At 72.7% G+C, this 53,981-nt stretch carries 54 protein-coding genes, 1 tRNA gene and 1 pseudogene (1 of these 56 running past the window's edge); 33 read left to right on the forward strand and 23 right to left on the reverse strand.

All coding sequences use genetic code 11. From position 1 onward, the window contains the following. Nucleotides 1-124: 124 nt before the first annotated feature. Genes ACFYM0_RS25905 through ACFYM0_RS25920 form a run of 4 tightly spaced genes read right to left on the reverse strand, consistent with a single transcriptional unit; the run spans nucleotide 125 to nucleotide 4,196 of the window. On the reverse strand, nucleotides 125-646 hold the full coding sequence (locus ACFYM0_RS25905) for a pyridoxamine 5'-phosphate oxidase family protein (protein ID WP_327252244.1): 522 nt from the start codon (nucleotides 644-646) through the stop codon (nucleotides 125-127). 36 nt (nucleotides 647-682) lie between these two features. Next, nucleotides 683-1,411, reverse strand: a complete 729-nt coding sequence (locus tag ACFYM0_RS25910; RefSeq protein ID WP_388505455.1) for a VWA domain-containing protein — start codon at nucleotides 1,409-1,411, stop codon at nucleotides 683-685. Continuing rightward, entirely contained in the window at nucleotides 1,408-2,556 is a 1,149-nt protein-coding gene (locus tag ACFYM0_RS25915; RefSeq protein WP_388505457.1) for an acyl-CoA dehydrogenase family protein, read from the reverse strand. The genes ACFYM0_RS25910 and ACFYM0_RS25915 overlap by 4 nt, the downstream gene beginning before the upstream one ends. Further along, the gene (locus ACFYM0_RS25920; RefSeq protein ID WP_388505459.1) at nucleotides 2,553-4,196 is read right to left on the reverse strand and encodes a FadD3 family acyl-CoA ligase; all 1,644 of its coding nucleotides are present in this window, start codon (nucleotides 4,194-4,196) and stop codon (nucleotides 2,553-2,555) included. The genes ACFYM0_RS25915 and ACFYM0_RS25920 overlap by 4 nt, the downstream gene beginning before the upstream one ends. Nucleotides 4,197-4,322: 126 nt before the next feature. On the opposite strand from ACFYM0_RS25920, the pseudogene ACFYM0_RS25925 reads away from it, so the two are divergent. Continuing rightward, nucleotides 4,323-4,712 (forward strand): annotated as a pseudogene (locus ACFYM0_RS25925) (flavin reductase family protein); the annotation flags it as partial. A 47-nt stretch (nucleotides 4,713-4,759) separates the two neighbouring features. On the opposite strand, the gene ACFYM0_RS25930 reads toward ACFYM0_RS25925, so the two are convergent. Continuing rightward, the gene (locus tag ACFYM0_RS25930) at nucleotides 4,760-5,473 is read right to left on the reverse strand and encodes a helix-turn-helix transcriptional regulator (protein ID WP_388505840.1); all 714 of its coding nucleotides are present in this window, start codon (nucleotides 5,471-5,473) and stop codon (nucleotides 4,760-4,762) included. Between the two features lie 116 nt (nucleotides 5,474-5,589). Here ACFYM0_RS25930 and ACFYM0_RS25935 point away from each other — a divergent pair, with 116 nt between their 5' ends. The 3 genes from ACFYM0_RS25935 to ACFYM0_RS25945 are packed head-to-tail and all read left to right on the forward strand — an operon-like array spanning nucleotide 5,590 to nucleotide 8,348. Then, nucleotides 5,590-6,720 carry an LLM class flavin-dependent oxidoreductase gene (locus ACFYM0_RS25935; protein WP_388505462.1) on the forward strand — a complete coding sequence of 377 codons (1,131 nt, stop codon included), beginning with the start codon at nucleotides 5,590-5,592 and terminating at the stop codon, nucleotides 6,718-6,720. 3 nt (nucleotides 6,721-6,723) lie between these two features. Further along, nucleotides 6,724-7,455, forward strand: coding sequence for an SDR family NAD(P)-dependent oxidoreductase (locus ACFYM0_RS25940; RefSeq protein WP_388505464.1), 732 nt, complete (start codon nucleotides 6,724-6,726; stop codon nucleotides 7,453-7,455). Next, nucleotides 7,452-8,348: an alpha/beta hydrolase gene (locus tag ACFYM0_RS25945; RefSeq protein WP_388505467.1), complete on the forward strand. Its 897-nt coding sequence runs from the start codon at nucleotides 7,452-7,454 to the stop codon at nucleotides 8,346-8,348. The genes ACFYM0_RS25940 and ACFYM0_RS25945 overlap by 4 nt, the downstream gene beginning before the upstream one ends. Nucleotides 8,349-8,357: 9 nt before the next feature. Here the strand turns inward: ACFYM0_RS25945 and ACFYM0_RS25950 are convergent. Next, nucleotides 8,358-8,432 (reverse strand) — tRNA-Ala (locus tag ACFYM0_RS25950). 67 nt (nucleotides 8,433-8,499) lie between these two features. Here ACFYM0_RS25950 and ACFYM0_RS25955 point away from each other — a divergent pair. Beyond that, nucleotides 8,500-8,829, forward strand: a complete 330-nt coding sequence (locus tag ACFYM0_RS25955) for a hypothetical protein (RefSeq protein ID WP_388505468.1) — start codon at nucleotides 8,500-8,502, stop codon at nucleotides 8,827-8,829. A 17-nt stretch (nucleotides 8,830-8,846) separates the two neighbouring features. Here ACFYM0_RS25955 and lepB read toward each other — a convergent pair whose 3' ends face one another. From lepB to ACFYM0_RS25980, 5 genes are all read right to left on the reverse strand, one after another. Continuing rightward, a complete protein-coding gene (lepB, locus tag ACFYM0_RS25960) occupies nucleotides 8,847-9,698 on the reverse strand; it encodes a signal peptidase I (RefSeq protein ID WP_388505471.1) in 852 nt (283 codons plus the stop codon). A 127-nt stretch (nucleotides 9,699-9,825) separates the two neighbouring features. Then, nucleotides 9,826-10,983 (reverse strand): acetyl-CoA C-acetyltransferase, encoded by a 1,158-nt coding sequence (locus ACFYM0_RS25965; protein ID WP_388505473.1) that lies wholly within the window; start codon nucleotides 10,981-10,983, stop codon nucleotides 9,826-9,828. 46 nt (nucleotides 10,984-11,029) lie between these two features. Then, entirely contained in the window at nucleotides 11,030-11,665 is a 636-nt protein-coding gene (locus ACFYM0_RS25970) for a TetR/AcrR family transcriptional regulator (protein WP_243330338.1), read from the reverse strand. A 40-nt stretch (nucleotides 11,666-11,705) separates the two neighbouring features. After that, nucleotides 11,706-12,524 (reverse strand): SDR family oxidoreductase, encoded by an 819-nt coding sequence (locus ACFYM0_RS25975; protein WP_388505477.1) that lies wholly within the window; start codon nucleotides 12,522-12,524, stop codon nucleotides 11,706-11,708. Continuing rightward, complete coding sequence (locus ACFYM0_RS25980; protein ID WP_388505480.1) at nucleotides 12,521-13,669, reverse strand: acyl-CoA dehydrogenase family protein; 1,149 nt, start codon at nucleotides 13,667-13,669, stop codon at nucleotides 12,521-12,523. The genes ACFYM0_RS25975 and ACFYM0_RS25980 overlap by 4 nt, the downstream gene beginning before the upstream one ends. Nucleotides 13,670-13,715: 46 nt before the next feature. Here ACFYM0_RS25980 and ACFYM0_RS25985 point away from each other — a divergent pair, with 46 nt between their 5' ends. Genes ACFYM0_RS25985 through ACFYM0_RS25995 form a run of 3 tightly spaced genes read left to right on the forward strand, consistent with a single transcriptional unit; the run spans nucleotide 13,716 to nucleotide 16,692 of the window. Then, complete coding sequence (locus tag ACFYM0_RS25985) at nucleotides 13,716-14,564, forward strand: enoyl-CoA hydratase (protein WP_388505482.1); 849 nt, start codon at nucleotides 13,716-13,718, stop codon at nucleotides 14,562-14,564. After that, entirely contained in the window at nucleotides 14,564-15,709 is a 1,146-nt protein-coding gene (locus ACFYM0_RS25990; RefSeq protein WP_388505485.1) for an acyl-CoA dehydrogenase family protein, read from the forward strand. The genes ACFYM0_RS25985 and ACFYM0_RS25990 overlap by 1 nt, the downstream gene beginning before the upstream one ends. Then, on the forward strand, nucleotides 15,709-16,692 hold the full coding sequence (locus ACFYM0_RS25995) for an acyl-CoA dehydrogenase family protein (RefSeq protein ID WP_388505487.1): 984 nt from the start codon (nucleotides 15,709-15,711) through the stop codon (nucleotides 16,690-16,692). The genes ACFYM0_RS25990 and ACFYM0_RS25995 overlap by 1 nt, the downstream gene beginning before the upstream one ends. Here the strand turns inward: ACFYM0_RS25995 and ACFYM0_RS26000 are convergent. The 3 genes from ACFYM0_RS26000 to ACFYM0_RS26010 are packed head-to-tail and all read right to left on the reverse strand — an operon-like array spanning nucleotide 16,674 to nucleotide 18,611. Further along, nucleotides 16,674-17,051 (reverse strand): DUF2568 domain-containing protein, encoded by a 378-nt coding sequence (locus tag ACFYM0_RS26000; protein WP_388505489.1) that lies wholly within the window; start codon nucleotides 17,049-17,051, stop codon nucleotides 16,674-16,676. The two genes, ACFYM0_RS25995 and ACFYM0_RS26000, sit on opposite strands and share 19 nt — an antisense overlap. 54 nt (nucleotides 17,052-17,105) lie before the next feature. Continuing rightward, on the reverse strand, nucleotides 17,106-17,906 hold the full coding sequence (locus ACFYM0_RS26005; protein ID WP_388505492.1) for a class I SAM-dependent methyltransferase: 801 nt from the start codon (nucleotides 17,904-17,906) through the stop codon (nucleotides 17,106-17,108). A 51-nt stretch (nucleotides 17,907-17,957) separates the two neighbouring features. Further along, nucleotides 17,958-18,611: a response regulator gene (locus ACFYM0_RS26010; protein WP_388505495.1), complete on the reverse strand. Its 654-nt coding sequence runs from the start codon at nucleotides 18,609-18,611 to the stop codon at nucleotides 17,958-17,960. 229 nt (nucleotides 18,612-18,840) lie between these two features. Here ACFYM0_RS26010 and ACFYM0_RS26015 point away from each other — a divergent pair, with 229 nt between their 5' ends. From ACFYM0_RS26015 to ACFYM0_RS26030, 4 genes are all read left to right on the forward strand, one after another. After that, nucleotides 18,841-19,971: a peptidoglycan DD-metalloendopeptidase family protein gene (locus ACFYM0_RS26015; protein WP_388505498.1), complete on the forward strand. Its 1,131-nt coding sequence runs from the start codon at nucleotides 18,841-18,843 to the stop codon at nucleotides 19,969-19,971. Between the two features lie 176 nt (nucleotides 19,972-20,147). Further along, nucleotides 20,148-21,353, forward strand: a complete 1,206-nt coding sequence (locus ACFYM0_RS26020) for a sensor histidine kinase (RefSeq protein ID WP_388505501.1) — start codon at nucleotides 20,148-20,150, stop codon at nucleotides 21,351-21,353. A gap of 127 nt (nucleotides 21,354-21,480) precedes the next feature. Then, nucleotides 21,481-21,684, forward strand: a complete 204-nt coding sequence (locus ACFYM0_RS26025; RefSeq protein ID WP_112447913.1) for a cold-shock protein — start codon at nucleotides 21,481-21,483, stop codon at nucleotides 21,682-21,684. A 120-nt stretch (nucleotides 21,685-21,804) separates the two neighbouring features. Further along, complete coding sequence (locus tag ACFYM0_RS26030; protein ID WP_388505504.1) at nucleotides 21,805-23,496, forward strand: DEAD/DEAH box helicase; 1,692 nt, start codon at nucleotides 21,805-21,807, stop codon at nucleotides 23,494-23,496. 72 nt (nucleotides 23,497-23,568) lie between these two features. On the opposite strand, the gene ACFYM0_RS26035 is transcribed toward ACFYM0_RS26030, so the two are convergent. Genes ACFYM0_RS26035 through ACFYM0_RS26055 form a run of 5 tightly spaced genes read right to left on the reverse strand, consistent with a single transcriptional unit; the run spans nucleotide 23,569 to nucleotide 28,020 of the window. Next, the gene (locus tag ACFYM0_RS26035) at nucleotides 23,569-24,501 is read right to left on the reverse strand and encodes a tyrosine-protein phosphatase (protein ID WP_388505507.1); all 933 of its coding nucleotides are present in this window, start codon (nucleotides 24,499-24,501) and stop codon (nucleotides 23,569-23,571) included. Between the two features lie 31 nt (nucleotides 24,502-24,532). Continuing rightward, nucleotides 24,533-25,639: an NAD(P)H-dependent flavin oxidoreductase gene (locus tag ACFYM0_RS26040; RefSeq protein WP_388505510.1), complete on the reverse strand. Its 1,107-nt coding sequence runs from the start codon at nucleotides 25,637-25,639 to the stop codon at nucleotides 24,533-24,535. Between the two features lie 4 nt (nucleotides 25,640-25,643). Next, nucleotides 25,644-26,396: a CoA-transferase subunit beta gene (locus ACFYM0_RS26045; protein WP_388505513.1), complete on the reverse strand. Its 753-nt coding sequence runs from the start codon at nucleotides 26,394-26,396 to the stop codon at nucleotides 25,644-25,646. After that, a complete protein-coding gene (locus ACFYM0_RS26050) occupies nucleotides 26,393-27,244 on the reverse strand; it encodes a CoA transferase subunit A (protein ID WP_388505516.1) in 852 nt (283 codons plus the stop codon). The genes ACFYM0_RS26045 and ACFYM0_RS26050 overlap by 4 nt, the downstream gene beginning before the upstream one ends. Continuing rightward, a complete protein-coding gene (locus ACFYM0_RS26055) occupies nucleotides 27,241-28,020 on the reverse strand; it encodes an enoyl-CoA hydratase family protein (RefSeq protein ID WP_388505519.1) in 780 nt (259 codons plus the stop codon). Before ACFYM0_RS26055 ends, ACFYM0_RS26050 begins: the two co-directional genes overlap by 4 nt. A gap of 56 nt (nucleotides 28,021-28,076) precedes the next feature. On the opposite strand from ACFYM0_RS26055, the gene ACFYM0_RS26060 reads away from it, so the two are divergent. Together ACFYM0_RS26060 and ACFYM0_RS26065 are read left to right on the forward strand one after the other, a co-directional pair. Continuing rightward, nucleotides 28,077-28,841, forward strand: a complete 765-nt coding sequence (locus tag ACFYM0_RS26060; protein ID WP_388505522.1) for an SDR family oxidoreductase — start codon at nucleotides 28,077-28,079, stop codon at nucleotides 28,839-28,841. 1 nt (nucleotide 28,842) lies between these two features. Continuing rightward, entirely contained in the window at nucleotides 28,843-29,751 is a 909-nt protein-coding gene (locus ACFYM0_RS26065; protein WP_388505525.1) for an SDR family oxidoreductase, read from the forward strand. A 122-nt stretch (nucleotides 29,752-29,873) separates the two neighbouring features. Here the strand turns inward: ACFYM0_RS26065 and ACFYM0_RS26070 are convergent, their stop codons facing one another. After that, the gene (locus ACFYM0_RS26070) at nucleotides 29,874-30,491 is read right to left on the reverse strand and encodes a hypothetical protein (RefSeq protein WP_388505528.1); all 618 of its coding nucleotides are present in this window, start codon (nucleotides 30,489-30,491) and stop codon (nucleotides 29,874-29,876) included. A gap of 210 nt (nucleotides 30,492-30,701) precedes the next feature. On the opposite strand from ACFYM0_RS26070, the gene ACFYM0_RS26075 reads away from it, so the two are divergent. The 6 genes from ACFYM0_RS26075 to ACFYM0_RS26100 are packed head-to-tail and all read left to right on the forward strand — an operon-like array spanning nucleotide 30,702 to nucleotide 35,972. After that, complete coding sequence (locus tag ACFYM0_RS26075; protein WP_388505529.1) at nucleotides 30,702-31,484, forward strand: 2-keto-4-pentenoate hydratase; 783 nt, start codon at nucleotides 30,702-30,704, stop codon at nucleotides 31,482-31,484. 6 nt (nucleotides 31,485-31,490) lie between these two features. Continuing rightward, nucleotides 31,491-32,393, forward strand: a complete 903-nt coding sequence (locus ACFYM0_RS26080) for an acetaldehyde dehydrogenase (acetylating) (RefSeq protein WP_388505531.1) — start codon at nucleotides 31,491-31,493, stop codon at nucleotides 32,391-32,393. After that, the gene (gene dmpG, locus ACFYM0_RS26085) at nucleotides 32,390-33,436 is read left to right on the forward strand and encodes a 4-hydroxy-2-oxovalerate aldolase (protein ID WP_388505534.1); all 1,047 of its coding nucleotides are present in this window, start codon (nucleotides 32,390-32,392) and stop codon (nucleotides 33,434-33,436) included. Before ACFYM0_RS26080 ends, dmpG begins: the two co-directional genes overlap by 4 nt. Nucleotides 33,437-33,485: 49 nt before the next feature. Next, entirely contained in the window at nucleotides 33,486-34,634 is a 1,149-nt protein-coding gene (locus ACFYM0_RS26090) for a Rieske 2Fe-2S domain-containing protein (protein ID WP_388505536.1), read from the forward strand. After that, nucleotides 34,634-34,864, forward strand: coding sequence for a hypothetical protein (locus tag ACFYM0_RS26095; protein WP_388505539.1), 231 nt, complete (start codon nucleotides 34,634-34,636; stop codon nucleotides 34,862-34,864). The genes ACFYM0_RS26090 and ACFYM0_RS26095 overlap by 1 nt, the downstream gene beginning before the upstream one ends. Further along, nucleotides 34,857-35,972, forward strand: a complete 1,116-nt coding sequence (locus ACFYM0_RS26100) for a 2Fe-2S iron-sulfur cluster-binding protein (protein ID WP_388505542.1) — start codon at nucleotides 34,857-34,859, stop codon at nucleotides 35,970-35,972. The genes ACFYM0_RS26095 and ACFYM0_RS26100 overlap by 8 nt, the downstream gene beginning before the upstream one ends. A 106-nt stretch (nucleotides 35,973-36,078) precedes the next feature. Here ACFYM0_RS26100 and ACFYM0_RS26105 read toward each other — a convergent pair whose 3' ends face one another. Continuing rightward, nucleotides 36,079-36,960, reverse strand: coding sequence for an IclR family transcriptional regulator (locus tag ACFYM0_RS26105; RefSeq protein ID WP_388505545.1), 882 nt, complete (start codon nucleotides 36,958-36,960; stop codon nucleotides 36,079-36,081). A gap of 267 nt (nucleotides 36,961-37,227) precedes the next feature. Between ACFYM0_RS26105 and hsaA the strand changes: the two genes are divergently transcribed. From hsaA to ACFYM0_RS26130, 5 genes are read left to right on the forward strand one after another with little or no spacing between them, the layout of a single operon-like run. After that, nucleotides 37,228-38,397 (forward strand): 3-hydroxy-9,10-secoandrosta-1,3,5(10)-triene-9,17-dione monooxygenase oxygenase subunit, encoded by a 1,170-nt coding sequence (gene hsaA, locus ACFYM0_RS26110; protein WP_388505547.1) that lies wholly within the window; start codon nucleotides 37,228-37,230, stop codon nucleotides 38,395-38,397. Further along, complete coding sequence (hsaD, locus tag ACFYM0_RS26115; RefSeq protein WP_388505550.1) at nucleotides 38,394-39,263, forward strand: 4,5:9,10-diseco-3-hydroxy-5,9,17-trioxoandrosta-1(10),2-diene-4-oate hydrolase; 870 nt, start codon at nucleotides 38,394-38,396, stop codon at nucleotides 39,261-39,263. Before hsaA ends, hsaD begins: the two co-directional genes overlap by 4 nt. 43 nt (nucleotides 39,264-39,306) lie before the next feature. Further along, nucleotides 39,307-40,212 (forward strand): VOC family protein, encoded by a 906-nt coding sequence (locus tag ACFYM0_RS26120; RefSeq protein WP_388505552.1) that lies wholly within the window; start codon nucleotides 39,307-39,309, stop codon nucleotides 40,210-40,212. Beyond that, nucleotides 40,200-40,709, forward strand: a complete 510-nt coding sequence (locus ACFYM0_RS26125; protein ID WP_388505554.1) for a flavin reductase family protein — start codon at nucleotides 40,200-40,202, stop codon at nucleotides 40,707-40,709. The genes ACFYM0_RS26120 and ACFYM0_RS26125 overlap by 13 nt, the downstream gene beginning before the upstream one ends. Next, entirely contained in the window at nucleotides 40,706-42,421 is a 1,716-nt protein-coding gene (locus ACFYM0_RS26130; protein WP_388505555.1) for an FAD-dependent oxidoreductase, read from the forward strand. The genes ACFYM0_RS26125 and ACFYM0_RS26130 overlap by 4 nt, the downstream gene beginning before the upstream one ends. Here the strand turns inward: ACFYM0_RS26130 and ACFYM0_RS26135 are convergent. Next, complete coding sequence (locus ACFYM0_RS26135; RefSeq protein WP_388505557.1) at nucleotides 42,418-43,098, reverse strand: HAD family acid phosphatase; 681 nt, start codon at nucleotides 43,096-43,098, stop codon at nucleotides 42,418-42,420. The genes ACFYM0_RS26130 and ACFYM0_RS26135 overlap by 4 nt on opposite strands. 203 nt (nucleotides 43,099-43,301) lie before the next feature. Here ACFYM0_RS26135 and ACFYM0_RS26140 point away from each other — a divergent pair, with 203 nt between their 5' ends. Then, a complete protein-coding gene (locus ACFYM0_RS26140; protein ID WP_388505559.1) occupies nucleotides 43,302-43,520 on the forward strand; it encodes a hypothetical protein in 219 nt (72 codons plus the stop codon). 4 nt (nucleotides 43,521-43,524) lie between these two features. On the opposite strand, the gene ACFYM0_RS26145 is transcribed toward ACFYM0_RS26140, so the two are convergent. Beyond that, nucleotides 43,525-44,418 carry a hypothetical protein gene (locus tag ACFYM0_RS26145; protein WP_388505561.1) on the reverse strand — a complete coding sequence of 298 codons (894 nt, stop codon included), beginning with the start codon at nucleotides 44,416-44,418 and terminating at the stop codon, nucleotides 43,525-43,527. 143 nt (nucleotides 44,419-44,561) lie between these two features. On the opposite strand from ACFYM0_RS26145, the gene ACFYM0_RS26150 reads away from it, so the two are divergent. The 7 genes from ACFYM0_RS26150 to ACFYM0_RS26180 all read left to right on the forward strand — a co-directional run. Beyond that, nucleotides 44,562-45,344, forward strand: a complete 783-nt coding sequence (locus ACFYM0_RS26150; protein WP_388505562.1) for a serine protease — start codon at nucleotides 44,562-44,564, stop codon at nucleotides 45,342-45,344. Between the two features lie 268 nt (nucleotides 45,345-45,612). Continuing rightward, nucleotides 45,613-46,272 carry a response regulator gene (locus ACFYM0_RS26155; RefSeq protein ID WP_388505564.1) on the forward strand — a complete coding sequence of 220 codons (660 nt, stop codon included), beginning with the start codon at nucleotides 45,613-45,615 and terminating at the stop codon, nucleotides 46,270-46,272. A gap of 490 nt (nucleotides 46,273-46,762) precedes the next feature. Then, a complete protein-coding gene (locus ACFYM0_RS26160; RefSeq protein ID WP_388505565.1) occupies nucleotides 46,763-47,950 on the forward strand; it encodes a sensor histidine kinase in 1,188 nt (395 codons plus the stop codon). A 318-nt stretch (nucleotides 47,951-48,268) separates the two neighbouring features. Further along, nucleotides 48,269-48,598 carry a chorismate mutase gene (locus tag ACFYM0_RS26165; RefSeq protein ID WP_388505567.1) on the forward strand — a complete coding sequence of 110 codons (330 nt, stop codon included), beginning with the start codon at nucleotides 48,269-48,271 and terminating at the stop codon, nucleotides 48,596-48,598. Nucleotides 48,599-48,635: 37 nt separating this feature from the next. Continuing rightward, on the forward strand, nucleotides 48,636-51,176 hold the full coding sequence (pepN, locus tag ACFYM0_RS26170) for an aminopeptidase N (RefSeq protein WP_388505568.1): 2,541 nt from the start codon (nucleotides 48,636-48,638) through the stop codon (nucleotides 51,174-51,176). A gap of 838 nt (nucleotides 51,177-52,014) precedes the next feature. Beyond that, entirely contained in the window at nucleotides 52,015-53,415 is a 1,401-nt protein-coding gene (locus tag ACFYM0_RS26175; RefSeq protein WP_388505569.1) for a pyridoxal phosphate-dependent decarboxylase family protein, read from the forward strand. Beyond that, nucleotides 53,412-53,981, forward strand: partial view of a lysine N(6)-hydroxylase/L-ornithine N(5)-oxygenase family protein gene (locus ACFYM0_RS26180; RefSeq protein WP_388505571.1) — the beginning only. The gene runs 840 nt beyond the window's last position; only the first 570 of its 1,410 coding nucleotides appear in the window; it begins with the start codon at nucleotides 53,412-53,414; its stop codon lies beyond the right edge, outside the window. Before ACFYM0_RS26175 ends, ACFYM0_RS26180 begins: the two co-directional genes overlap by 4 nt.

The following is a 53,981-nucleotide window of genomic DNA, read 5'->3' on the forward strand; positions in this document are numbered from 1 at the left end:
GCTGCACTGGTACAACTACCACCGACCCCACACCGGCATCCAAGGCCAAACACCCGCCAGCCGCGGCACCAACCTGTCCGGACAACACACCTAGGCCGGCTTTTCGGATCTTGCCCGGCCCGGCTCAGCCCGCCGCGGGTTCCTCGCGGGCCGGCTCGTCGTCATTGCCCCGGCGCAGGGTGCGCAGCCCGTGCTCCGGGGTCCATGAGCGGACCACCAGGTCGTCGCCCTCGACACCGACGTGGACCACCTCCGTCAGCTCGGCCCGGAACAGGTCGAAGGGGTGCGGGGTGTCGTTCTCCTCGGCTTCCTCCGCGTACCGGTGGAGCTCGGGCTGTTCCACGATCTCCACCGCGCGCCCGGCGATCCGCACGTCCCCGTCGGGCATGGTCTCGCCCGGACCCGGGTTGGTGTGCAGGGCGAAGCGCCCGTCGCGCCGCAGGTCCTTCCCCTTCATCGAACCCGGCATCATGCCCAGCCACAGCTCCCCGCCGCGGATCTCGACGTTCAGTCCGGTCGCGCGCGGGGAGCCGTCCTTGCGCAGGGTCGCCAGGACGTGGTGCGGGAACTGTGCGAAGCGGGCTTGCACGGCCGCCGCGAAGTCGGGTTCCGCCTTCTCGAATACGGCCCAGTTGTTCGTCGTCATACCTCCATCAAAGCGCGAGGTGGCGACAACCGCCCCTCAGGCGCGCACGATTCCGGCTGCCCGGGCAGCGGCCAGCCACGCCGGGAACTCTCCCAGCAGCCGGTCGTACAGCTCCGAATCCGTGACGGCCCGCGGGTCGGGACCGGCATGAAAGTAGCCCGCGTTGTCCACGACCCGTGCGGCCGGGACGGGGAGTTCGTCCAGCCGCCGCAGGAAGTCGAACTGCGAGCTGCGGGTGTTCCCGAAGCCGACGAACTGCCAGAAGAGCGGCAGCCGGGCCGCCTTGCACAGGTACCTCTCGGCAGCCGACTTGCTGGTGGGCCCGCCGTCGGTCTGGAAGACGACGAGCGCCGGGGCGGACGGCCCCGAATCCAGGTAATGGTCGATCACGGCGTCCATCGCCGCGTGGTAGGCAGTCCTGCCCATGTGGCCGAGTCCGGCGGCGATCGCGGTGACCCGTCCCTCGTGGCCGGCCAGGGAAATCTCCTCCAGCGCGTCGACCTCCGTGGAGAAGAAGACAACGGGTACGCGGCCGTCGTCGTCCAAGTGGGCGGACAGTCCCAGTACCTGGTCGGCGAGGGCCTGCACGCTGCCGTCCTCGTAGTACGGGCGCATCGAGCCGGAGTAGTCGAGCACGAGGTAGACCGCGGCGCGTCCACCCTCCAGGCCGTGTTTGCGGAGCGAGACCCCGGCGCTTTTGTAGAGGCTCACGAGCGCCGGAGCGGTCCGTTCGATCTTCCGGAGGTCTATCGCGCTGCCGGTCATGGGCCGAGGGTACGACGGCCCGCGGTCCCCGCGCTGTCGTTCGGGAGGAACCCCAGCCGGGCCGCCAGCCGTTCACGGTGCGCGGCCGGGGAACCGAAGAGCAGGGCCGAGCCGTGCGCCCGCTTGAAGTACTCGTGCGCCTCGTGCTCCCAGGTGATGCCGATGCCGCCGTGCAGCTGGATCATCTCGCTCGCCACGTACGCGCAGGCCTCCGAGCAGGCCGACTTGGCGGCGGCCGCCTGCTCCGGGGCCGCGTCGGCCGCGGCCGCCGCGAGGGCGAGGGAGCGGGCGCCCTCCACCGCGGTGTGCAGGTCGGCGAGCCGGTGTTTGACCGCCTGGAAGGAGCCGATGGGCCGCCCGAACTGCACCCGCTCCTTCGCGTACCGGACCGTCGCCTCCAGCGCCCGCGCCGCGGCGCCCACCTGTTCGGCGGCGAGCGCCGTGCAGGCCAGGTCCCGGACCCGGGCGAGGACCCCGGCGCCGTCGGCCGACAGCAGCCGGGCCGGTGTCCGGTCCAGGGTCAGCTCCGCGAGCGGTCGGGTGCGGTCCATCGTGGACCGTACGGTGAAGGCCGCCGGTGCGGCGAGGAGCTCGAACAGGCCGAGCCGGTCCGGGGCCGTGCCCGCGGCGCCGTCCATCCGGGCGAACGCCAGCAGCAGGGACGGTTCGGACGGGCCGGCCAGGACGTACCGCTTCGTGCCCGTGAGCAGCCAGTCCGGTCCGGCGGGCTCGGCCCGGGCCGACAGGTCGCCGGGCTCCCACCCGCCTCCCGGGGCGAGCGGGCCGCCCGGGGATTCCGGGGCCTCCGCCCAGGCCAGGGCCCCCACGACCGTGCCCTCCGCCAGGTGCGGCAGGTGCTTCGCGCAGGCCTCCCGGTCGCCGGACGCGAGCAGGGCCGCAACGGTCAGCACCGCGGAGCCCAGGTACGGTACGGGGCTCAGCGCGCGCCCCAGCTCCTCCATGACCACCCCGACTTCGGCGGGCCCGCAGCCCAGCCCGCCGTACTCCTCGGGGACGGCCAGCGCGGCCGCGCCGATCTGCGCCGTCAGCGGAGCCCAGGCCGCGTGGCCGGGGTGGCGGGCCAGGACCGCCCGTACCGCGTCCCGGAGTTCCTCCTGCTCCGCCGTCCGTTCCAGCGGCCTCACGCCGACTCCCCCCGCGCCGTGCGGCGCAGCTCCGTCTTCAGCAGCTTGCCGCCCGCGTTGCGCGGGAGCTCCTCCAGCAGGGTGAACCGGCGCGGCACCTTGAAGTTGGCCAGGCGTTCCCGGGTCCAGGCGGTCAGCTCCTCGGGGGTGACCGGCCCGGTGGTGACCACGTAGGCCACTCCGACCTCGCCGAGCCGCTCGTCGGGGGCGCCGACGACCGCCGCATCGGTGATGGCGGGGTGGGTCAGCAGCACGTTCTCCACTTCCGCCGGGTAGGCGTTGAACCCGCCGACCACGTACATGTCCTTCAGCCGGTCGGTGATGGCGAGGTAGCCCCGCCCGTCGAGCACGCCGATGTCCCCGGTGCGCAGCCAGCCGCCGGGCAGCACGGCTTCGGCGGTGCTCGCCGGGTCGTCCAGGTAGCCGGGGGTGACGTGGTAGCCGCGGACCTGCACCTCGCCCGGCTCCCCGGCGGGCAGCACCGTGCCGAGCGGGTCGGTGATCCGTACCTCGGTGTCCGGGAGCGGCAGCCCCACGGTGTGGGCGAGGGTCCGGGCGTCGGCGTCGGTGGGGCAGACGGACACGACCCCGCCGGACTCGGTGAGCCCGTACGCGGTGAACACGTCGGGCACCCCCAGTTCGCCGCGGATCTCCTCGACGAGGGAGGCGGGCACCGAGGCGGCTCCGGTGCCGGCCAGGCGCAGCGCGGACAGGTCGTGCGCGGCCCGCGCCGGGTGGCGGATCAGGCCGTGGAAGACGGTCGGCGGGCCCATCAGGCAGGTCACGCGCTCGGCGGCCATGCGGTGCAGGATGCGGTCGGTGTCGTAGACGGCCTCGGGGAGCATGGTGACTCCGCGCAGCAGGCAGGCGAGCACTCCGGCCTTGTAGCCGAAGGTGTGGAAGAAGGGGTTGACCAGCAGGTACCGGTCTCCGGGGCGCAGGCCGACGAGGCCGGACCAGGAGGCGTAGAGCCGGACGGTCTGGCCGTGGGTGGTCATGACGCCCTTGGAGCGGCCGGTGGTGCCGGAGGTGTAGAGGATGTCGCTGAGGTCCTCGGGGCGTACGGCGGCCGCGCGCGCGGCCCGCTCCGCCTCGGGGACGGCCTCGCCGGCGTGCAGGTACGCCTCCCAGGAGAGGGCTCCGGGCGGGCCGTCGGGGCCCGGGTCGCGGCGTCCCCCGCGCCCGTCCCGCAGGATCACCGTCGAGGCGAGCGCCCCGAGGTCCTCGCCGGAGGCGTGCAGGTCACGGGCGTAGTCGGTACCGAGGAACCCGCGCTCGGTGAGCAGGACGCGGGCGCCGCTGCGCCGGACGACGTCGGCGGCCTCGGCGGGCTTGTAGCGGGTGTTGACCGGTACGAGGACCGCTCCGGCGCCGACCGCGCCGAGGGCGGCGGTGATCCAGCGGCGGCTGTTGGGAGCCCAGATCGCGACCCGGTCGCCGGGGCGGATGCCGTGGGCGATGGCGGCGCGGGCGGCCGCGGAGATCTCGGCGGCGAGGCGGGCGAAGGTCCAGCGGGCCTCTCCGTCGGCGAGCGCCTCGCGCTCCCCGTACGCGGCGGCGGCGTACTCGGGGAGCCGGGCGAGCGTGGCGGGTGGCTTTGACTGCGCCTCCGGCCGGGGCTGGGGCGGGGGTGGTGGCATCGGATCGGACCCTCCCTACTTGACGAGCGAGCGTGGGCGGTATCCAATCACAGGTGTTTCGGTTAGGCATATACCTAGTAGAAATAATCAGGGAGGGTTCTCATGAGGGAGGAAGCCATGTCCGGCATGAAGTCGGTCCTGTCCAGCTTCTGCACCGGCGTCGCCGTCATCACGGCATGCGGAGCCGACGGCCGTCCCGTGGGGATGGCCGTTCAGTCCTTCTCCTCCGTGTCCCTGGACCCGCCGCTGGTCTGCTTCTGCCCGGCGCGCGCGTCCACCACGTGGCCCCGCATCCAGGAGGCGGGAGCCTTCGCCGTCAACATCCTCGCCGCCGACCAGCAAGAGCTGTGCCGCCGGTTCGCCGTCACCGGGGGCGACAAGTTCGCCGGGGTCCCCTGGCGGTCGGGCGGGAACGGCGCACCCCTGCTGGACGCGGTCCTCGCCACCGTCGAGTGCGACCTCGAGGCCGTCCTGGACGGCGGCGACCACGCCATCGCGCTGGGCCGGGTCACCGCCCTGACGGCGCACCGCGAAGGCGCACCACTGCTCTACTTCCGGCGAACCTACGGGCGCTTGCCCGGCGCCGGGTCCGGGGCCGGGGCCGGGGCGGGGTTCGAGTCCGGGTCCGGGGCGGGGTTCGAGTCCGGGTCCGGGGCCGGGGTGCGGTCCGGGGTGCGCCCGCTCTCCAGTGCCGTGGCCTCGGCGAGGTCGTCGAGCATGGCGGCCGCCAGGTCGCGCTCGGAGGCGTAGTACCGTTCCGCCCACTTGAGGGTGAGCGTGGGGTACGCCCACGAGGCCTCTTCCCTGGCCCCCTCCGCGTCGGCCACCGCGCGCCGCCGCATCTTCTCCGCGAACTCCTGGTGCTGTGCGAGGACTTCGCGCATCTGCTCCGGCTCCAGCAGGTGGCCGAGCCACAGCCGCAGCATCGGTCCGTGCTTGAGCACCGGCGGGTCCACGGGTGCTTCGCGCGCCCAGCGCCGTACGGCCGTCATGCCCTCGTCGGTGATCCGGTACACCCGCTTGTCGCGGCTGCCGGTCTCCTGGGCGACCATCCGCGAAGAGGCGTAGCCGGCCTTCTCCAGCCGCTTGAGCTCGCTGTAGATCTGACTGAAGGACGGGCTCCAGTAGAAGAAGCGCAGCGACCAGTCCGACCACTTCTTCAGGTCGTAACCGGAGAGCTCCTCTCCGAAGGAGAGCAGCCCGAGCACCGCCCAGCTGGTCGCGGGGAGGGTGCGCCCGTTCGTCTCTTCTGTCGCCTCATTGGTCACGCAGCGCAGTCTACGACCGGTCTTCGTGGCGGCCCTTCCGCCAGCAGGATATGACTGCTAGAAGTATTCCTATTCGAAATACATCTCTGATGTGCCGTGCGCAGCGCACGGCTGGGAGGCACCCCGTGAAGTTCTCGATGATCTTCGAGGCGCAGCTCGTCGACCCGACGCCCGAACGCGAGCGCCAAGTCATCCACGACTGCGTCGAACAGGCCGTGTTCGCCGAGGAGATGGGCTTCGACCGGATCTGGGCCGTGGAACACCACGCCCTCACCAGGTACGCCCACATGAGCGCCTCCGAGATCTTCCTGACCTGGGTCGCCGCCCGGACCGAGAAGATCCGCATCGGCCACGGCGTCGTCACCATGCCCTTCGGCTACCAGCACCCCGTGCGCGTGGCCGAACGCGCCGCCATGCTCGACGTGCTCTCCGGCGGCCGAGTGGACATCGGCGCCGGCCGTGGTGCCACCCGCCAGGAGATGTCCATGTACGGGGTCCGCCCCGAGGACACCTACCCGCAGATGGAAGAGGCGCTGCGGATCTTCTCCTCCGCGTGGCGCGAGGAGAAGTTCGAGTGGCACGGCTCCATCGACATCGGCCCCGGAGCGATCCTGCCCCGCCCGGTCCAGGACCCGCACCCGCCGCTCTTCATGGCCTGCTCCAAGCACGACACCCTCAAGCTCGCCGCCGAACTGGGCATCGGAGCCCTCGTGATGGGCTTCGCCGGCGCCGACGACGTACGCACCATGCGCAAGGTCTACGACGAGGCCATCGCGACCCGCAGCGGCGACCGGTTCGTCTCCACCGAGGTCAACGACCACCTCTCCGCGCTCTGCCCCACCATCGTCCTCGACGATGCCGAACGCGCCCTGCGCCTGGGCACCCGCGGCCAGCGCTTCTTCGCCGAGTCCATAGCCCACTGGTACGGCAACGCCCCCGAGCCGACCGGCTACTCCGAGGAGGAGACCGCCGAGGACCACGTGGCCGCACTGGAGAAGGGCCGCGAGGAGCTGGTCGCCAAGCTCCACGAGGCGAACATCCCGGCCCGCCCCGTAGACACCGGCACCTACAACGCCGAGCATGCCTACGGCAACGCCCGGACGGCCATCGCCTACGTCGAGCAGCTGCGCGAGATCGGCGTGGACGAGGTCATGTGCCTGATCCAGATGGGCACCGTTCCCCAGGAGGCCTGCATGGAGACGATCCGCCAGTGGGGCGAGCACGTCATCCCGCACTTCCGCGCCCTGGAGGGCTGACCCGTGAGCCCAGCCCTCGACGGCAAGGTCGTCGTCATCACCGGCGCCGGACGCGGCCAGGGCGCGGCCGAGGCCCGGCTGTGCGCCGAGGCCGGAGCGCGGGTCGTGGTCACCGACATCCGGGAGGAGGAGGGCCGCGCGGTCGCCGGCTCCCTCGGTGGCCAAGGCCTCTACGTACGCCACGACGTGGCCGACGCCGACAGCTGGGCGGAGGTGGTCCGCGAGGCCGTACGCGCCTTCGGCACGGTCTCCGCCCTGGTCAACAACGCCGCGCTGTGGCGCACGGCCCACGTGGAGCGCCAGAGTCTGGAGGACTTCGAAGCCCTCCTGCGGGTCAACCTGCTCGGTCCGTTCCTCGGCATCCAGGCCGTGGCCCCGGTGCTGCGCGCCGGGGGAGGAGGCTCGATCGTCAACGTCTCCTCCACCGCCGGACTGGTGGGCATCCCGGGCCACGCGGCTTACGGATCCAGCAAGTTCGCCCTGCGCGGGCTGACGAAGTCGGCCGCACTGGACCTGGCCGGGGACCGGATCAGGATCAACTCCGTGCATCCGGGGGCGATCGACACCCCGATGGTCAGCGCGGCCGTCGCGGGGCGGGACTGGTCGCACCTTCCGCTGGGGCGGATCGGGCGGCCCGAGGAAGTCGCGGAGCTTGTCCTCTTCCTCTGCTCCGACGGCTCCTCGTACATCACGGGCGCGGAGTTCACGGTCGACGGCGGGATGACGGCGCGATGAGCGGTACCGGTACCGGATCCCTGTCCCCGGCGGCCCGCGGGCTGTGCGACGCGATGGCGGCCGTCTTCCCCGGCCCGGGTGACGTGGCGGCCCTGCGGGCGGCCGCGTCGGGCTCGCCGCGCGGCGGCGTGGAGGTGGCCTCCGTACGGGACGCGGTCGCGGACGGCGTCCCCGTGCGGATCTACGACCCGGCGCCCGGCGCCGGGGGCCGCCCGCTGACGGTGTTCTTCCACGGCGGGGGCTGGGTGATGTGCGGCCTGGACACCCACGACGCGCTGTGCCGGGCACTGGCCGTGGCCTCGGGCGCGGTGGTGGTGTCCGCGGACTACCGCCTCGCGCCCGAACACCCGTGGCCGGCGGCGACCGACGACGCGCTGACGGTGCTGCTGTGGGCCGGGGCCCGGGCGGCCGAACTGGGCTGCGACCCCGCGCGGCTGGTCCTCGCCGGGGACTCCAGCGGAGGCAACCTCGCGGCCGTGACGGCCCTGCGGGCCCCCGGACTGGCCGCCGGCCAGCTGCTGTTCTACCCGCCCCTGGACGCCTCGATGGAGCACCCTTCCGTAGCCGAGTTCGCGGAGGGCCACTTCCACACGGCCGCGCACATGGCCTGGTACTGGGACCAGTACGGCGGCGACCCGGCCCACCCGCACGTCTCACCGCTGCGGGCCCCCGACCTCTCGGGGCTGCCGCGCACCCTGCTGGTCCTGGCCGACTGCGACGTCCTGCGGGACGAGGGCCTGGCCTACGGGCGAAGGCTGGGGGAGGCGGGCGTGGACTGCGCGATCCACCTGGTCCCCGGGGTCTTCCACGGGTTCCTCGGCCTGCCGCTCCCCGCCGGGCGCGCGGCGATCGCGGCGGCGGGGGCGTGGGTGGCGGCGACGGCCGCGAAGTAGGGGGGAGGGGGCTGGGCGGCCGGATTCGAACCGGCGTCCTCCTCCATGCTGTGTAGGCGCACTACCTCTGTGCTACGACCCAGCCCTTGCCCGGATCCTAGGCGCGGACCCCCCCTGATGTGCACACGAATATCCCCGGCATGATGTGCGCATGTCGATATCGGTCCCCGGGGCCTTGGTGCGCAACTCCCTGGCCCTCGCAGCGGAGTTCGCCGCCTCCCTGCTGATGCGAGGCTCCCAGCCGCACTGGCTGCCGGTGATGCTGGCGCTGGTCGCCCTCGTGTCCGGGCTGCCGCACGGCACCGAGGCCGGCTTCGTGCACCGGATCGTGCTCGCGCTCGGCGCGGTGGCGATCGTGCTGTGCGCCGCCCGCGCGTGGGAGGAACCGGAGCCGCTGTTCTGGCAGGTGCTCACGGCAGGCCCGCTGCTGGCCCAGACGGTCTCCCTGACCCGCATCTCCCGCCGCGCGCCCGCACGCTGAACCGGCGGGCGGTCCGGCTAGGGCTTGCTCCGGTCACCGATTCCGGGCTGACCGAAGGTCTCCGGGACCGGTAGTCCCGCCCAGCGGGTGACGGGCCAGGCCACGACGACGGCGCGGCCGACGACGTCCTCGACCGGCACGAATCCGTGGGTCTTCGGGTCGTCCAGGTGATAGCGGGAGTCGGAGGAATCCCGGCGGTGGTCCCCCATGACCCAGATCTTTCCCTCGGGCACGGTGACGGGCCCGAACGGCTTGTCGTCGCAGGGGGTGTCGCCCGGGAAGAGGTACGGCTCGTCCAGGGCCTTGCCGTTGACCTCGACCGGTCCGTTCAGGCGGCATTCGACCGTGTCGCCGCCGACCGCGATGACGCGCTTGATCAGGTCCTTCTCGTCGGCCGAGGGCATCAGGCCGATGGTGGAGAGGAGGTTCTGGACGACGTTGCGCTCCGGGGTCGGCTGGCCCGCCAGCCAATCGCTCGGGTCGTGGAAGACGACGACCTCGCCGCGTTCGGGCTCCGAGCCGAACCAGGGGGTGAGCTTGTCGACCAGCACCCGGTCCCCGCGCTGGAGGGTGTTCTGCATCGAGACGGAAGGGATGGAGAACGCCTGGAACAGAAAGGTCTTGATCAGGAACGCCAGCACCAGGGCGGTGACGACGAGCAGCGGCAGCTCCTTCCAGAGGGGGCGCTGCCCAGACCCGGTCCCGGACCCGGTCCCAGACCCGGTCCCGGACCCGGTCCCAGACCCGGTCCCGGTCCCGGACCCGGACCCGGTCCCGGACCCGGACTCGGTCCCCTCGCCCGCGGTCGCCGTCGTGCGGGCGCCGGCCGGATCCCGGGAACCGGCCTGCGCGTCGCCTGGGTCGCCCATGGGGGCCTCCGATCACTTTTCGGCTGGGCCCAAGGAAACACGATGCGGCGGTGTGCAGGCGGTAAAGACGCCCCCCGGAGCAGTCCCCCGGAGCAGTGCCCCGGGGGCCGGGTTCCGGCGGGCGGAGCTACAGCCGCTCGATGATGGTGACGTTGGCCTGGCCGCCGCCTTCGCACATGGTCTGGAGTCCGAAGCGGCCGCCCGTGCGCTCCAGTTCGTGCAGGAGGGTCGTCATCAGCTTGACGCCCGTCGCGCCCAGGGGGTGTCCCAGGGCGATCGCGCCGCCGTTGACGTTGACCCGCGCGGGGTCCGCGCCCGTTTCCTTCAGCCACGCCAGGACCACCGGGGCGAAGGCCTCGTTGATCTCGACCAGGTCGATGTCGGAGAGGGACATGCCCGTCTTCTTCAGGGCGTACGCCGTCGCCGGGATCGGCGCCGACAGCATGCGGATCGGGTCCTCGCCGCGCACCGACAGGTGGTGGATGCGGGCCCGCGGGCGCAGCCCGTGTTCCCGTACCGCCCGCTCCGAGGCCAGCAGCATCGCCGCCGCGCCGTCCGAGACCTGGGAGGAGACCGCCGCCGTGATCGTGCCGCCCTCCATGACGGGCTTGAGGCCCGCCATCTTCTCCAGGGTGGTGTCGCGGCGCGGGCCCTCGTCCACCGACACCGATCCGTACGGGACGATCTCCCGCTCGAAGCGTCCCTCGTCGATCGCGCGCAGTGCCCGCTGGTGCGAGCGCAGGGCGAACTCCTCCATGTCGAGGCGGGAGATGCCCCACTTCTCGGCGATCAGCTGGGCCCCGTGGAACTGGTTGACGGGGGAGTCCCCGTACCGGGCGCGCCACCCCGCCGAGCCCAGGTACGGGCCGTCGGTGAAGCCCAGCGGCTCCGCCGCCTGCCGCGAGGCGAAGGCGATCGGGATCATCGACATGTTCTGGGTGCCGCCCGCGACCACCAGGTCCTGGGTGCCGGACATGACGCCCTGCGCCGCGAAGTGCACGGCCTGCTGGGAGGATCCGCACTGGCGGTCGATGGTGACGCCGGGGACCTCTTCGGGGAGCCCCGCCGCCAGCCAGGCCGTCCGGGCGATGTCGCCGGCCTGCGGCCCCACCGTGTCGAGGCAGCCGAAGACCACGTCCTCCACGGCCGACGGGTCGATCCCGGACCGTTCGACGAGGGCCTTGAGGACGTGTGCCCCCAGGTCGGCCGGGTGGACCTCGGACAGGCCCCCCTTGCGCCGCCCCACGGGGGTGCGTACCGCTTCGACTATGTAGGCCTCGGGCATCGGAACTCCTCAGGGATATCCAGGCGTGTGCCGGGGATGTGCGGGATTACGTTCGTGTGGCGATGCCGTCCAGAACCATCGACAGGTACTGGCGGGCGATCTCCTCCGGGCTGTGCTGGCCGCCCGGCCGGTACCAGGACGCCGCCACCCACACCGTGTCGCGCACGAAGCGGTAGGTGAGGCGGATGTCCAGGTCGGCGCGGAAGACCCCGTCCGCGACCCCGCGCTCCAGCGTCCCCAGCCACGCCTTCTCGAACTTGACCTGCGAGTCGGAGAGGTAGTGGAAGCGGGGCTGGACCGACAGGTGCCGGGACTCCTTCTGGTAGATGGCGACCGCGGCGCGGTGCCGGTCGATCTCCCGGAACGATTCGGTGACGAGGGCCTCGATGGTCTCCCTGGGGCCGAGACCGGCGGCGAGGACGGTGTCGTACCCCTCCCACAGCTCGGTCAGGAAGGCGGAGAGGATCTCGTCGAGCATCGATTCCTTGGAATCGAAGTGGTAGTAGAGGCTGCCGGCGAGCATCCCGGCGGCGTCGGCGATCTTGCGGACGGTGGTGGCGTTGTAGCCCTGCGCGGCGAAGACCTCGGCGGCGGTGTCGAGGAGTTCGCGGCGGCGTTCGGGCGACGCCGTCACCTGGGGCTTCTTCTTGGCCGTCGGTGCGATCGGCTTGTTCGTTGGCACGCGTCCATTCTGGTACTGCGCCGGCCGGTCATCCGACGCCCTACGCGTGCTGACTGCTGACCGACACGGTCTCGCCCGTCATGTACGACGAGTAGCCGCTGGCCAGGAACACGATGACGTTGGCCACCTCCCAGGGCTCGGCGTACCGGCCGAAGGCCTCGCGGGCGGTGAGTTCGGCGAGCAGCTCCTCGCTGGTGACCTTCACCAGGTGCGGGTGCATCGCCAGGCTCGGCGCGACCGCGTTGATCCGTACGCCGAACTCCGCGGCCTCCAGCGCGGCGCAACGGGTCAGCGCCATCACCCCGGCCTTGGCTGCGGCGTAGTGGGCCTGCCCGGTCTGGGCGCGCCAGCCGATGACGGAGGCGTTGTTGACGATCACCCCGCCCGCGCCGGAGGCCTTCAAGGACCGCATCGCGGCGCGGGTGCAGCGGAAGGTGCCGTTCAGCGTGACGTCGAGGACGCGGGACCACTGGTCGTCGGTCATGTCGACGAGGTTCGTGGTGCCGCCGAGCCCGGCGTTGTTGACGACGAGGTCGAGGCCGCCGTGGAGCCGTTCGGCGAGTGCGAAGAAGGCACCCACCTGCTCCTCGTCGGTGACGTCGCAGGGCAGCGAGGCGACCCGGTCCGCGCCGAACTCCGCGGCCAGCGCCTCCTCGGTCTCCTTGAGCCGGCGGGCGTGCGCGTCGCCGATGAGGACGCGGGCACCCTCTTCCAGGAAGCGGCGGGCGGTCGCCCCGCCGATGCCGGCCCCGGCGGCCGCGGTGATCACGGCGCTCCGGCCCTTCAGCAGTCCGTGCCCGGGCACGTACTCGGGTGCGGTGCGGAGCACGTTGCCGGGCCGGTCTTCCGGTGCGTTCACGCCCGGACCTCCTTGGGAAGGCCGAGGATTCGCTCGGCGACGATGGTGCGCTGGATCTCGTCGGAGCCCGCGTAGAGGGTGTCGGAGCGGGAGAAGAGGAAGAGCCGCTGCCAGTCGTCGAGGTCGTACGGGTCCCCGTGCGCCCCCGCCGCCAGGAGCGAGGCGGCTCCGCAGACGTCCATGGCGAGTTCGCCGAGGTCCCGGTGCCAGCGGGCCCAGTACAGCTTGGCCGTGGACGGGGCGACCCCGGGCCGCAGCGCGGAGGCGCGCATGGTCTCCAGGCCGATCCAGGCCCGGACGAGCCGGTCGCGGATCAGCGGATCGGCCATCGCGCCGTTGCGCTTCGCCAGCGCGGCCAGGTCCTCGAGCTCGCGGCGGAAGCCGACCTGCTGGCCGAGGGTGGAGACGCCGCGTTCGAAGCCGAGGGTGGCCATGGCGACGGCCCAGCCCTCGCCGGGCGCGCCGACGACGTGGGCGGCGTCGGTGCGGGCCCCGTCGAAGAAGACCTCGTTGAACTCGGAGGTCCCGGTCAGCTGCACGATGGGCCGGACCTCCACCCCGGGCTGGTCCATCGGGACCAGGAGGTAGGACAGCCCCGCGTGCCGGCGGGAGCCCGGCTCGGTGCGGGCCACGACGAAGCACCACTGGGAGGCGTGGGCCAGGGAGGTCCAGATCTTCTGGCCGTCCACCACCCACGCGCCGTCCACCAGGGCGGCCCGGGTACGGATGTTGGCCAGGTCCGAGCCGGCCTCGGGCTCGCTGTAGCCCTGGCACCACAGCTCCTCCACGGCCCGGATGGGCGGCAGGAAGCGCCGCCGCTGCTCCTCGGTGCCGTGCGCGATGAGGGTGGGGCCGAGGAGCTGCTCGCCTATGTGGTTCACGCGCGCGGGCGCGTCGGCCAGCGCGTACTCCTCGTGGAAGGCGATCTGCTGCGCGGTGCTCGCGCCGCGGCCTCCGTGCTCCGCGGGCCAGCCCACGCAGGTCCAGCCGTGCGCCGCCATGTGCCGCTCCCACGCGAGGCGTTCGGCGAAGGCCTCGTGCTCCCGGCCCGGTCCGCCGCGGCCCTTGAGGGCGGCGAACTCACCGGTGAGGTGGGTCCGTAGCCAACTCCGAACCTCGGTGCGGAACTCCTCGACGCTGCTCATGGCCGTACGTTAACCTACCAAACACTTGTTAGGGAAGGATCCAGGGATGCCCGCTGACACCCCCGCCCCGGTGCTCTACGAGCGCCGCGGCCCGGTCGCGTACGTGACCATGAACCGCCCCCGATACCGCAACGCCCAGAACAGCGCGATGACCTACGCCCTCGACGACGCCTTCTACCGCGCCGCCGACGATCCCGCGGTCAAGGTCGTCGTCCTGGCAGGGGCCGGCGAACACTTCTCGGCGGGCCACGACATCGGCACCCCGGAGCGCGACGCGCACCTGCCCTTCGAACGCCGGGCGGGCCTGTGGTGGGACCACTCCCAGCGCTCGGGCGCGGAATCCCGCTTCGCCCGCGAATCCGAGGTCTACCTCGGCATGTGCCGCCGCTGGCGCGAACTGCCCAAGCCCGTCATCGCCTCCGTCCACGGCGCCTGCGTGGCCGGCGGGCTGATGCTCGCCTGGGTCTGCGACCTGATCGTGGCCAGCGAGGACGCCTTCTTCGCCGACCCCGTCGTCCGGATGGGCATCCCGGGCGTCGAGTACTTCGCCCATCCGTGGGCGATGCCCCCGCGCATCGCCAAGGAGTTCCTCTACACCGGCGACCGGATGCCCGCCCGCCGCGCCTACGAGATCGGCATGGTCAACCGGATCGTCGAGCGCGCCGAACTGACCGGAGCCACGGACCGGCTCGCCCTGCGGATCGCCGAAATGCCCTCCTTCGGCCTCGCCCTCACCAAGCGCGCCGTCAACCAGGCCGAGGACCTCCAGGGCCTGCACACCGGCATGGACTCCGTCTTCGGGCTGCACCACCTCGCCCACGCACACAACGCCGAGACGGCGGCGGACTCGCTCGGCGGCATCAACATCTCCGCGATGAAGGAGGCGAACAGCTGATGGACCTGAACCACTCGACGGACGTGGAGGCCTTCCGGGCCGAGGCGCGCGACTGGCTGGCCGCCCACGTGCCCGCCACCCCCCTGCCCTCCCTGGAGACCCGCGAGGGATTCGCCGCCCACCGGGAATGGGAGGCGCTCCTGCACTCCGCCCGCTGGGCGGTGGTGTCCTGGCCCGAGGAGTACGGCGGCCGCGGCGTGGACATCGAGCACTGGCTGGTCTTCGAGGAGGAGTACTGGGCCGCCGGCGCGCCCGGCCGGGTCTCGCAGAACGGCATCAACCTGCTCGCCCCCACCCTCTTCGACCACGCCACCGAGGAGCAGCGCGCCCGCGTCCTGCCCTCCATGGCGAGCGGCGAGACGATCTGGGCCCAGGCCTGGTCCGAGCCCGAATCCGGCTCCGACCTCGCCTCCCTGAAGTCCCGCGCCGTGCGCACCGAAGGCGGCTGGCTGCTGTCCGGGCAGAAGACCTGGTCCTCACGGGCCGCCTTCGCCGACCGCGCCTTCGGCATCTTCCGTACCGACCCCGACACCCCCAAACCCCACCAGGGCCTCACCTACCTGATGTTCGACCTGCACGCCCCCGGGGTCACCGTGCGGCCCATCGGCCGCCTCGACGGAAAGCCCGCCTTCGCGGAACTCTTCCTCGACGAGGTCTTCGTCCCCGACGCGGACGTCATCGGGGAGCCCGGACAGGGCTGGCGGATCGCCATGTCCACCACCGGCAACGAGCGCGGGCTCACCCTGCGCGCCCCCGGCCGCTTCCTCGCCGCCGCCGACCGCCTCGTGGAGCTGTGGCGGAGCCACGGGGACCCGGCCGACACCGCACTGCGCGACCGGGTCGCCGACGCGGTGGTCGGAGCCCGCGCCTACCAGCTGTTCACCTGGGCCAACGCCTCCCGCTTCGCCTCCGGCGAGACGATCGGCGCCGAGTCCAGCCTGAACAAGGTGTTCTGGTCCCGGTACGACATCGCCCTGCACGAGAGCGCCCTCGACCTGCTGGGCCCCGACGCGGAACTCGCCGACGGGGAATGGGCCGAGCCGTGGATCTTCTCCCTCGCCGGTCCCATCTACGCGGGGACCAACGAGATCCAGCGCGACATCATCGCCGAGCGGCTGCTCGGCCTCCCGAAGGGCCGCCGCTGATGCGCTTCCTGCCGACCGAAGAACAGTCGGACTTCGCCCGCACCCTGCACGGACTGCTCGCCGCCTCGGACGTCCCGGCGGCGGTACGGGCCTGGGGCGGGGGCGACCACACCCCCGGCCGGGCCGTGTGGGCGCGGCTCGCGGACACCGGGCTGTTCGCCCTCGCGGCCGACGAGGCCCACGGGGGCCTGGGCCTCATGCCGCTGGAGCTGGCAGGCGGGTTCGTGGAGCTGGGCCGCGCGGGAGTCCCGGGCCCGGTGGCGGAGACGGCCGCCGCCGCCGTACTCCTGACCCGGCTCGCAGACGAAGCACTGGCCAAGCGGTTCCTCCCCGGGCTGGTGGCGGGGGAGACCTCGGCCACCCTCACGCTGCCCGGCGGGAGCCCGTACGCCCTGGACGCCGACGCGGCCACCCACCTCTTCACGGTGTCCGAGGCCGGGGAACTCCGCCTGGCCCCCGGCGCCGGCCCGCTCCGCACCTCCCTCGACCCCGCCCGCCGCCTGGCCCTTCCGGACCCCGGCGGCGAACTCCTTGCCTCCGGCCCGGCGGTCACCGCGGCGGCCCGGGACGCCGCGGACTGGGCCCGGCTGCTGACCGCCGCCCAGTGCCTCGGCACCGGCGAGGCACTCCTCGCCCGCACGGTGCAGTACGCGAAGCAGCGCACCCAGTTCGGCACGGCGATCGGCGGCTTCCAGGCGGTCAAGCACCGGCTGGCCGACACCCTGATCGGCCTGGAGTTCGCCCGGCCGCTGCTCTGGGCGGCCGCGCTCTCCCTGGCCCCCGGGGAGGTCGCCGCGGCGAAGCTGACCGCGGGCGAGGCGGCGTACGCGGCGGCCATGACCGCGCTCCAGCTCCACGGGGCCGTCGGCTACACCGAGGAACTCGACCTCTCCCTGTGGCTGCGCAAGGCCCGCCCGCTGCGCGACGCCTGGGGGAGCCCCTCGCAGTGCCGGGCGGCGGTGCTTCAGGAGCGGCTCCGGTAGTACGTGGCCAGGGCGGTGTTCACCACCACGATCACCGTGAACCAGAGGGACGGCAGCCGCTGCCCGAGCGCGAGCAGCGCCAAGGCGGCGGCGCCGAACACCACCGCCTTCACACCGAGCTGAGCGGCGAGCGGGACGGCGTAGCGGGCCTTCGGCGCGGCGAACATCCCCCAGAGCACGGCGGCGGCGAGCGGCGCGGCCACTGCCAGGGCGATCGACACCACCCGCCCTATGTCACGCGTGAAACCCCACCAGGCGAGCAGGCCCAGGGCCAGCAGCTCCAGCAGGAAGGCGAGGCCCTCGTTGGCGAGGAAGAACACCTTGACGGCAGGGGGCAGGGAAGAAGAAGAGGAGGACATGCCCGCCAGCCTCGTGCGGCCGGGGCGGAGGGCGCCAGTCCGCCCCGGGCCGTCTCACATGACGGCCACGCTGACGCTCACCACGTAGGGCTCCTCCACCGTCCCGTCCGGAAAGAGCGGGTTCAGCCGCTCCCGCTCGGCCTCCAGGAACTGCCGCGACCCCGCCTCGCCCAGGAGCAGGAAAGCGGAGTGGCTGGCCAGGTTCGCCAGGTGCGCATCCAGCGGGATCCGCCGGGACCACGGCACGGTCCGCGTGGTGAAACCCGAGTCGAGGCCGCGCGGGAGCGTACGGAAACCCAGTGCCTGGGCGCTCCCGCCGACCGCGCCGGCGCCGCCCGCGACACCGCCACCCGGGCCGGCCCTGAAGAAGGCACGGATCCGCTCGCCCTGCTCCGCGACCCAGCCGGCCGACTCGTCCAGGTCGTTCCACCAGATCGCCAGCGCCCCGCCGGGCTTCAGCACCCGGCGGGCCTCGGGCGCGGACCGCGCCGGATCCGTCCAGTGCCAGGCCTGGGCGTACGTCAGGAAGTCGAAGGCGGCCCCGGCCAGCGGCAGCCGGTCCCCGTCCCCGCGCACGATCGGGATCCCCGGCCGGGTGCGCCGGAACTCCGCAGCCATCCCGTCCCCGGGCTCCACCGCCACCACCTCCGCTCCCCGGGCGCGCATCGGCGCCGTCCCGATCCCGGTCCCCGCGCCCACGTCGGCGACCCGGGCCCCGGCGAACCGGCGTCCGGCCAGCTCCTCGACGGCGTCGTACAGCGCCTCGGGATAGCCGGGCCGGTGCCGCCCGTAGAGAGCGGCGGCGCTGTCGAAGGACCGGGCCCGGGAGCGGGGAGTCGTCCGAGCTGTCGTCATGGTTGCCATTGTTTTCGACCGGGCCCGCTCCGGCCAGCCCTTCCGGCCGGCTCACGCGGCGCGGACCAGCCCCGCCTCGTAGGCGAGGATCGCGGCCTGGGTCCGGTTGGAGAGGTCGAGCTGCGTCAGGATCCGCGAGACGTACGTCTTCACGCTCGCCGGGGACAGGTGCAGCGCCTGCGCTATCTGCAGGTTGGTCCGGCCTTCGCCGACCAGCGCGAGGACGTCCCGCTCTCCGGGGGACAGGGTGGAGAGCTGCTCCGCGTGGTCGGGGGCCTCGGTGCGGGTGTCCGCCCGTTCCAGCAGCACCCGCATCGCCCCGGGAGCCAGGGCGCTGCCGCCTGCCGCGACCGTGCGGATACCGGCGAAGAGCTCCTCGGGGCGCAGGTCCTTCAGCAGGAATCCGGCCGCTCCGGCCCGCAGCGCGTCCAGGACCAGGTCGTCCGCCGTGTAGCCGGTGAGGACGAGCACGCGCGGCGGATCCGGCAGCCGCAGCAGCTGCAAGGTCGCCTCCAGGCCGTCGACCTTCGGCATGACCAGGTCCATCAGCACCACGTCGGGCCGGTGCGTGCGCGCCAGTGGCACCGCCTCCGCCCCGTCGGCGGCTTCCGCGACCACCTCGATGTCGGGCGCGCTCGCGAGCAGGGTCACCAAGCCCGACCGTATGAGGCTCTGGTCGTCGACCACCATCACGCGGATCGTCATGTGACCCACCTCCCCCGAATCCCCGTCTCATTGCGGACATTACCGGCATACATGGACTTAAGTCCCCTCAACCCTCCCTCCCCAGTCCCCTTTTGCCGTCCTGCTTGTCCTCTTTCGGCGACTTCGGGGACCCCTCGTCCTCCCGGACGGTGGTTACCGAGGCCGAACGCACCACCGCTTCACCCGGCGCACCGGCCTCCGCCAATGTCCCCGAAGTCAGGAACTCCGCATGTCTTTCCCGTCTGCTCGTACCCTCGCCGGTCTCGTTGTCGCCGGTATCGCCGCACCCGCCGCCGTGGGTCTCGTGGCACAGCCCGCGTCCGCCGCGTCGGTCGGCACGTGGGACAAGGTCGCCCAGTGCGAGTCGACCGACGACTGGAGCATCGACACCGGCAACGGCTACTACGGCGGCCTGCAGTTCTCCTCCAGTACGTGGGCGGAGTTCGGCGGCCGGCAGTACGCCCCCCAGGCCGACCAGGCCACCAAGGCGCAGCAGATCGCCGTCGCCGAGAAGGTCCTGGCGACCCAGGGCCCCGGTGCCTGGCCCTCCTGCGGCAAGCTCGCCGGCCTGCAGCGCGGCGGACCGGCTCCCGAGGCCCCCGAAGCTCCCGCCAGGGGCGCCGGCACCTCTGCCGCGGACGAGAGCGCCGAGGCCCCGGCCGCCCCGAAGGCCCGGGGCGCGAACCACTACACCGTGGTCAGCGGCGACACCCTCGGCACCATCGGCTCCGAACTCGGCGTCAGCTGGGAGTCCCTCTACTCCGGGAACCGCTCGGTGATCGGGTCCGACCCGGACGTGATCTTCCCGGGCCAGCGCCTCGCGTACGGCTCCGACTCCGGCGGCGGCACCCAGACCGCACCGAAGCCCTCCAGCTCGTCCGGCTCCTCGGAGTCCTCCGACTCTTCGGATGCTTCGGGGTCCTCCGACTCCTCCGGCAGTGGCTCCAGCGGCAGCGCCGAAGGCGTCCTGCCCGTCTCGGGCGGCAGCATCTCCGCGCGCTACCACCAGGCGGGCGGCTGGGCCGCCGGCTACCACACCGGCATCGACTTCGCGGTGTCCACCGGCACCCCGGTCCGGGCCGCGGCCGCGGGCACCGTCGTGTCCTCCGGCTGGCAGGGCGCGTACGGCAACGCCGTGGTCATCAAGCACGACGACGGCCGCTACACCCTCTCCGCCCACCTCTCCTCGGCGACCGCCTCCGAAGGCGAGCGCGTCTCCGCCGGTGAGCAGATCGGCCGCTCCGGCAACACCGGCAACTCCACCGGCCCGCACCTCCACTTCGAGGTCCGCTCCAGCAACAGCTACGGCGCCGACGTCAACCCGGTCTCCTGGCTGAACGGCCTCGGCGTCTCCGTGTAAGGAGCGGACGGGCCGACACGGGCCGGTTCACCAAGACCGATTGACCCCAAACCGACCCCCAAACCGACCCCCAACGCGTCTCCCCGGGATGCCCCTTCGGCGGAAGGAGGGCAACCTGGGGTGACGTTTTGGCATGTTCTGCGCACTTCTGTGCGCCGACGGGGGGTGGTGGAGTCATGCAGGCCGTGCCCGGTCGCGCCGGACAGCTGCTGGAGCAGGGTCTGCGGACCCTGACCGGGGAGGGCAGCGGGGCGCCGGACCCCGTGCGCGCCCGCCGCACCGACATCTGGCTCGTGCTCCTCTGCGGACTGCTCACCACGCTCAACCTCCACGACGTCCACCGCTTCGGCCTCGTCACCGACTACCCCACGAGCCTGGCCGCCGGCTGGCTCGCGGCGCTCTCCCTGCTCTGGCGCCGTTCCCACCCCTGGATCCCGGCCCTCGTGGCCACCGCCGCCACCGTCGTCTCCGACGACCGCGGCCCCCTCGTCTTCGCCGCCTACGCCCTGGCCGCGTACGGCCGCACCCACCGCTGGGGCGGGGTCCTGCTGATGGCCGTCGTCTACGCGGCCACCCGCGACCTGTTCCTGCCGCTCGGGTACGCCGGGCGCGACCCCGCCTCCTTCGTCCTCGGCTCCATCCTCGTGCCCGCCCTGTACGGGGAGACCGTGCGCCGCAACCGGCACGTGGTGACCGCGCTGCGGGAGCGGGCCCGACAGGCGCACGCCGCCGTGGACCAGGCTGCCGACCTGGCTGTCGTCCAGGAGCGCACCCGTTTGGCCCAGCGCACCCACGACGGGCTCGGCCACCGCCTCACGGCCCTCACGATGCAGGCCGCCGCCCTGCGGCTGGACGCCGAGGCCGATCCCCGGGTCCGTGAGGCCGCCGGCGCCGTGGAGGAGTCGGCGCGGGCCGCGATGGCGGAGGTCAGGGAGGTGCTGGACATGCTGACCGACCCCGCGGGCAGCCGTGCGTACGCCTCGCCCGTGGACGTGGGCCGCTTCCTCGGCTCCCTCGCCCGGAACATGCGGGCCACCGGCATGGAGATCACCCACCGGACCCAGCCCGGTCTCGGACCCTTCCCGGCGGCCGACGGGCGGCTGCTGCTGCGGATAGCCCGCGAGGGGCTCACCAACGCGGCGAAGTACGCCCCCGGGTCCGCTGTCCGGATGAATCTGTCCGCCGAGGGCGGGGAGATCCGCCTCGATGTGGTCAACACCGCTCCGGAGGGGGAACGGATCGTCCTCGACTCCGGCGGGATGGGCATTCCGGGGCTCCGCCGCGCCCTCACGGAGGTGGGCGGGAAGCTGCGCGCCGGACCCACTCGGGACGGAGGTCACATGCTCGCCGCGACACTCCCCGACCGACGTGTGCTAGCTTAGAGCTCGTTGCAGTTGTGGTACCCATGAACTTTATGTGCGCCTGACGGGAATGCTCCGACAGGCGCTTTTATTGTTTTGCCGGAATCTCCGGATGGGGCCCTTTGCCGCCTATTCAGGAGATTCAAAAATGGCACTTGGCACCGTGAAGTGGTTCAACTCGGAAAAGGGCTTCGGCTTCATCGAGCAGGACGGTGGCGGCCCGGACGTCTTCGCCCACTACTCGAACATCGCCACCCAGGGCTTCCGTGAGCTCAACGAGGGCCAGCGCGTGTCCTTCGACGTCACCCAGGGCCAGAAGGGCCCCCAGGCGGAGAACATCCTCCCCGCCTAAGGCAGTCAGCACGCCGGGGTCCGCACCGAGTAGGTGCGGGCCCCGGCTTGTCTGCTGTTTCGAACCATTTGAATTGCAGTGCCTTTGTAGTACCTGCCGGTTTCAGGAGGGCTTTCCCGCATGACCAGCTCCAGCTCCGCACGACCCAGCCGCCGCCCCACCCGGGGTCGAGGTGCGGCCCAGGGACGTCCGAAGGCTGGCGCGGGACGGCAGAAGTCCGCCCCCGTAGCCAGGCCCCAAGAATTCACCATGCCCGAACCGCTGACCCCGGCCCTGCCGCCCGTGGAAGCGTTCGAGGACATGGACATGCCCGAGGCGCTGCTGAAGACCCTCGCCGCCCAGGGCGTCACCCAGCCGTTCCCGATCCAGGCCGCGACCATCCCGAACTCCCTCGTCGGCCGTGACCTGCTCGGCCGCGGCCGTACCGGCTCCGGCAAGACGCTGGCCTTCGGCCTGGCCCTGCTGGCCCGCACCGCCGGCCGCCGCGCCCAGCCGAAGCAGCCGCTCGCCCTGGTCCTCGTACCGACCCGTGAGCTCGCGCAGCAGGTCACCGACGCGATGGCCCCGTACGCCACGGCCGTCAACCTGCGGATCACGACCGTCGTCGGCGGCATGTCGATCAACCGGCAGTCCGGCGCCCTGCGCCGCGGCGCCGAGGTGCTCGTCGCCACCCCCGGCCGCCTGAAGGACCTCATCGACCGCGGTGACGCCGACCTCTCCCAGGTCTCCATCACGGTCCTCGACGAGGCCGACCAGATGACCGACATGGGCTTCATGCCGCAGGTCACCGCCCTGCTCAAGCAGGTCCAGCCCGAGGGCCAGACCATGCTGTTCTCGGCGACCCTCGACAAGAACATCGACAAGCTCGTCAAGATGTTCCTCACCGACCCGGTCGCCTTCTCCGTCGACCCGTCCGCCGGTGCGGTCAGCACGATGGAGCACCACGTCCTGTACGTCATGGACGAGACCGACAAGAAGGCCGTGGCCACGCGCATAGCCGCTCGCGACGGCCGGGTGATCATGTTCGTCGACACCAAGCGCGGAGTCGACCGCATGGTCAAGAAGCTCCTCGCCGACGGCGTCCGCGCCTCCGGCCTGCACGGCGGCCGCTCGCAGCCGCAGCGCAACCGGACCCTCGACTGGTTCAAGACGGGCGAGGTCACCGCGCTGGTCGCCACCAACGTGGCCGCGCGCGGCATCCACATCGACGACCTCGACCTCGTCGTCAACGTGGACCCGCCGACCGACCACAAGGACTACCTGCACCGCGGCGGCCGCACCGCCCGCGCCGGCGAGTCCGGCAGCGTCGTCACGCTGGTCCTGCCGGACCAGAAGCGCGACATGACCCGCCTGATGTCGGACGCCGGGATCTCCCCGCACACCGCGCAGATCAAGTCCTCCGATGAGGAGCTCGCGCGCATCACCGGCGCCAAGGAGCCCTCGGGCATCCCGGTCGTCATGGACGTGCCGCAGGCGACCCCGCCGCGTCAGCGTTCCGCCGGCCAGGCCGGCGGGGGTTCGGGCTCCGGCGCGCGCCGTCGCTCGGGCGGACCGCGTACGGGCTCCGGCACGGGCGCGGCTCCGGCGGCCGGGGGCGGCCGAGGCCGTCGCACCGGTGGCGGCGCCGCCGGTCAGGCTCCGGCCTCCGGCTCCGGCCAGGCCCGCCGTGGCCAGGGCGGACAGGGCGGCTCCACGGGCGGTTCCGGCGAGCGCGGCCGGCGTACCGGCGGCGCCCCGTCCGGTGGTGCGGCCGCGGCTTCGGCCCGCAGCCGCGTGGGTGGCGCGGGCCAGGGCCGCCGCCGCTCCGCCTGATCCGAACGACCTTCGTACGCACCCCTGCGCCGGGCGGCAGCCGCCGCCCGGCGCAGGGGTGTTTTCGGCTGCCTAGCGGACCATCTTCACCTGGAGCTTCGCCAGGGTCCTCAGGTCCAGGCCGAGGCCGTCGGTGAGGTAGCCGTACAGGCTGCCGTAGTCGGCCTCCATCTGCGCGGTCGCCGCGTCCAGGTAGTCCTGGCGGACTTCCTGGAGCGGGATCAGCAGATCGGGGTTCTGCATCCGGCCGGATGCCTTCACACCCGCCCGCACCTGGGCGTCGTACGCCGCGCGGAAGGTGTTCGAGGCCAGGTAGTCGCGCTCGGCCGTGGCCTTCGGGACGGCCAGGGCGTTCAGCAGGACGTAGCTCATCCAGCCCGTCCGGTCCTTGCCCGAGGTGCAGTGGTACAGCAGCGGGCCCTGGTTCCCGTCGGCGATCTCGCGGAGGGTGACCGCGAACTGCGCCCGGTTCTCGGCGTTGGTCACGAACGCGCGGTAGACGTCGCGCATGTACGCCTCGGCGCGGCCGCCGCCGAGCATCTGCTCCTGCTTCACGGGATCACCGCTGCCTATCGCGGACATCAGCAGCCCGTACAGGCCGTTGTCGTTGACCGGGCGGGCGGTGGAGGCCATACCGGCGGGCAGCTTGTCGGCCCCGTCGTACTGGACCTCCATGGGGATGCGGAAATCGAGGACCTTCGTGAGGCCCAGACCGCCGACGGCCGTGATGTCCGAGGCGGTCAGCTTGCCCAGCGCGTCGGAGCGGTAGACCAGTCCCTGACGAACCTGGCCTCCCGTCCACGTGCGGTAGCCACCGAGGTCGCGGACGTTGACCGCGCCCTGGAGGGGGATCTGGCGGATCGTTTCCGCCGACGGCGTGTGCCAGGGGTGACGCGAGGCGGCGACCCTGTCGGCCGGCGCGGCGTACGCGGCGGCGGGCAGGGTCCCGATGGCGAGGGCGGAAGCGAGCACCGCGGTCGCCAGGCGGATTCGGGCACGGCTCATCTGGGGCAACTCCTGTAACGGAGAAGGGGAATCACCCTGGTGGTGGCAGGGTGCCGAGCGGGTGAGGGGGGAGGGGGAGATGCTGTGGGGGAGTGAGGCCGTGCAGCCGTTCCAGCACGGCGTGGGCCTCGGCCATGACGCGGGTGACGAGCTCCGCACAGGACGGAAGATCCTCGATCACGCCCGCGACCTGGCCCGATGCCATGACGCCGAGGTCCGTACGGCCCTCGACCATGGACGCCTTGAGGAGCATGGGGGTGTTCGCGGCGAGCAGCACCTGGCTCCAGGACAGGTCCTTGCCGTGTTTCATCGCGAGGCCGTCCCGGACCATCTCCGCCCAGGTCAGGCCCGAAAGCTTCTTGAAGCCGGCCGCGTGCCGCACCGCCTTGGCCAGCGCCTTCGTCCGCCCGGCCCGCTCCAGGGAAGCGACCAGCTCGCTGCGCAGCATCCGGTGCGGGAGCCCGTCCACGGCCGTGGTGAGCGTGACGTCCTTCACGCTCGCCTTCAGGTACTCGGCCTTCACCGCGTCCGGGACCGTCGAGTCGGAGGTCAGCAGGAACCGGGTGCCCATGGCGATGCCCGCGGCCCCGTAGGCCAGCGCCGCCGCCAGGCCGCGGCCGTCGCTGAAACCACCCGCCGCGATCACCGGGATGTCCACCGCGTCGACCACCTGCGGCAGCAGCACGGTCGTGGCCACGTCACCGGTGTGCCCGCCGCCCTCGCCGCCCTGAACGATCACCGCGTCCGCGCCCCACGCCGCGACCTTCTCGGCGTGCCGCCGGGCCCCGATCGAGGGGATCACCACCACGCCCGCGTCCTTGAGCCGCGCGATCAGTTCCCTGGACGGGGCGAGCGCGAAGGAGGCCACCCGGACGCCCTCGTCGATGATCAGCTGCGCCCGCTCGGCCGCGTCCCCGGCGTCCGCACGCAGATTGACCCCGAACGGGGCGTCCGTACGGGACTTGACCTCGTGGACCGCCGCCCGCAGCTGCTCCATCGTCATGGTCGCCGAGGCCAGGATGCCGAGCGCCCCCGCATTGGCCGCCCCCGACACCAGGCGCGGACCCGCGACCCAGCCCATGCCCGTCTGCACGATCGGATGCTCGACCCCGACCAGCTTGGTGAATGCCGTCTCCATCGGATCAGACCCGCACTTCCCGGTCGCGCAGCCCCTTGGGGTCGATGACCTCGCGGATCAGCCGCAGCTCCTCCGGCGTCGGTTCCCGCGTGTACGGGACGTCGTCGGCGATCGCCAGCTCGAAACCGGTGGCCGCCCGGACCTGCTCCACGGTGACGCCCGGGTGCACGGAGGCCAGGCGCATGGCGTGGCCGGGGCCGGTGAAGTCGAAGACGCCGAGATCGCTGACCACGCGGGGCAGCCGGTGGAAGCGGGTGACCCCGGCCGCCTCGGCCCGGTCGTAGCCCACGCCGCTCACCATGTCGACGCGCTCGACGAACACCCGCGTGGAGTGCTTGGGGATCCAGTAGCTCACCGGATTGTTCAGGGTGTTCACCGGGGCCCCGCGCACCCCGAGCAGCTGGCGGGCCGGCTGCTCCCAGTCCCCGATGCAGGAGATGTTCTGGTTGCCGAACCGGTCGATCTGGCTGGCGCCCATCATCACGTGCCGGCGGCCGCCGGTGACCATCGTCAGGTGACGGCGGTACGGGAGCCAGCCCTCGGCCGAGCCGTCGAGCCCGACCAGCATGGCTTCGCCGTCGGTCAGCAGCAGGTCGGGGGAGAAGGTCCGCTTCGCCAGCCGGGCCCCGAAGGAGGGCACCAGGCCCATCGGGCTGGCCAGCACCTCGCCGTTGTCCCGCCACGCCTCGGCGCAGGCGATCACGCAGTACTCGGCGCGGGTCACCGCGGCCGTGGTCGTCGTGGAGGGCGTGCTCACTTCTGCTCCTCGTGCCAGGCCTGGACGGCCGACTGGTAGGCGTGCTCGCTGTCGCCGGAGAGGAAGCGTTCGGCGAACTCGGGCCAGGGGACGGTGGCGTACAGCTTCTGGAAGGCCTCGTCGCGGTCGTAGTCGGGGGCGCAGGAGGTGAAGTGCGCGCCGTTCGGGGTCTCCACGACCCCGGTCACCGAGTGCCGGCTGACGAGCAGGGACTGCGGCGGCCCGGACTTGGCGAGCTCCGCGGTCTCCACGAGCTGCTCGCAGGAGACGTAGGCGGCGTCGGCGGCCTCGCAGAAGAGGTCGTCGAAGTACGGGTCGGGGCCCAGGTACTGGGCGTTGCCGAGCCGGTCGGCCCGGTTGAGGTGGACCAGGGCCGCGTCCATGCGCAGGGCGGGGACCGCCACGAACTCCTCCCCGTCGGCGTACGGGGAGGTGACGGTGCGCAGCTCGGGGTTGACGCGCATGACGTCGGATCCGAGGCCGGCGCGGACCGGGAGGAAGGGCATCCGGTTGGCGGCCGCGTGCAGCCCCCACATGAACATGGCCTCGTCGAGCTCGGTGAGGGCGAAGGCGCGGCTCTCGCGGGCGGCCCGGTAGTGCGGCTCCAGCGGGATGGAGTCGAGGGTGACGAAGGGGGTGACCAGTCTGCGGATCCGGCCGGCCGCGGCGAGCAGGCCGACGTCGGGGCCGCCGTACGAGACCACGGTGAGATCGGTGATCTCGGAGCGGAGCAGGGCGCGGACCAGGGCCATGGGCTTGCGCCGCGAACCCCAGCCGCCGATGCCGACGGTCATGCCGTTCCGCAGCCGGCCGACCACGTCTTCGGGGGTCATGCTCTTGTCGGTCATGCCGATTCCGCCTTTGCTTCGGTGCTTCCGGAGGGGCCGCTGCTGCCGAAGGTGTCGCGGACCCGGTCGGCCACGCCGCTGAGGTTGGCCTCGAAGGTGAAGCCCTGCTCGAAGCGGTAGCTGCGGCGCACGTCCACGGGGTCGATGCCGTTGATGGCCGCCTTGGCGAGCCGGATCAGGTACCCGTCCTTCTTCGCGATCTCGGCGGCCAGCTCCAGGGCGGCCGCGCGCAGTTCGCCCGGCGGGACCACCCTCCACACCGAGCCGTGCGCGTGCAGCTCCGCGGCGGTGGCGGTGCGCGAGGTGTAGTACAGGGTCCGCATGAGGTGCTGCGGGACGAGCCGGGCCAGGTGGGTGGCGGCCCCGAGGGCGCCCCGGTCCAGTTCCGGCAGTCCGAAGGTCGCGTCCTCGGAGGCGACGATGGCGTCGGCGTTGCCGACCAGGCCGATCCCGCCGCCGAGGCAGAAGCCGTTCACGGCCGCCACGACCGGCACCTCGCACTCGTAGACGGCGGCGAAGGCCTCGTAGCAGCCCCGGTTGGCGCCGATGAGCGAGGCGTGGCCGGTGTCGCGCTGCATCTCCTTGATGTCGACGCCGGCGTTGAAACCGCGGCCCTCGGCGGCCAGGACCACGCACCGGACCTCCGGGTCGCGGCCGGCCGCGCGAAGGGCGTCGGCCAGGTCGTACCAGCCCTGCACGGGCAGTGCGTTGACCGGCGGGTAGTCGACTGTGACGAGTGCGATGCCCTTGTCGGGGCTTGAGGTGGAGACACCCATGAGCGGATCAGCTACCTTTCCACCAAACATTTGTTAGGTGAGGAAGGTAGCAGCCGATGGAGCTCAACGGGAGGGTTGTCGTCGTCACCGGCGGAACCCGGGGCGTCGGCGCCGGGATCGCGCGGTCGTTCCTCGCGGCGGGCGCCGAAGTGGTGCTCTGCGCGCGCCGGCCGCCGGAGGAACCGGTCGAGTCGGCGGGCCGTACGGCGGTCTTCACCGCCCTGGACCTGCGCGATCCGGCCGCCGTACGGGAATTCTTCGGATCGGTCGCCGCACGCCACGGGCGCCTCGACTGCCTGGTGAACAACGCCGGCGGAACCCCGTACCGGCTGCTGGGGGAGGGCGAGGCCGAGCGTCACGCACGGGTCGTCGAGCTCAACCTCATCGCCCCGATGACCGCCTCGGTCGCCGCGTACCCCTGGCTCCGGGAGACCCGGGGCTCGATCGTGATGATCGGCAGCGTCAGCGGGACCCGGCCCTCGCCGGGCACGGCGGCCTACGGGGCGGCGAAGGCGGGACTGGAGAACCTGGCCCGCTCCATGGCCGTCGAATGGGCCCCCGAGGTACGGGTCAACTCACTGGTCCTGGGCATGGTGCGCACCGAACTGTCGCACCTGCACTACGGCGACGAGAGCGGGATCGCGGCGGTCGGCGCGACCGTACCGCTGGGACGGCTGGCGGAGCCCTCGGACGTGGGCGAGGCCGCCGTCTTCCTGGCCTCCGACCGGGCGGGGTACGTGAGCGGGGCGAGCCTGCTCGTGCACGGGGGCGGCGAGCGGCCGGCCTTTCTGGATGCGGCAACTGCGAACAAGGAGAGCTGACATGGGACTTGCCGAAGGCCGTGTGGTCATCGTGACGGGCGCCGGACGGGGGCTGGGCCGGGCCCACGCGCTGGCCTTCGCCGGGGAGGGGGCCCGGGTCGTGGTGAACGACCTCGGTGTCGGCCTGGACGGGCTCCCGGGGCCGGAGAGCCCGGCGGCGCTGGTCGTCGCCGAGATCCGGGCCATGGGCGGGGAGGCGGTGGCGCACGGCGGCGACATCGCGACGGCACAGGGCGCCGCGTCACTGGTCGAGACGGCCGTCTCGGCCTTCGGGAGGCTGGACACCCTCGTCAACAACGCGGGATTCCTGCGCGACCGGATGCTGGTGAACCTGGACGAGGACGACTGGGACGCCGTGATGCGGGTCCACCTGAAGGGGCACTTCCTGCCGCTCAAGCACGCGGCGGCCTACTGGCGGGCCGAGGCGAAGGAGGGCCGGCAGGTCGCCGCCCGGGTCGTCAACACCTCCTCGGGGGCGGGGCTGCTCGGGTCCGTGGGCCAGGGGAACTACAGCGCCGCCAAGGCCGGGATCCTCGGGCTGACCCTGGTGTCGGCGGCGGAAATGGGCCGCTACGGGGTCCAGGTCAACGCCATCGCCCCCGCGGCACGGACCCGGATGACGGAGCAGACCTTCGCGGACACCATGGCCGCCCCGGAAGCCGGGGCCTTCGACGCGATGGCCCCGGAGAACGTGTCCCCGCTGGTGGTGTGGCTCGGCTCCGACGCCTCCGCCGGGGTCACGGGCCGCGTCTTCGAGACGGAGGGCGGCCGCATCACGGTCATGGAGGGCTGGCGGCCCGGCCCCACGGCCGACTGCGGAGCGCGCTGGACTCCGTCGGAGGCGGGGGAGGCGACGACGAAGCTCCTGGCGCAGTCGGAGCCGCCGCAGCCGGTGTACGGGGCGCGCTGACGGGGGCCTGCGGGGGCTGACGGGCACCAGCGGGGGCCGACGGCGGCCGGTGGGCGCCGACCCCGTTCCGCGCCGACCCCGTCTGCGGGGCGGGCCGGTGCGGAACGGGGACGGCGACTGCCTCAGCGCGCGGCGGGCTTCGGGGCGGGGGCGGCCGGCTCCACCACGAAGCGGTACTCGTGGATCGCCTGCGCGTAACCGCACACGCCGTCCTTGCCGGCGTACCGGCCGTACTCGAAGGTGTCGCCGTCCCCGGCCTTGGCCGCACGGTCGGCCCTGACGCGCATCTTGACGTCGGAGCGGGCGCCGGGCTTCAGGGTCCGGGTGATCACGGCGTACTCCGTCAGGCGGCCGGGCATCGGCCGCCACTTCTTCGCGGCCCGGTCGTACCACTGCGTCGTGAGCTTGATGCTCGGGGAGCGGGTCCCCTCCTCCCACGCCGCGGCGTCCACCGTCGCGCCGACCCCCTTCAGCGGGCTCGCCGAGATGTTGACCGTGCGGAACGTGAAGGTGGACCACGTCCCCGCGACCAGCTTGGTCGGGAACCCGACCAGCTCGGAGGTGGTCCTCGCGGTCTGCGTCCACGAGGTGCACGAGGCGAAGGGGTCGGTGGCGGCGGGGTCGGTGGCGGCGGGCGTCGCCGCGACCGGCCGGGCCACGGCGGCGGGCGCCGCGATCAGTACGGCAGGGGCCGCGACGGTCGTCGCGGCGAGGATCGCCAGGGTGCGGCGGATGTTCATGGATCTCTCTCTGCTGGTGCTTCATGCGCGGTGGCGCATGCGTAAGCCGCACGTAAGACCACGAAACGGCCCCGGAGGTTGCCCCGGGCACCCGGATTTCCTCCCGGACGGGCCTTTCCCGGTGGCCGGGAAAACGCCCTCCCGGCGCCGGATGCGGGCCGTCTAGCCTCGCCGCACCGAACCCGCCCCCACCGCACGCGAGGACCGCACATGCTCTCGGACCGCCACCGGCTCCACGTCGCGCAGCAACTGCGATCCGCCGAGCACGCGCGGACGCCCGTCGCACCGCTCGGCGCCCGCTTCCCCGGCATCGACACCGAGGACGCCTACGAGATCCAGCTCCTGAACATCCGTCACCGCCTCGAGGCCGGCGACCGCGTCACCGGACACAAGGTCGGGCTGTCGTCCCCCGTCATGCAGGCCATGATGGGCGTGGAAGAACCCGACTACGGGCACCTGCTGCACTCCATGGAGCTGTACGAGGACACCCTGGTCCCCGCCGCCGCGTACTGCGCGCCGCGCGTCGAGGTCGAGGTCGGCTTCGTGCTCGGCGACGACCTCCCCGGCGCGGGCTGCACCGTCTCCGACGTCCTGGCCGCCACCGAGCGGGTCGTCCCGGCCCTGGAGCTCATCGACAGCCGGATCGCCGACTGGCGGATCACCATCGCCGACACCATCGCCGACAACGCCTCCTCCGCCGGATACGTCATCGGAGAGGGCCGCGACCCGCGCGGGCTCGACCTGAAGGCGATCGAAGCCACCCTGACCCGCGGCCCCGACGCCCTGGCGAGCGGCCGCAGCGACGCCGTGCTCGGCGATCCGGCCGCCTCCGTCGCCTGGCTGGCGCGGACCGTCGCCCGCTTCGGGGTCGAGCTCCGCAAGGGCCACCTCATCCTGCCCGGGTCCTGCACCCGCGCCGTGGACGTGGCCGCCGGGCGGACCTACACCGCCGACTTCACCGGGCTCGGCCCGGTCTCCCTCTCCTTCATCTGAGGTGCCATGACGAACACCAGGAAAGCGACCGCCGCCATCGTCGGCTCCGGGAACATCGGGACCGACCTGCTCTACAAGCTCCTGCGCTCCCCGCACATAGAACCCCGCTGGATGATCGGCGTGGATCCGGACAGCGAGGGCCTCGCCCGCGCCCGCCGGGCCGGAATCGAGGCCTCCCACGCGGGCGTCGACCGGCTCCTCGCCCAGGACGAACTGCCCGACCTGGTCTTCGAGGCCACCTCCGCCTACGTGCACCGCGCGAATGCCCCGCGCTACGCCGAACTCGGCATCAAGGCCGTCGACCTCACCCCCGCCGCCGTCGGCCCCGCCGTCGTCCCGCCGGCGAACCTGACCGCCCACCTCGACCGGGCCAACGTCAACATGATCACCTGCGGCGGCCAGGCCACCATCCCCATGGTGTACGCCGTCTCCCGCGTGGTCCCCGTCGCCTACGCGGAGATCGTCGCCTCGGTGGCCTCCGTCTCGGCGGGCCCCGGCACCCGGGCCAACATCGACGAGTTCACCCGTACCACCGCCCGGGGCATCGAGGAGATCGGCGGCGCCGCCCGCGGCAAGGCCATCATCATCCTCAACCCCGCCGACCCACCGGTCATCATGCGCGACACCGTCTTCTGCGCGATCCCGGCCGACGCCGACCGTGAGGCCATCGCCGCCTCCGTCAAGCAGGTCGCCGAGGACGTGGCCTCGTACGTACCGGGCTACCGGCTGCGCACCGAGCCGCAGTTCGACGACCCCTCCCCGCTCAACGGGGGCACGGCCCGGGTCGCGATCTTCCTGGAGGTGGAGGGCGCCGGCGACTACCTGCCGCCCTACGCCGGAAACCTCGACATCATGACCGCCGCCGCCACCAAGGTCGGCGAGGAGTTCGCGAAGGGACTGCAGAAGTGACCGACCGCCCGAGCCGCCCGAGCTACTCCGACACCCTCGACATCCGGATCACCGACTCCTCCCTGCGCGACGGTTCGCACGCCAAGCGCCACCAGTTCACGGGCGAGGACGTACGGTCGATCGTCTCCGCGCTCGACGGCGCGGGGGTCCCCGTCATCGAGGTCGCGCACGGGGACGGACTCGGCGGGTCCTCCTTCAACTACGGCTTCTCCAAGACGCCCGAGCAGGAACTCATCAAGATCGCCGCCGATACGGCGCGGAACGCGAAGATCGCCTTCCTGATGCTCCCGGGCCTCGGTGTGAAGGACGACATCCGCGCCGCCCACGGCAACGGCGGACAGATCTGCCGGATCGCCACCCACTGCACCGAGGCGGACATCTCCGTCCAGCACTTCGGGCTCGCCCGCGAGACGGGCCTGGAGACCGTCGGCTTCCTGATGATGGCCCACTCCACCACCCCCGAGAACCTGGCCCGCCAGGCCCGGATCATGGCCGACGCCGGCTGCCAGTGCGTGTACGTGGTCGACTCCGCGGGCGCCATGGTCATGGACGAGGTCACCGACCGGGTCGCGGCGCTCGTCGCCGAGCTGGGCCCCGACGCCCAGGTCGGCTTCCACGGCCACGAGAACCTCGGCCTGGGCGTGGGCAATTCCGTCGCCGCCGTCCGCGCGGGCGCGCTCCAGATCGACGGCTCCACCCGGCGCCTCGGCGCGGGCGCCGGGAACACGCCCGTCGAGGCCTTCGCCGCCGTCTGCCGGAAGATGGGCATCAGGACCGGCATCGACGTCCTGAAGATCATCGACGCGGCCGAGGACGTGGTCCGCCCCGTCATGGAAGACGAGTGCACCCTCGACCGCATGGCCCTGCTCATGGGCCACGCCGGCGTCTACTCCAGCTTCCTCAAGCACGCCTACCGCCAGGCCGAGCGCTACGGGGTCTCCGGCGCGCAGATCCTCCTGCGCGCGGGCGAACGCCGCCTCGTCGGCGGCCAGGAGGACCAGCTCATCGACATCGCGGTCGAACTGGCCGCCGAAGCGCGCTAGTCCCCCCATCCCAGCGCAGCACACCCACAACGAAGTGGAGGGCCACCCCATGGCCGAAACGACCGCGGTCGACGAAGCGCCCCGCGTCATCGAAGCCGCCGCCGTGCCCGCGAGGTTCGCCCGCGGCTGGCACTGCCTAGGACTCGCCGCCCCCTTCCGGGACGGAACCCCGCACGAGATCGAGGCCTTCGGCACGAAGCTCGTCGTCTTCCAGGGTGCCGACAGCGGGGAGCTGAGCGTCCTGAACGCCTACTGCCCCCACATGGGCGGCAACCTCGCCCACGGCACCGTCAAGGGCGACGCCGTCGCCTGTCCCTTCCACGACTGGCGCTGGTCCGCAGACGGCCGGTGCGCCGCCATCCCCTACGCCCGCCGCGTCCCGCCCCGCGCCAGGACCCGCGCCTGGACCTCGCTGGAGCAGAGCGGCCAGCTCTACGTCTGGCACGACCCGGAGGGCAACCCGCCGCCGCCCGAGGTCACGATCCCCGTCATCGAGGGCGTCGGCGACCCCGAGTGGAGCGACTGGAGCTGGAACTCACTGCGCGTGGAGAACTCCAACTGCCGCGAGATCGTCGACAACGTCGTCGACATGGCGCACTTCTACTACGTGCACTACGCCTTCCCGCACTACTTCAAGAACGTCTTCGACGGCCACGTCGCCACCCAGTACATGGAGTCCACCCCGCGCGGCGACGTGGACCTCGGCACCCTCTCCACCGGCGGCGGCCTGCGCTCGGACGCCTCGTACCACGGCCCCTCCTACATGATCGACAAGCTGTGGAGCGACATCGGCGGCGGCGTCGAACTCGAATCGGTCCTCATCAACTGCCATTACCCGATCGACGAGAACAGCTTCATGCTGATGTACGGGACCATCGTCAGGAAGCTCCCCGGCATGAGCGACGAACAGGCCGCCGAAGCCGCCCGCCTCACCTCCGAGGGCCTCGCCGTCGGCTTCGAGCAGGACGTCGAGATCTGGAAGAACAAGACCCGCATCGACAACCCCCTCCTCACCGAGGAGGACGGCCCCGTCTACCAGCTCCGCCGCTGGTACGAGCAGTTCTACGTAGACGCCGCCGACGTCAAGGACGAGATGGTCCGCCGCTTCGAGTTCGAGCTCGACACCGCCCGCGCCACCGCCGCCTGGAAGGCCGAGGTCGCCGAGAACCTCGCCCGCCGCGCGGCCGGGACCCCGTGATGACCCCCGTGGTGTGCGGGGAGTGCGGCACGCAGGTGCTGTGCGAGAAGTTCAGCCCCGCCCACATCCAGGTCCAGTGGACCGACGAGGCCGTCGCGGTGTGCCCGCGCATCGCCTCGGAGGCCGGGGAGGGCCGCCCCAGCGGCCGCGTCCGCTCCTGCGAGGCGCTGCGCGCGGGCATCGAGGCCGCCGTCCTGGCGGGCCGCCTGGAGGTGCCGGCCGATGTCTGACACCGACAGCCGTACGAAGTCCCGCGCCGCGGAGGTCCGGAGCCCGGCCCCGGCTGCCGCCCGGGGCGGAGCCGGCGGCAGGCTGCTGGCCCGCGTCACGGACCGGATCCAGGAGACCCCCGAAGCGGTCTCCCTCGTACTCGACGCGGAAATCCCGTACAGCCCGGGCCAGTTCCTCACCATCCGAGTCCCCTCGTCGAGCGGGGCGAACGACGCGGCCCGCTGCTACTCCCTGGCCGGGTCCCCGCACGCGGGGGACCCGCTGCGCATCACCGTCAAACTGGTCCCCGGCGGCGTCGGCTCCGGCTGGCTGTGCCGGGACGTGCGCATCGGCGACGAGCTGGAGATCCTGCCCCCCGCCGGCACCTTCACCCTGACCGACCCGGACCGGGACCTGCTGCTCGTGGCGGGGGGCAGCGGAATCACCCCGGTGCTCTCCCTCGCGAAGTCGGCGCTCGTGGCCGGCCGGGGCCACGTCGCCCTGGTGTACGCCAACCGCGACCCCGGCTCGGTGATCTTCCGCGACGAGCTGTGGGGGCTCGCCGAGGAACACCCCGGGCGGCTCACCGTCGTGCACTGGCTGGAGACCCTCCAGGGACTGCCGACCGCCCCGCAGCTGGGCCCGCTCGTGGCCCCGTACGCGACCCGCGAGGCCTACCTGTGCGGACCCGTTCCGCTGATGGACGCGGCGGAGGCGGCGGTGCGGGCCTCGGGCGGCCGGGGCCGGTCGATCCACCGGGAGCGGTACTTCTCCCTGAGCGGGGACGTCTTCGCCCCGCCGGTGCCGGGGGACGGGGCGGCGGGGGGCGGGCAGGACGCCGCCCCCGCCGGCGGCGCGACCGCCGAGGTGGAGCTCGAAGGGATCGTGCACACCGTCGCCTGGGGGCGGCAGACCTCACTGCTGACCGCACTGCTCGCCGCAGGCGTCCGCGCTCCGTACTCCTGCCGCGAAGGCGCCTGCAGCGCCTGCTGCTGCCGGGTGCTGGAAGGCGAGGTCACGATGGTCCGCAACGAGGTCCTGGTCCCCGAGGACCTGGCCGACGGCTACGTCCTGGCCTGCCAGGCCCTGCCGCTCGGCGACCGCGTCCGCATCAGCTACGACGGCTGAACGGCGCCCCCGGCCCGCAGGCCCCGCCGGACGGCTTCGGGCCCGGCCCCCTGGCGAGGGGTCGGGCCCGAAGCCGTTCACTCGTGCGTGGGGATACCACTACCCACTACATCCACTCGCTGAACCGCAGCCATCCCATCATGTTGTCCATCGCCTGCGCCGAGACCGCCGGCTCCAGGTCCCGCGCCGGCGCGGCCGCGGCCCGCCCCGGCCGGCCCGGCCCGTACAGCTCCCGCCACACCGACCGCGTGCAGGCCAGTACCGCCTGCGCGAGGCGGGCCGTCTCCCGGTCCCCCCGGCAGGAGGACACCGACACGGCGGCCACGGCCCGCCCGGCGCCCCGCAGCGGCGCGGCCACGCAGGAGATGCCGCGGAAGCTCTCCTCCCGGTCGTACGCCACCCCGCGCTCGCGGACCGCCGCCAGCTCCGAACGCAGCGCGAGCGGCCGGATCAGGGTGCGCGCGGTGCGCGGGCGCAGCCCCTGCGTGAGGACGTGTTCCACCGCGGCGGGATCACTGAACGCGAGGATCGCCTTCCCGGCGGCCGTGCAGTACGCCGGCATGCGGCCGCCGACCCGCGAGGGCACCGTGGTGGCCTGCGAACCGCCGATCCGCTCCAGGCACACCACCTCGGCCCCGTCGAGCACCGACAGGTGCACCACCCGGCCCGTCTGCTCGTGCAGCGCGTGCAGCAGCGGCAGCGCGGCCCGGCGCAGCCGGTTGTGGTGGGAGGCGAGCGCGCCCAGCTCCAGCATGCGCATGCCCATGCGGTAGTCCCGGCCCTCGCGGTCCAGCCAGCGCAACTGCACCAGCTGGTCGAGGATCCGGTGGGCGGAAGAACGTGGGATTCCGGAGCGGCGTACGACCTCGGTGAGCGACAGCCGCGGCTGTGGCCCCTCGAAGGCGCCCAGCACCTTCGCGGCCTTCTCCAGCAGCGAAAGCGGTGCGAGCCCGGTCTCCGCGACCTGCTCCATGAACTGGTCGAGCACGAGAAAACCCCCTGCGTGAGGCGTTGGGGCGACCCTGCCACGCGCCCCCGGCCGGAGGGAAGCACCCGGAGAGGTCTATTTCATTCAGTAATACTTCAAGTAGTTGCTTCGAGGAGTTCCGAGGAGTTCCGGGGGAGTTCCGAGGAGCTTCCCGCTCAGCGGGAACAGCTCGTTCCGCGCCCCGCACCACCCGGCGTACGTTCCTCGCCATCGATCCGGAACACGATCCCGAACACCCGAAGATCCTTGATCTGAGAAGGGGACACCATGAGTGACGAAGAGGTCCTCGCAGCGGTCCGCGCCCTCGCCCCCGCCCTCCGCGAGCGCAGCGCAGAGGCCGAAAACCTGCGCAAGGTCCCCGAGGCGAGCATCAAGGAACTCGCCGACACCGGCTTCTTCCGGCTGCTCCAGCCCAAGGCCCACGGCGGGTACGCCGCCGACCCCGCCCTCTTCTACGCCGCCGTCAAGGACATAGCCAAGGCCTGCGGCTCCACCGGCTGGGTCGCCTCCGTCGTCGGCGTCCACCCCTGGCACGTAGCCCTCTACGACCCCCGTGCCCAGGAAGAGGTCTGGGGCCAGGACCGCGACACGCGGATCTGCTCCTCCTACGCCCCCACCGGCAAGGTCACCCCCGTCGACGGAGGATTCACCCTCAGCGGCCGCTGGCACTTCTCCTCCGGCTGCGACCACGCCGACTGGGCCCTGCTCGGCGGACTGGTCACCGACGCCGAAGGCCGCCCCGTCGACATGCGGACCTTCCTGATCCCGCGCTCCCGGTACCGCATCGACGAGGTCTGGGACACCGTCGGCCTGCGCGGCTCCGGCTCCAACGACATCGTCGTCGAGGAGGTGTTCGTCCCCGAACACCGCGCCCTCAGCTTCGGCCCCGTCACCGCCCTCCAGGTACCCGGCCACCGCCTCAACCCCGAGCCGCTCTACCGGCTCCCCTACGCCTCCGTCTTCACCACCACCATCTCCACCCCCATCGTCGGCATCGCCGAAGGCGCCTACGAGGACTACGTCACCGCGACCCGCGAACGCTTCCGCATCTCCTACGGCCAGCAGGTCGCCGAAGACCCCTTCGCCCAGGTCCGCATCGCCCGCGCCGCCAGTGACATCGACGCCTCCTGGCTCCAGCTCCGGCGCAACATCTCCGAGCTCTACGCCCTCGCCGCACGAGGCGAGGAACTCCCCACGCCGCTGCGCACCCGGGCCCGCCGCGACCAGGTCCTCGCCACCGAGCGCTGCGTCGCCGCCGTCGACCTCCTCATGGAGAACGCGGGCGGCAGCGCCCTGCGCACCGGCCCCAACCCGGTCCAGCGGGCCTGGCGCGACGTCCACACCGGCCGCGGCCACGCCGCCAACGACCCGGAGCGGGCCCTGGTCCTGTTCGGGCAGGGTGCCCTCGGACTCGACATCCAGGACACCATGCTGTGAGCGCGCAGGGATTCACCTACGAGAACACCTCCCGCACCGTCAAGGCCGGCGCCCTGAACCTGCACTACCACGAGGCCGAACCCGTCCGGGAGGCCGACGCGCCCGTCGTGATCATGCTGCACGGCGGTGGGCCCGGCGCCTCCGGCTGGTCCAACTTCGGCGGCAACCTGCCCCACTTCGCCGCACGCTTCCGCACCCTGCTCGTCGATCAGCCCTGCTACGGCCGCTCCGACAAGCCGGAACCCGACCGCGACTACTTCGGCTTCAGCGCGAACGCCGTACTCGCCCTCATGGACGAACTCGGCATCGAGCAGGCGAACTTCATCGGCAACTCCCTCGGCGGAGGCACCGCCACCCGGCTCGTCCTGGACCACCCCGAACGGGTCGACAAGCTCCTGCTCATGGGCCCCGGCGGGATCTCGCTGAACCTCTTCTCCGCCGACCCCACCGAAGGCATCAAACGGCTCTTCGAATTCAGCCTCGCGCCCGAGCCCACCCGCGAGCAGATGCGGACCTTCCTCACCACCCTCGCCCACAACCCGGCGATCGTCACCGACGCCCTCGTCGAGGAGCGCTACGCCCAGGCCACCGACCCCGAAGCCAGGCTCGGCAACGCCCGGATGGGAGCCTCCTTCGCCAAGTGGCCCGAGGCCGCGATGCTCTGGCGCGAAGCGCACCGCATCAGCCGCCCCGTCCTGCTGACCTGGGGCCGCGAGGACCGCGTCAACCCGGTCGACGGCGCCTTCCTCGCGCTCAAGACCATCCCGGACGCCCGCCTGCACGTCTTCCCGCACTGCGGGCACTGGGCTCAGACCGAGGCCGCAGACGAGTTCAACCGCCTCGCCACCGACTTCTTCCTCAACTGATCCCTCTCCTGCCCCTCCACTGATCCCACCGAGGAGTTCCCTCATGGACATCCGCGCACTCGGCTACCTCCGCATCGAGACCGCCGACCTCGCCGCCTGGCGCACCTACGTCCTCGACATCCTCGGCATGGCCGAAGCCGCGGGCACCACGGACACCCGGCTCAACATCCGCATCGACGACCGCACCCACCGCTTCCAGTTCCTCGCCGGCGCCCAGGACCGGCTGCTCGCCGCCGGCTTCGAAGTGGCGGGCGCCCGCGCCCTGGAGGACGCCGCCGCCGAACTGGAGAGCGCCGGACACCCCGTCAAGCAGGGCGACGCCGAGACCCTCGCCGACCGCCGGGTCCAGGGCCTCATCCACTGCGAGGACCCCAGCGGCAACCCCCTGGAGATCTACTGGGGCCAGGCCCAGGACCACACCCCGCTCGCAGCCCGGTACGGCAACCGGTTCGTCACCGGCGGCCGCGAGGGCGGCCTCGGCCTCGGCCACGTCGTCCTGCCCGCCGCCGACACCGAGGCCACCCTCGACTTCTACGAGAACCTCCTCGGCTTCCAGCTGCGCGACTCGATGCGGCTGCCCCCGGCCGCCGTCCCCACCGGCAAGCCCGGGCGGGAATTCCACTGGATGCACTTCCTCAGCCCCAACCGCCGCCACCACAGCCTCGGGCTCTACCCCGGCGCGCTGCCGCCCGGCATCGTCCACTTCATGGTCGAGCTGGAGACCCTCGACGACGTCGGTTACTGCCTCGACCGCATGAACAGGGCGGGCATCCCCATCGCCTCCACCCTCGGCCGGCACTCCAACGACCACATGGTCTCCTTCTACGCCCAGGCCCCCGGCGGCTTCCAGGTCGAGTACGGCTGGGACGGCCTGCTCGTCGACCCCGCCACCTGGACCGCGAAGGAGATCACCGCGGACAGCTTCTGGGGCCACCAGTGGAACGGCTGACCGGCCCCGCCGCCGGCGCGGTCGACCCGGCTCTGTTCCGCGAGGTCCTCGGCGCCTTCGCCTCCGGCATCACCGTCGTCGCGGCCGTCGCGGACGACGGCCGCCCGGCCGGGCTGGCCTGCCAGTCCTTCGCCTCCCTCTCCCTCGACCCACCGCTGGTCCTGCTCTGTGTGGGCAAGGGCTCTTCCAGCTGGCCCAAGGTGCGGGCCGCCGGCCGCTTCGGCGTCAGCATCCTCGCCGAGGAGCAGCGCGCCGTGTGCGAGGCGCTCGGCCGCCGCGGCGAGGACAAGTTCGCGGACGTCGACTGGGAACTCTCCGCCCACGGAGCCGTCCGCGTGAGGGGCGCCCTCGCCACCGTCGACTGCGCCCTCGAAGAGGTCCACGAGGCGGGCGACCACTACCTCGTCACCGCCCGGGTCCTCGAACTCGACGCCCGCGACGGCGGATCACCCCTCCTCTACTACCGCAGCGACTACGCCACGGGAGCCTTCGGATGACAACCGGCCACGCCACCGAGCACGCCACCGGGCACACCACCGGGCACGCCTACGACGTGGTGGTCGTCGGCTCCGGCGCCGCCGGATTCGCCGCCGCCGTCACCGCCCGACTGCGGGGCCTGAGCGTCCTCGTCGTGGAGAAGACCGACACCTACGGGGGTTCCACCGCCCTGTCCGGCGGTGCGATCTGGGTCCCCGGCAACTTCCACCTCGACCGCGCCGGCCTCGCCGACACCCGCGAGAAGGCCCGCGCCTACCTCGACGCCACCGTCGGCGACCGGGTCCCGGCCGCGCGCAAGGACGCGTACCTCAGCCACGGGCCGCGCATGGTCCGGGAGTTCCACGACCGCACCGAGATCCGCTTCATGCACACCCCCGGCTACCCGGACTACTTCCCCGAGGCCCAGGGCGGCATGGCACAGGGCCGCTCCATCGAGCCGTGCATCGTCGACTTCAAGCGGCTCGGCGCGCTCGGCGCCACCATGCGCCGGGCCGGACTGCCCACGTACGGGCTGACCATGACCTCGTACGACTTCCGCTTCCTGAACATGGTCAGCCGGACCTGGGCGGGCAAGAAGACCTCCCTCAAGGTCGGCCTGCGGGCCGTCAAGGCCCTGGCCACCGGCCGCAAGCTGCTCTCCCTCGGCGAGGCGCTCGTCGCCCGCATGCGGCTCTCCCTGGACGCGCTCGGCGGCGAACTGTGGCTGTCGGTGCCCCTGACCGCCCTGGTCACGGACCCGGCCGGCCGGGTGACGGGGGTACGGGTCCTGCGCGCCGGGCGGGAGGTGACCGTAGCGGCGCGGGGCGGGGTGGTGCTGGCCTCGGGCGGGTTCTCGCACGACCAGGCACTGCGCGAGAAGCACCTGCCCGCGCCCACGTCCACGGTCTGGACGCACGCCTCGCAGGGCCAGACCGGCGACGCCCTGAAGCTCGGTGAGGAACTGGGGGCCGCCACCGATCTGCTGGACAGGGTCTGGGGCGCGCCGTCGGTGTGCCCGCCGGGGGAGAAGCCCTTCTTCCTCGTCGCCGACCGGGGCATCCCCGGCATGGTCATCGTCAACGAGGCGGGGGAGCGCTACGCCAACGAGGCCCTGCCGTACCACGCGTTCGTGGACCGGATGTACGCCGCCGACCGGCCGGACGCCAGGACGGTGCCGTCCTGGCTGATCCTGGACGCCCGCTCCAAGGCCCGGTACATCTTCGCCGGACTCTTCCCCGGGCAGCCCTTCCCCGAGAAGTGGCTGGAGAGCGGCTTCCTGAAGAAGGCCGACACCGTGGAGGAACTGGCCCGGCAGATCGCCGCGCCCGGCCTGCCCGCCGCGATCAGCCGCTTCAACTCCTTCGCCGAGGTGGGCACCGACAGGGACTACGGCCGGGGCGAGAGCGTCTACGACCGCTACTACGGCGACCCGACGCTGCCCAACCCCAACCTGGCGCCGATCGACAAGGGCCCCTTCTACGCCGTCCCCGTGCACCCGGGGGACATCGGCACCAAGGGCGGCCTCGTCACGGACACCGACGGCCGGGTCCTGCGCGAGGACTCCACGCCGATCCCGGGGCTCTACGCCTCCGGCAACTGCTCGGCGGCGGTGATGGGGGAGACCTACCCCGGGCCGGGCGCCACGATCGGGCCGGCGATGGCCTTCGGCTGGGCCGCCGTCAACGCGATCGCAGCCGGGCTGGACCAGGCCTCGCGCCCCGTCTCGTCCTAGGAGAGCTTGCCGTCGTAGTCCGGCAGCTTGACGGTGCGCTCGGCGTGGCCGCCGACCAGGTCGCTCTGGTTGTTGCCGATGTTGGCGATGATCGTGTAGCCGCGTGCCTCGATCTCCGCGCGCTTGGCCGTCTTGTAGGCGCTGACCTCGCCGAACAGGGCGGGCAGGTCGCGGACGTAGAGGCCCGAGACGGGGTAGCCGACCGCCTTGAGGTTGCGCTCGGTGAGGGAGTAGACGATCCCCGGGCGGGCGGTGACGAAGAAGATGGCGACCCCGCGGTCGTTCGCGTACCGGGTCAGGTCGCGGACCTGGGCGATCGCGGGGGTCGGGAAGGTCCAGAACCAGTGGAAGTCCGTCTCCAGCGACGAGTTGTCGATGTCGAGGACGATCGCCGGCTTCTCACCGGCCGGCGAGGCGGCGATGCGCTGCTCGATCCCGGGGCGGGCCGCGCCGATGACGGCGGACACGTCGCGCTGCCAGGTGGCGTAATCGATGCCCAGGATCGCGGCGTTGCCGCCCGGCGCGGAGGCGGTGACGGCGGTGACGGCGCTGACGGCGGGGGCGGCCGTCGTGGCGGGGGCCGCCTGTGCGGCGGCGGCCGGAACCAGGGCCAGTACGGCCGCGGCGGCGGCCACTGCGGCGGCAGTGCTACGGGTACGGGTGCGGGTGCTGCGCATGGGGGACGCTCCTCGATCACGTGTTGGCATGTACGTGTCCAGGCTGGAGATCGTCCGTCCTCATGTCTACTGGCTGGTAAGTAACTTTTCATGGCCGTGCGGTGAACCTCCGTCACGCGTCACGCCCGGCGCCGGGTCCGCAGGTCGACGGGTCGTCGGCGGAGGGGGGTGTTCCGCCCTGGGGGGCCGGGCAGAGCGCCCGTATGAGTGAGGGCGTCATCGCGCTGATCGTCGTGTCCGGGACCGTCGTCGCTTGGGGTGCGATCTACTTCGCGGCCCACCGCTCGACCTATGGCGGCAGCCACTCGACGGTCACCCGCAGGAGCGGCGGCGACAGCGGGGGTGACGGCGGGGGCGGTGACGCGGGCTGCGGCGGCGGAGCCGGCTGCGGCGGCGACTCCGGGGGCTGCGGCGGCGACTGACCGATCAGGTGTCGCAGTCCAGCACCGTGCGGCACAGCCCGCAGCGGGCCCGGACCGGTCCGCCGTGTGCGGGCAGCCGCAGTCGCTGTCCGCACACCGGGCACGGAAAGCTCACCCGCAGTCCGCCCGCGCGCTCCTCGAAGCCGTACGGGGCCCCGGGCGGTGCGGCCCCGCTCCGGCGGGCCGCCGCGTACCGGAGCCGCTCCCGCCGGCCCGCGGCCGCGAGGGGGGCCCGGCGCAGGTCCCGGTCGGCCAGGGCGCGGCCGCGCACGTACGCCTCGTAGGCCTGCGGGCTGGTGAACCACGCGGAGAGGTCCTCGCTGCCGAGGAACCGGCCGCGTCGGGCGAGGACGTAGCCGAACTCCTCCGGGGTGAGGTAGCCGAGCTTCTGGTGGGTGAGCTCGTCCTCCCGGTAGGCGTCGAGCAGCAGCCAGCCGGCGCCCAGGTAGGCGGCGGCGGTGTCGGTGAGGATCTCGTTGTCGATGGTCGAGGGGAAGCGCAGGTCCAGGCGGTGCAGCAGGACGTGCGTGACCTCGTGGGCGAGGGCGGCCGCCAGATCGCGGCGGTGGAGGCGGAAGCGGTCGTTGACCTCGACGAAGTACTCGGGCCCGGCAGTGAGTTCCACGGTCGCCGCCTCCTCCATCGCCCGGAAGCCCACGATCAGTCGCGCGTCGGGCAGCCGCAGTGCGCGGACCATCGCGGACGCCACCCGGTGGGCGCCGAGGTGCAGGTCCTCGGAGGAGGGGAAGGCCGCGTCGGCGGGCGCGAAGGGCGTGTCGTAAGCGCGGAGCCCGTCGGCGGACAGTCGCCGGAACAGTGCGGTGACGGCCGCGCGGACCGACTCCAGGTGAGGAAATCCGTGCTCGATCGGGCTGCTGCGCCGACCGTTGTGCGTCATCGGGCACCTCCGGCCGGAAGTTGTCCGAAAACGCGTTCTTGAAGCCCTCCGTGCGGGCGGTGTGTCATGTCCCCGTCACCCATGTGGTCCATCCCACCCGTCATGGAGTGACACGCACGGCCCAACCCCCCACGAAAGGCAGTGTGTCGACTGTGTCCAGCCTCGTCACCACCCTCAAGCGCGCCCTCGCCGTCGGAGCGGTGGCCCTCGCGGCCGTCAGCCTCCAGCCCGGCACCGCAACCGCCGGCACGGCGCCCGTCGTCGGCGGAACGCGCGCCGCCCAGGGCGAGTTCCCCTTCATGGTCCGGCTCTCCATGGGCTGCGGCGGCGCCCTCTACACCCAGCAGATCGTGCTGACCGCCGCCCACTGCGTCGGCGGCTCCGGCAACAACACCTCCATCACCGCCACCGCCGGAGTCGTCGACCTCAACAGCTCCAGCGCCATCAAGGTCAAGTCCACCAAGGTGCTCCGGGCCCCCGGCTACAACGGCTCGGGCAAGGACTGGGCGCTGATCAAGCTCGCCAAGCCCATCAACCTGCCCACCCTCAAGATCGCCGACACCAAGGCCTACGACAACGGCACCTTCACCGTCGCAGGCTGGGGCGCCGCCCGGGAAGGCGGAGGCCAGCAGCGCTACCTGCTGAAGGCCACCGTCCCCTTCGTCTCCGATGCCTCCTGCCAGGACTCCTACGGCAGCTCCCTCGTGCCCGCCGAGGAGATCTGTGCCGGATTCGAGGCGGGCGGCGTCGACACCTGCCAGGGCGACTCCGGCGGCCCCATGTTCCGCCGCGACAACGCCAACGCCTGGATCCAGGTCGGCATAGTCAGCTGGGGCGAGGGCTGCGCCCGCCCCGACTACCCCGGCGTCTACACGGAGGTCTCCACGTTCGCGGCGGCGATCAAGAGCGCGGCCGCCACGCTCTGACCGATCCCCGACCCCGTCGCCCTCCTCCTCCCGGCCCGCCCGACAGGGGCCGGAAGGATGAGGCGCGATGCCCCACATGTCCGTAAGGTCGACCGCAGTACCGTGAGGCCGGAACGACGCCGTTCCGGCCTTGCGGCATGCTCCCGACGGTCTGCTGTGCGGTTGCGGGCCGAGGCGCCCGCAGGTCCCATGGAGAGATCCCACCGGGTGGGAATGCCGGGAAAGCCGGACCAGCACAGGCAACGGGCGACAGTGGGGCAGGCGGCGCATGACGATCAGAGTGATCATCGCGGACGACCAGGAGATGGTCAGGACCGGCTTCCGGATGATCCTCGAAAGCCAGCAGGACATCGAGGTGGTGGCCGACGTCGAAGACGGCGAAGCGGCCCTCGCAGCCGTCGCCGAACACCGGCCCGACGTCCTGCTCCTCGACATCCGCATGCCCAAACTCGACGGACTCGAAGTCACCCGCCGGCTCTCCGGCCGAGAAACCCCCCGCATCGTCATCGTCACCACCTTCGACCTCGACGAGTACGTCCACGCGGCGCTCCACGGCGGAGCGTCCGGCTTCCTCCTCAAAGACGCGAGCCCGGCCATGCTGGTTGAAGCGGTGCGGGCGGCAGCCGTCGGAGACTCCCTCGTCTCACCCGCCATCACCGTACGGCTGCTGCGCGAAATGGCCCTGCGCACGCCGGCCGCCTCCGCCGCCGCCCGCCGCCCCGCCGAACCCCTGACGGACCGGGAACGCGAGGTCGTACGCTGCCTCGCGCGCGGGCTGACCAACGCCGAGATCGCGGGCGAGCTCTTCGTCTCCCTCTCCACCGTCAAGACCCACCTGGCCAACGTCCAGGCCAAACTCGACGCCCGCAACCGCGTGGAAATCGCCGCCTGGGCCTGGGAAAGCGGCCTGGCAGGCACCCCGGCGTGACCCGGTCGCACCCCCTGAACACCGCCGACCGCCGCTCGGCGGCATCCGTCCCGCGTCAGCCCCGTGGCCGTTCGGGCGCTGCCTGCCGGAACCGGCCGCGCGGCCTTTCGCGCGCCGCCTGCCGGCGTCAGGCCGGCTGCTTGTCGGGGGCCGCCGGACAGAATCAGCCCCGCCGGCGTTTGGGGCGCGGGGTCTGGGGCGGCGCCCCGGGAAGCCGGCACACGCCGTCCCCGACGACACAGGCCGCCACGGGCCCGGGCAACGCCCGGCCGAACCGCCGCCCCCACCCGGACCGAAGCCCGTACACCCCCGGCGGAGCCGTCCGGCGCCCGGGCGGAGCCACGGGCCCGGCGCCCCGCAGAACGGGCGGGGCCACGGGCCCGGCGCCCCGCAGAACGGGCGGGGCCACGGGCCCGGCGCCCCGCAGAACGGGCGGAGCCACCCGCGCGGTGCCCCGTCCCACCGGCGGAGCTACCCTCCGGGACCCGGTATGAGCCCCCTGGGGCCCTGGGCCCGCCGCCACCCCCATGCCGCGGACTGGATCCGGATCCTCCTCTCCGTCACCCTCCTCTCCCTCGTCACCTTCGAGGGCGTCGTCCTGGCCCGCCAGCCCAGCACCCCGCACGCCGCCGTCTGGGTGTCGGGCGTCCTCGTCTGCCTCAGCGCCGCGCCCTGGCCGGGCATCCCCCTCCTCGTCCGCGCCTGGTTCGCCTCCGCCGTCACCTGGACCGTCACCCTCTCCCTGATCTTCAGCAACCTCCCCCTCGTCGTCTGGGGCGGCGGCGAGGCCATCGCCCTGCTCGTCCTCCTCACCCAGGTCCTGCTCCGCGCCCCCGCCCGCACCGCGGCCGTCCTCGGCCCCCTCCTCGCCCTCGGCTGCATCGCGGCCCCCGTCCGCGACGCGGACCCGGGCCGCTTCACGCTGCTCTTCTCCGTGCTCGCCGTCGTCGTCACCGCGTACTCCCTGCTCCTGCGCCTGCAGTCCGTCCAGCGCGTCCGCGAACTGCGCGCCGTACGCAGCGCCGAGCGCCTGGAACTGGCCCGCGAACTCCACGACCTCGTCGCCCACCACGTGACGGGGATCGTCGTCGAGGCGCGCGCCGCCCGCTACACCAAGGTCTCCGCCGAACGCGCCGGCGAGATCTTCGGCCGCATCGAGTCCGCCGGGGACGAGGCGCTCGGTTCCATGCGCCGCCTGGTCAAGATCCTCCGCGAGGGCGCCGCCGACACCGACCCGGAGACGGGCAAGGGCTCCGGCAACCCCGGCCCCACCGGTACGGCCCCCGTCGCGGGCCTCCGCGAGATCCGCGGGCTGACGGAACGGTTCGCCGCCACCGGCCCGCCCGTCGTCCTCTACATGGAGGAGGGCCTGGAGGCCCGGCTCCCCGCCGACGTCGCCGCCACCGCCCACCGCATCGTCCTCGAAGCCCTCACCAACATCGGCAAGCACGCCGCCACCGCCACCGCCGTCCGGATCGGCCTGCGCACCGTCCCGGCCGGCCTGGAAGTACGGATCGCCGACGACGGCGGCCGCCCCGCGAAACTCTCCGAGAACGCCCGCGGCGGCGGCTACGGCCTCGTCGGCATGGCCGAACGCGCCGAAGCCCTCGGCGGCTCCCTCACCGCCGGCCCCGCCCCCGAAGGCGGCTGGCTGATCACAGCCGTCCTACCCCTCTAGGTCGTCTCTTTCGGATCTTGCCTGGCCCGCGCCGCCCGGCACCGCGCCTCGCCGCACTGCCGGCCCCGCACCGTCCCGCCGCCGCCCTGCCGAGTCCGTACCGGGCCCCGCTGCATCAGCCGCCCTGACGGGCACCCGCTGCCGCACGGCGGGGTACGGGCCGGGGTCCGGGGACCGCGGAGCAAACCCGCGGGTCGCCCGCTCCGCACCCGGCGCGCCCCCACCCCCGGCGCGCACCAGCGCGCCCCCGCGCCCGCCCCGTCTCAATGGCCGATCGGCCGACGAACCGAACGAGCGCGCCCCGTATTCTCGTGGACCATGAACACCAGGGACATCGATGAGAACGTCACCGCCGAGCTGGCCCGGCTCAGGGACAGCATCGACAACATCGACGCGGCCGTGGTCCACATGCTCGCCGAGCGGTTCAAGTGCACCCAGCAGGTCGGCCACCTCAAGGCCCGCCACCAGCTGCCCCCGGCCGACCCGGGCCGCGAGGCCAGCCAGATCGCCCGGCTGCGCCAGCTCGCCGAGAACGCCAAACTCGACCCCGCCTTCGCCGAGAAGCTCCTGAACTTCATCATCGCCGAGGTCATCCGCCACCACGAGACGATCGCCGCCGGCGAAGGCGAAGACGAAGGCGCCGAATAGAAGCCGGGGCCCGGCACCGGCGCCACCATCCGGCAGCATGGGCCCCATGTCCGCACTGACGCGCAACGAAGCGCAGCTCCGAGCCCGACTCCTCGACGTCCGGCACTACGAGGTCGCCCTCGACCTCACCACCGGCGACGAGACCTTCGAGTCCCGCACCGTCATCCGGTTCACCGCCCGCGCCGACGGCGACACCTTCGTCGAGCTGAAACCGGACGAACTGCGCTCCGCCGCCCTCGACGGACACCCCCTGGACCCGGCCTCCCTCACCGACGGCCGCCTCCCCCTCGCCGGCCTCACCGAGGGCCCCCACGAACTCCGCATCGCCGCCCGCATGCGCTACTCCCGCACCGGCGAAGGCCTGCACCGCTTCACCGACCCCGCGGACGGGGAGACGTACGTCTACACGCAGATGTTCCTGGACGACGTCCAGCGCGTCTTCCCGGCCTTCGACCAGCCCGACCTCAAGGCCGTGTTCGAGTTCACCGTCACCGCCCCCGCTCACTGGACCGTCCTCGCCAACGGCGTCACCTCCCGCATCGGCGAACGCCTCGGCGACGGCGGTGGCGGCTCGGGCGACGGCTCCGCCTCCGAGGCCGGCATCTGGGCATCCGCCCCCACCCCCGTCATCTCCACCTACCTCGCCGCCGTCGCCGCCGGCCCCTGGCACAGCATCCGCACCGAACACGCCGGGATCCCCTTCGGCATCCACTGCCGCCGCTCCCTCGCCCCCCACCTCGACGCCGACGCGCAGGAGATCCTCGGCCTCACCACCGCCTGCTACGACCGCTTCCACGAGAAGTTCACCGAGCCCTACCCCTTCGACTCCTACGACCAGGCCTTCGTACCCGAGTTCAACGCCGGCGCCATGGAGAACCCGGGACTGGTCACCTTCCGCGACGACTACGTCTTCCGCTCCGCCGTCACCGACGCCGAACGCCAGCGCCGCGCCGTCACCATCGCCCACGAGATGGCCCACATGTGGTTCGGCGACCTCGTCACCCTCAGCTGGTGGGACGACATCTGGCTGAACGAGTCTTTCGCCGAGTTCATGGGCTACCAGACCCTCATCGAAGCCACCCGCTTCACCGAGACCTGGACCGGCTTCGGCATGGAACGCAAACCCTGGGGCTACGACGCCGACCAGCGCCCCTCCACCCACCCCGTCGCCCCGGACGCCGCCTCCGTCCCCGACACCGCCTCCGCCCTCCTCAACTTCGACGGCATCTCCTACGCCAAGGGCGCCTCCGCCCTGCGCCAACTCGTCGCCTGGCTCGGCGAGAAGGACTTCCTGGCCGGCATCAACACCCACTTCGCCCGCCACAAGTTCGCCAACGCCTCCCTCGCCGACTTCGTCGACTCCCTCGCCGCCCACACCGACCGAGACGTCCACACCTGGGCCGAGACCTGGCTGCGCACCACCGGCGTCGACACCCTCACCCCCCGGCTCGAAGAGAGCCACGGAGGCTGGACCCTCACCGTCGACCGCACCGGCAACCGCCCCCACCACATCGCAGCCGGCCTCTACGACCGAGCCCCCGACGGCGTCCTCGAACCGCGCGACGTCCTTGCCCTCGACGTCCCCTCCGACGAGGTCCTCTCCGTGAGCGGCCCGCGCCCCGCCCTCCTCGTCCTCAACGACGGAGACCTCACCTACGCCAAGGTCCGCCTCGACGAGACCTCACTGGAAACCGCCCTGCGCGGCATGTCCCGCATCCCCGACCCGCTCACCCGCGCCGTCGTCTGGAACTCCCTGCGCGACATGGTCCGCGACGGCGAACTGGGCGCCGCCGACTACCTGGCGACCGCCGAAGCCCACGTACCCGAGGAAACCGACCTCGCGATCGTCCAAGGCGTCCTCACTTTCACCCGCGCCCAGATCGCCGACCGCTACCTCACCCCCGACCACCGGGGCGACGCCCTCACCACCCTCACCACCATCGCCCGCGACCTGCTGCGGCGCACCGAGGACGGCTCCGACCCCGGCCTGCGGCTCGTCGCCGTCCGCACCCTCGTCGACAGCGCCACCCAGCCCGACACCATCGCCGGCTGGCTCGCCGAAGGCACCGTCCCCGGCGGCCCCGAACTCGACCCCGAACTGCGCTGGCGCATCCTCGCCCGCCTGTCCGTCCTCGGCGCGGCCGGCGAAGGCGAGATCGACGAGGCCCTCGCCGCCGACTCCAGCGCCACCGGCCGCGAAGGCGCCGCCCGCTGCAGGGCCGCCCTCCCGACGGCCGAGGCCAAGGCCGCGGCCTGGCAGCGCCTCTTCCACGACGACTCCCTGTCCAACTACCTCTTCACGGCCACCGCCCAGGGCTTCTGGCAGCCCGAACAGGCCGATCTGGTACGGGAGTACGTGCCGCAGGCCTACTCCGAGGCCGTCACCCTCGCCGCCCGCCGAGGTCCCGCCATCGCCGACGCGGCAGGCCGCTGGGCCCTCCCCGGCCACGAGATCACCGAAGCCAACCTCCAGGCCGGCCACACCGCCCTGACCTCCCCCGACATCACCCCGCTCCTCCACCGCAAGCTCGCCGACCACCTCGACGACCTGACCCGCGCCCTACGCGCCCGCCCGTAACCCCACCCCCACCAAAACCCGACGGTGCCCACCCGACCCCCACCCCCACCACGGGCTGGGGGCCAACCCTCGCCTCCCACGCCTGCTGCGGGCTGGGGGTCAGCTCCCGCCGTCACGCCTGCCGCGGGCTGGGGGTCAGCTCTCGCCGTCACGCCCGCTGCGGGCTGGGGGCCATCCCTCGCCTCCCACGCCCGCTGCGGGCTGGGGATCAACCCTCGCCCCTCACCCCGCCGCAGGCCGAGGGCCAACCACCCAGCCCGCACCCCACCCGGTCCACCCACCTGGCCATGCTCACCCCACCTGGCCGGCCTGGACGGCTGAGCCCGCGCGTTCGGCTGCCTTACCTTCCGGCTCTGCCGGGCCCGCCCCGCCTGGCCACGCTCGCCCATCCCACTGCCCGCCTGCCTGCCCGCCTGGCGGCGTTCGCCCGCCCCGCCCGCCCGGCCGGGCCCCCTCCTGCCGCCCCGGGCTGCAGGCCCCTTGTACGCGCCCGTCCGTCCCGCGGATACCCGCGCCTTCGCCCAGAGCGCCACGCCGCCGTGTCGCCCAGCGCACCGATCAGCTGCGCAGCGTAGACGGACCGCCGGCACCCATGCCCATGCCCAGGGACCCAAGGCCTACGGATCCGCCACCTCGCCCGCCGCAGGCGGTCGCAGCGCGCCCCGCCCCCCGTCTGCGCGGCGCACACCTTGCTCACCCGGCCACCACCGACGGCTTGAAATCAACCACTCATAAACCCGGGCGGTTACCCCATTCGGGTCGGATCGTTGTACCCCCCGGGTCCCCGACCCAGCGAGCGGCACACCCGCCGCCGAACCGTTCCCGTGAGGACAACCGCATGACAGCGCCCCCCGGCACAGGCAGACGCGGCAACGCCCCGCTCGCCGGAGGACCCCACGGCCCCGACGCCCTGCAACCACTCCTCGCCACCGTCCTCGACGCCCTGCGCACCGGAGCCCGCGCCCGCGGCGGACCGCTCCCGGCCGGCGGACCCGAGGCCGTCACCGCACGCGTCACCGCAGCACTGGGCGAAGTGTTCCCCGACCACGGACACGGCGACCACGAAGCGCTACGGACCCTCGTCCACACCCTCACCGCCGGCGCCGCCGACCCCGCCGACCCCCTGTGCGCAGCCCACCTGCACTGCCCGCCCCTCGCCGTCGCGGCCGCCGCCGACCTTGCCGCCAGCGCCCTCAACGCCTCCCTCGACTCCTGGGACCAGGCACCCGCCGCCTCCGCCCTCGAAGCCCTCCTCACCCGCACGCTCGCCGCGGAGTTCCACGACACCCCCCACCCCGACGCCGTCCTCACCACCGGCGGCACCGAGGCCAATCACCTCGCGCTCCTCCTCGCCCGCGAACGCCACGGCCCCCACCTCACCGTCCTGCACGGCGCCAACGCCCACCACTCCATCCCGCGCGCCGCCTGGCTCCTCGGCCTGCCCCCCGCCCGCAGCCTCCCCACCCCCACCGGAACCCTCACCCCGGCCACCCTCGCCGAAGCCCTCGCCGCCACCACCGGCCCGGTCCTCGTCACCGCCACCGCCGGCACCACCGACGCCGGACTCATCGACCCCCTCGACGCCCTCGCCGACCTCTGCGACCAGCACGGCGCCGACCTCCACATCGACGCCGCCTACGGCGGCCTCCTCCGCCTCAGCCCCCGCCACCGCCCCAAACTCGCCGGCCTCCACCGCGCCCGGTCGATCACCATCGACCTCCACAAACTCGGCTGGCAACCCATCGCCGCCGGACTCCTCACCGTCCCCGACGCCGCCCTGCTCGCCCCCCTCACCCACCAGGCCGACTACCTCAACGCCCCCGACGACACCCAAGCCGGCCTGCCCGACCTCCTCGGACGCTCCCTGCGCACCACCCGCCGCGCAGACGCCCTCAAGATCGCCGCCACCCTGCGCTCCCTCGGCCGAGACGGCCTCACCCACCTCATCGACCGCACCTGCGCCCGCGCCGAACAACTCGCCCGGCTCCTCGAAGCACACCCCGCCTTCGAACTCCACGCGGCGCCCACCATCAGCACCGTCCTGTTCCGGCCCACCCACGCCGACGACACCGCACTGGCCACCCTGCGCCGCACCCTCCTCCAGGGCGGCACCGCCGTACTGGGCCGAGCCACCGCCGACGGCCGCCTCTGGCTCAAGGCCACCCTGCTCAACCCCCACACCACGGCGGGGGACCTGGACGCCCTCGTGAACCTCCTGGAAGGCAGCACCCACCGATGACCGCCCAGCACGATGCACCCCACGACCTCGTCGGAATCGGCATCGGCCCCTTCAACCTCTCCCTCGCGGCCCTCGCCCACGGCCTGCCCCAACAAGGCGCCGCGGAACTCGCCACCGCCTTCTACGACCAGCGCCGAGACTTCCGCTGGCACCCCGGACTCCTCATCGACGGAGCCACCCTCCAAGTCCCCTTCCTCGCCGACCTCGTCACCCTCGCCGACCCCACCAGCCCCTGGTCATTCCTCAGCTACCTCAAGCACAAGGAACGCCTCTTCCCCTTCTACTTCGCCGAGAGCTTCCACATCCAGCGCGCCGAATACGACGCCTACTGCCGCTGGGTCGCCGGCCGCCTGCCCGGACTCCACTTCGGCCACCAAGTGGACGCCGTCCGCTGGAACCCCGAACGCGACCTCTTCGAAGTCGACTTCACCCAAGTCGACGCCGACGGAGAAGCCGAAGCCCTCGGCCGCACCTACACGCGCAACCTCGCCCTCGGCATCGGGACCGCCCCCTACATCCCCGAACCGCTGCGCCCCCTCGCCGAAGCCCCCACCGTCCCGGTGATC

The sequence above is a fragment of the Streptomyces sp. NPDC006487 genome, assembly GCF_042870555.1.
GTDB lineage: Bacteria > Actinomycetota > Actinomycetes > Streptomycetales > Streptomycetaceae > Streptomyces.

What these genes read in the sequence shown, in the direction of transcription:
- ACFYM0_RS26070 (WP_388505528.1), bottom strand. Translation starts at nt 30,491, where the DNA reads ATGAACATCCGCCGCACCCTGGCGATCCTCGCCGCGACGACCGTCGCG.
- pepN (WP_388505568.1), top strand. Translation starts at nt 48,636, where the DNA reads ATGGGCCCCATGTCCGCACTGACGCGCAACGAAGCGCAGCTCCGAGCC.
- ACFYM0_RS26005 (WP_388505492.1), bottom strand. Translation starts at nt 17,906, where the DNA reads ATGACGACAGCTCGGACGACTCCCCGCTCCCGGGCCCGGTCCTTCGAC.
- ACFYM0_RS26120 (WP_388505552.1), top strand. Translation starts at nt 39,307, where the DNA reads ATGGACATCCGCGCACTCGGCTACCTCCGCATCGAGACCGCCGACCTC.
- hsaA (WP_388505547.1), top strand. Translation starts at nt 37,228, where the DNA reads ATGAGTGACGAAGAGGTCCTCGCAGCGGTCCGCGCCCTCGCCCCCGCC.
- ACFYM0_RS25995 (WP_388505487.1), top strand. Translation starts at nt 15,709, where the DNA reads ATGCGCTTCCTGCCGACCGAAGAACAGTCGGACTTCGCCCGCACCCTG.
- ACFYM0_RS25980 (WP_388505480.1), bottom strand. Translation starts at nt 13,669, where the DNA reads ATGAGCAGCGTCGAGGAGTTCCGCACCGAGGTTCGGAGTTGGCTACGG.
- ACFYM0_RS25955 (WP_388505468.1), top strand. Translation starts at nt 8,500, where the DNA reads ATGTCGATATCGGTCCCCGGGGCCTTGGTGCGCAACTCCCTGGCCCTC.
- ACFYM0_RS26000 (WP_388505489.1), bottom strand. Translation starts at nt 17,051, where the DNA reads ATGTCCTCCTCTTCTTCTTCCCTGCCCCCTGCCGTCAAGGTGTTCTTC.
- ACFYM0_RS26160 (WP_388505565.1), top strand. Translation starts at nt 46,763, where the DNA reads ATGAGCCCCCTGGGGCCCTGGGCCCGCCGCCACCCCCATGCCGCGGAC.
- ACFYM0_RS26060 (WP_388505522.1), top strand. Translation starts at nt 28,077, where the DNA reads ATGGAGCTCAACGGGAGGGTTGTCGTCGTCACCGGCGGAACCCGGGGC.
- ACFYM0_RS26100 (WP_388505542.1), top strand. Translation starts at nt 34,857, where the DNA reads ATGTCTGACACCGACAGCCGTACGAAGTCCCGCGCCGCGGAGGTCCGG.
- ACFYM0_RS25985 (WP_388505482.1), top strand. Translation starts at nt 13,716, where the DNA reads ATGCCCGCTGACACCCCCGCCCCGGTGCTCTACGAGCGCCGCGGCCCG.
- ACFYM0_RS26050 (WP_388505516.1), bottom strand. Translation starts at nt 27,244, where the DNA reads ATGACCGACAAGAGCATGACCCCCGAAGACGTGGTCGGCCGGCTGCGG.
- ACFYM0_RS26095 (WP_388505539.1), top strand. Translation starts at nt 34,634, where the DNA reads ATGACCCCCGTGGTGTGCGGGGAGTGCGGCACGCAGGTGCTGTGCGAG.
- ACFYM0_RS25965 (WP_388505473.1), bottom strand. Translation starts at nt 10,983, where the DNA reads ATGCCCGAGGCCTACATAGTCGAAGCGGTACGCACCCCCGTGGGGCGG.
- ACFYM0_RS26015 (WP_388505498.1), top strand. Translation starts at nt 18,841, where the DNA reads ATGTCTTTCCCGTCTGCTCGTACCCTCGCCGGTCTCGTTGTCGCCGGT.
- ACFYM0_RS26020 (WP_388505501.1), top strand. Translation starts at nt 20,148, where the DNA reads ATGCAGGCCGTGCCCGGTCGCGCCGGACAGCTGCTGGAGCAGGGTCTG.
- ACFYM0_RS25910 (WP_388505455.1), bottom strand. Translation starts at nt 1,411, where the DNA reads ATGACCGGCAGCGCGATAGACCTCCGGAAGATCGAACGGACCGCTCCG.
- ACFYM0_RS26175 (WP_388505569.1), top strand. Translation starts at nt 52,015, where the DNA reads ATGACAGCGCCCCCCGGCACAGGCAGACGCGGCAACGCCCCGCTCGCC.
- ACFYM0_RS26065 (WP_388505525.1), top strand. Translation starts at nt 28,843, where the DNA reads ATGGGACTTGCCGAAGGCCGTGTGGTCATCGTGACGGGCGCCGGACGG.
- ACFYM0_RS26040 (WP_388505510.1), bottom strand. Translation starts at nt 25,639, where the DNA reads ATGGAGACGGCATTCACCAAGCTGGTCGGGGTCGAGCATCCGATCGTG.
- ACFYM0_RS26135 (WP_388505557.1), bottom strand. Translation starts at nt 43,098, where the DNA reads ATGCGCAGCACCCGCACCCGTACCCGTAGCACTGCCGCCGCAGTGGCC.
- ACFYM0_RS26155 (WP_388505564.1), top strand. Translation starts at nt 45,613, where the DNA reads ATGACGATCAGAGTGATCATCGCGGACGACCAGGAGATGGTCAGGACC.
- ACFYM0_RS25990 (WP_388505485.1), top strand. Translation starts at nt 14,564, where the DNA reads ATGGACCTGAACCACTCGACGGACGTGGAGGCCTTCCGGGCCGAGGCG.
- ACFYM0_RS26165 (WP_388505567.1), top strand. Translation starts at nt 48,269, where the DNA reads ATGAACACCAGGGACATCGATGAGAACGTCACCGCCGAGCTGGCCCGG.
- ACFYM0_RS26130 (WP_388505555.1), top strand. Translation starts at nt 40,706, where the DNA reads ATGACAACCGGCCACGCCACCGAGCACGCCACCGGGCACACCACCGGG.
- lepB (WP_388505471.1), bottom strand. Translation starts at nt 9,698, where the DNA reads ATGGGCGACCCAGGCGACGCGCAGGCCGGTTCCCGGGATCCGGCCGGC.
- ACFYM0_RS26030 (WP_388505504.1), top strand. Translation starts at nt 21,805, where the DNA reads ATGACCAGCTCCAGCTCCGCACGACCCAGCCGCCGCCCCACCCGGGGT.
- ACFYM0_RS26145 (WP_388505561.1), bottom strand. Translation starts at nt 44,418, where the DNA reads ATGACGCACAACGGTCGGCGCAGCAGCCCGATCGAGCACGGATTTCCT.
- ACFYM0_RS26075 (WP_388505529.1), top strand. Translation starts at nt 30,702, where the DNA reads ATGCTCTCGGACCGCCACCGGCTCCACGTCGCGCAGCAACTGCGATCC.
- ACFYM0_RS26140 (WP_388505559.1), top strand. Translation starts at nt 43,302, where the DNA reads ATGAGTGAGGGCGTCATCGCGCTGATCGTCGTGTCCGGGACCGTCGTC.
- ACFYM0_RS26035 (WP_388505507.1), bottom strand. Translation starts at nt 24,501, where the DNA reads ATGAGCCGTGCCCGAATCCGCCTGGCGACCGCGGTGCTCGCTTCCGCC.
- ACFYM0_RS25945 (WP_388505467.1), top strand. Translation starts at nt 7,452, where the DNA reads ATGAGCGGTACCGGTACCGGATCCCTGTCCCCGGCGGCCCGCGGGCTG.
- ACFYM0_RS26010 (WP_388505495.1), bottom strand. Translation starts at nt 18,611, where the DNA reads ATGACGATCCGCGTGATGGTGGTCGACGACCAGAGCCTCATACGGTCG.
- ACFYM0_RS26080 (WP_388505531.1), top strand. Translation starts at nt 31,491, where the DNA reads ATGACGAACACCAGGAAAGCGACCGCCGCCATCGTCGGCTCCGGGAAC.
- ACFYM0_RS25905 (WP_327252244.1), bottom strand. Translation starts at nt 646, where the DNA reads ATGACGACGAACAACTGGGCCGTATTCGAGAAGGCGGAACCCGACTTC.
- ACFYM0_RS26090 (WP_388505536.1), top strand. Translation starts at nt 33,486, where the DNA reads ATGGCCGAAACGACCGCGGTCGACGAAGCGCCCCGCGTCATCGAAGCC.
- ACFYM0_RS26025 (WP_112447913.1), top strand. Translation starts at nt 21,481, where the DNA reads ATGGCACTTGGCACCGTGAAGTGGTTCAACTCGGAAAAGGGCTTCGGC.
- ACFYM0_RS26055 (WP_388505519.1), bottom strand. Translation starts at nt 28,020, where the DNA reads ATGGGTGTCTCCACCTCAAGCCCCGACAAGGGCATCGCACTCGTCACA.
- ACFYM0_RS25920 (WP_388505459.1), bottom strand. Translation starts at nt 4,196, where the DNA reads ATGCCACCACCCCCGCCCCAGCCCCGGCCGGAGGCGCAGTCAAAGCCA.